Raw genomic sequence first — 56,315 nt, 5'->3', positions numbered from 1 at the left:
TCTCAAATGGGCGGGCGGAGGCGAGGTGAGCGGAAGCGGCGCCAGGCCCGCTACAACGCCAGGCCTTCGGCCTCGGCAAATTCCGTCAGCTTCTGCCGGATCGAGACGCTGCCCGCGGGCGCGTCCAGCAACGGGCCGAGCATGGCTTCGGCCTTCCTGGCGTCGAGGTCGAGCACCATGGCCTTGACTGGGCCGAGGGCGGTCGCCGAGAGCGAGAGCGAGCGATAGCCCAGTGCGATCAGCGCCAGCGCGCCGACCGGCTTCGAGGCCATTTCGCCGCAGAGCGAAAGCGACTTCTTGGCCGCATGGGACTTGCGTGCGATGTCGCGCAGCGCGCGCAAGATCGGCGCCGACATGGTGTCGAAGCGCTCGGACACTTTTGGGTTGCCGCGATCGACGGCGAACAGAAACTGGAACAGATCGTTCGAGCCGACCGAGATGAAGTCGACCTTCCTTAGGAGCTCGTCGAGCTGGTAGAGCAGGGCGGGCACCTCGACCATGGTGCCGATGTCGATCCGCTCCGGCAGCGTGTGGCCGTGCTGGCGCAAATATGTGAGTTCGCGCTCGACTAGCGCCTTGGCCGCATCGAATTCGGCGACTTCCGAGATCATCGGGAACATGATGCGCAGTGCGCGGCCGCCGCCGGCGCGCAGGAGCGCGCGGATTTGGCCGCGCAACAGGCCGGGACGATCGAGCCCGAGCCGGATCGCGCGCCAGCCGAGCGCGGGATTCTCCTCGACCACCGCTTCCATGTAGGGCAGCGCCTTGTCGCCGCCGATGTCGAGGGTGCGGAAGGTGACGGGCTTGCTGCCGGCCGCATCCAGCACGGTGCGATAGAGCGCGAGCTGGTCACTGGTGCGCGGCAGGCTCTGGCCGACCATGAATTGCAATTCGGTGCGGAACAGGCCGATGCCGGCGCTGCCGGTGTCCTCGATATGGGGCAGGTCGATGGCGAGACCTGCGTTGATCATGAGCTCGACCTTCTCGCCATCCTTGGTCACGCAAGGCCGGTCGCGCAGTGCGAGGTACTGCGCCTGGCGGCGGGCGCGGAAGCGCACGCGCTCGGCGAAGGCGGCCTCGATTTCCTGCGAGGGGCGCACGTAGATCGAGCCCGACGTGCCGTCGACGATGATGGCGTCGCCGGGATCGGCGATACCCGGCGCGTTCGGGACTTCGCCGACCGCAGGAATTCCGAGCGCGCGCGCCACGATCGAGACGTGGGAATTGGCGGTGCCTTCCTCCAGCACGATGCCGCGCAGGCGCTTGCGGTCGTAGTCGAGCAGCGCCGCCGGGCCCATCGCACGCGCGATGACGATGGCGTTGTCGGGCAATTGCTCGCGTGAGGGCGCGTGGTCCTGGCCAACCAGCTGCCGCATCAGGCGGTAGCCGAGATCTTCCAGGTCGTGCAGGCGGTCGCGCAGATATGGATCGGTCGAGCGCAGCATGCGCGCGCGGGTGTCGGACTGGACGCGCTCGACGGCGGCCTCCGCGGTGAGGCCGGTGGCGACCGCCTCATGCAGCTTGTGCGACCAGCCCTGGTCGTTGGCGAACATGCGATAGGCTTCCAGCACCTCGCGGTGCTCGCCGCCCTCCGCGACGTCGCCGCGCTCAAGCATGCGGTCGAGATCGGCGCGCAGCTTGGCGAGCGCGGTGTCGAGCCGCTTGATTTCCTTCGGCAGGTCCTCGGCGATGTAGTCCTTGATGACCACGCGCGGCTCGTGCAGCACGACATGGCCGAGCGCGATGCCTTCCGACAGGATGGCGCCGACCTTCTGCGCGGAATGGCGCGCGGCAGGCTCCTGGCCCGGCTGGGCCAGCGCGGATAGTTCGCCGGAGGCAATCAGCTCCGCCAGCACCATGGCGGTGGTCTGGAGCGCCTCGAGCTCCTCCTCGACATAGTTGCGCTTGGCACGGTTCTGCACCACCAGCACGCCGAGCGTGTTGCCGGCCCGCAGGATCGGGACGCCGAGGAAGGAGTGGTAGATTTCTTCGCCGGTCTCGGGGCGGAACGAGAAGGCCGGGTGGCTCTGCGCATCGCTTAGATTGAGCGGCGTCGCCTCGCTGGCGACGAGTCCGACCAGGCCCTCATGGGCGCTGAGCACCGTGTGATGCACCGCCTCGCGGTTGAGACCTTCGGTGGCGTAGAGCTCGAGCGTGTTGTCGACGCGCAGCACATAGACCGAGCAGACCTCGGCCACCATATTGGCGGCGATCAGCACCACGATCTTGTCCAGCCGCTCCTGGGCCGAAACCTGCTCCGCCATGGTTTCGCGGAGCCGTCTCAATAAGACGCGGGGACCTCCCGACGCGCTCCGCATGAACCGTCAATCTCCTCCGTCTGCCGAGCCCGAAAGGGCCGTCGGCGGCTGGCCCAGAAATCCAGAAAAGCAACAAAGCCTGCTCGTCCGGCGCCGGCCCAAGCTCAATCTAGTGAGCCTTGACGCTTTTGCCGAATCGACACCGCTTCAACTGGGGCACAGTTTTCGGCAGCCAACCCTGTTCGCCGTATAGCGAATTGGGGCTTGTTTTGCCAAGCAAAACGCCTGCCAAACGCGAATGTGTGGACGCCTTCGCGTTTGCTGCGACCGCTAAGAGAAAATTCGTCTAAGTCTGATCGAGGCCGTAGAGCGTGTGCAGGGTGCGCACCGCAAGCTCGGTATAGGCCGCATCGATCAAAACCGAGAATTTGATCTCGGAGGTTGTAATGGCCCGGATATTGATATTCCGTCTGGCGAGGGCCGAGAACGCCTGGGCGGCAACGCCGGCATGGCTGCGCATTCCGCTGCCGATCACCGAGATCTTGGCGACGTCGGTGGCAGTATCGAGCCGGGCATAGCCGATCTTGGCCTTGGCGGCGGTAATTGTGTCCTTGGCGCGGGTGTAGTCGGCGGCCGGCACCGTGAAGGTGAGGTCGGTGGTCTTGCCGTCTTCAGAAACGTTCTGAACGATCATGTCGACGTTGATGTTGGCGTCCGCCAGCGGGCCGAAGATCGAGGCCGCGACGCCCGGCTTGTCCTCGATCTGGCGCACCGAGATCTGGGCCTCGTCCTTGGAGAAGGCGATACCGGTGACGACGTGGCTTTCCATGATCTCCTCCTCGCTGCAGATCAGCGTGCCGGGCGGCTGGTTGGCATGCGGGTCGATGTCCTCGGGCTTATCGAAACTTGAGCGGACGAAAATCGGCATGTTGTGAACCATGCCGAGTTCCACCGAGCGGACCTGGAGCACTTTGGCGCCCTGGGAGGCCAGTTCCAGCATGTCTTCGAATGCGATCTTGTCGAGCCTCTTGGCCTTCGGCACGATTCGTGGATCGGTCGTGTAGACGCCGTCGACATCGGTGTAGATATCGCAACGGTCCGCCTTGACGGCGGCGGCGACCGCCACGGCCGAGGTGTCGGAGCCGCCACGGCCGAGCGTGGTGATGCGACCAGTCTCGGGGTTGATGCCCTGGAAGCCGGCGATCACCGCGACCTCCTTGCGCTCCCTAAAGCGCTTGATGATCTCGCTGCCGTCGATGTCCTCGATTCGAGCCGAGGCATGGGCGTCGCTCGTCTTGATCGGTATCTGCCAGCCCTGCCAGGAGCGGGCCTGGATGCCCATGCCCTGCAGCACGATGGCAAGCAGGCCGGACGTCACCTGTTCGCCAGAGGCCACGACGGCGTCGTACTCGCGCGCATCGTGCATGGGCGAGGCCTCGGTGCACCAGGCCACCAGCTCGTTGGTCTTGCCAGACATCGCCGAGACGACAACGGCCACTTCATGGCCGGCGTCGACCTCGCGCTTCACATGGCGCGCGACGTTGCGGATACGTTCGATGTTGGCGACGGATGTGCCGCCGAATTTCATCACGAGGCGGCTCATGACGACGCGTGCATTCCCTCATAAGGATCAGTATGGTGACCGCACCGGACGGGTGCCTCGCGGATACCGACCGCGCGTATACAGAGCGGCGGGGCCGGGGGCAAGCGGGTTCCTGCGGGGGGCAGGTGCGGGGCTAGTGGGTTAACACAGATCATGGCGCGTTATATCGACGAGATCCTGCAACCGGGCGAGCGGGTGCTGTATTCGACCAATGCGCATTGGATCTTCTATTTTCCGGCCATCGTGGCCTGGATCGTGGCGCTGGCGCTGCTGATCCTGTCGCGGCAGGTCACGGTTGACTGGCTCGTCTTGCTTTGCCTGGGAGCCGCGGGTCTCGTCGGCCTGGCGGCCTTGTATTGGACCATCAAGGGTTGGTTCCATCGCTTCACCACCGAGACCGACGTCACCAATCTCCGGGTCGTGCACAAGACCGGGTTCATCAAGCGCCGTACCTTCGAGATGGCGCTGGACAAGGTCGAGAGCGTCGACGTCGACCAGACGATTCTTGGACGGATTCTCAACTATGGCGACGTGACGATTCGCGGCGTTGGCGAGGGAATCGAGACGATCAAGACCATCGCCTCGCCGCTCGCCTTCCGTAGTTCGATCACCACGCGGTAGGACCGCGCGTAACCATGAGCATGCAGCAAAATACTTCCGCAGCCACCCCGCCGGGTTCGACCGTCGACGCCGCCGAGATCGCGAAATTCTCAAAACTCTCGGCGGAGTGGTGGGATCCCAAGGGCAAGATGGCGCCGCTGCACCGGATCAATCCGCTGCGGCTCGGCTACATCCGCGATGCCGCTTGCCGCAAGTTCGAGCGCAATGTGCGCAGTCTCAATTGCCTCGGCGGCCTGCGCGTGCTCGACATCGGCTGCGGCGCTGGCCTGCTCTGCGAGCCGCTGTCGCGCCTGGGGGCGCAGGTCATCGGCATCGACCCTTCGGCGAGCAACATCGCCGCCGCGAAGCTGCATGCCGACAAAAGCCATCTCGCGATCGACTACCGCTGCACCACCGTGGAGGAGATTGATCCGCGCGAGCGCTTCGACATCGTGCTGGCGATGGAGGTGGTCGAGCACGTCACCGACGTCGGCGTTTTCCTGAAGCGCTGCGCATCGATGCTGAAGCCGAACGGCCTGATGGTGGTCTCGACGCTGAACCGGAACTGGAAGAGCTTTGCGCTCGCGATCGTCGGCGCCGAATACGTCCTGCGCTGGCTGCCGCGCGGTACCCACGAGTGGAGCAAGTTCGTCACCCCCGACGAGCTCGCAAAATACCTGCTCGACAACCGCCTCGTCATCACCGAGCAGACCGGCGTGGTCTACAGCCCCTTTGCCGACAAATGGACCCTCTCCTCCGACATGGACGTGAACTACATGGTCGTGGCGGAAGGGATGGTGTAAGGCCGCGCTGCATCCCACTCATTTGGTGTCGTCCTGGCGTAGGCCGCCAAGGACCCATTATCCCAGGGAGAAGTTGTGGCGCGAGGTGGCAACTACGAGTCTTCGGAAAGCCACTCCCTGGGTCATGGGTCCTGGATCTGTGCTACGCTTGTCCAGGATGACCTGAGGGTGTGGCGAGAGCATCGCTCCTATGACGCAGGCATGATTGACCTGTTGTCGCGTCGCCGGCAGTTTGCACGAGCCGTCATATAGCCCGCCAACCCATCCCATGTTCACGATCGCCAGCCTCTGGATTCCCTTTACCGTCGTTGCCGCGCTCGGGCAGGTCGCGCGCAATGCGATGCAGCGGTCGCTGACGAAGCCGCTGGGGACCTGGGGCGCGACCAACATCCGCTTCCTGTTCGGCTTCCCGTTCTCGCTGCTGTTTCTCGCGGCGGTGCTGGTCCTCTCTGGCGATCATCTCAGCATGCCGCCGATCGCGTTCTGGCCGTGGCTCTTGCTCGGCGCACTCAGCCAGATCGTCGCCACCGGGCTGATGCTGCTCGCCATGAATGACCGCTCCTTCGTGGTGACGACGGCCTACCTCAAGACCGAAGCGATCCAGACCGCGATCTTCGGCTTCGTCTTCCTCGGCGATCACCTGACCTCGCTGAAGGTGCTCGCGATCGTGATCGCGACCGCCGGGGTCGTCATCACCGCGCTCCGGCCAGGCGGCGAGAAGAGCTTTGCCGAATTGAAGCCGACCATCACCGGCCTCGTCGCCGCGGCGGCCTTCGCACTCTCCGCAGTCGGCTTTCGCGGCGCGATCATCACGGTGCCGAACGTGTCGTTCGTGACGGCGTCGTCCTTCACGCTAGTGCTCGGCCTGTTCGTGCAGACGCTGGTGCTGACGATCTATCTGCTCTGGCGCGCGCCGAAGGTATTGCGGGGCATCCTGGGACTATGGCGGCCATCGATGCTTGCAGGCTTCACGGGTGCCTTCGCATCGCAATTCTGGTTCCTGGCGTTCGCGCTGACCGCGGCCGCCAATGTCCGCACGCTCGCTTTGATCGAGGTGCTGTTCGCGCAAGGCGTGGCGTATTACTCGTTCAAGCAGCCGATCGCGCCGCGCGAGCTTGCAGGCATCGCGTTGATCGTGATCGGGGTCGCTGTTCTGGTAGGGACTTAATTCCGATCTTCCGGCAGCACCGGTAACGGCGACACCTCGATGCCTTCGTCGATCAGTGACTTGGCTTCGTCGGGCGAGGCCTCGCCATAGATCGGACGATGCTCCTTGTCGCCGTAGTGCATGGCGCGGGCTTCGTTGGCAAAGCGCTCGCCGACATTGTCGGCGTTCTTGACGATGTGGTCGCGCAATTCCTTCAGCTTGGCGCGCAGCTCGCGCTCCTGCGCCATCAGCAGCGAGGTCGGTCCTGACGGCGCAGCCTCGGGTGCAGGCGTAGTGGACGCCGTGGGCTCCGGCGGCGGCGTAGCGCGCCCGCGGCCCTTCTTGCCGACGATGCGCGGGGCCATGATCGCCTTGTCGACCCTGGCCGAGCCGCAGATCGGACAAGTCACGAGCTTGCGCTTCACCTGGGAATCATAGGCCGACGAGCTTTGAAACCAGCTTTCGAAGGCATGGTTCCGGTCGCAGTGCAGTGCGTAGCGGATCATGCCGATCCCCGCACGAGATGCAGATGGTCCGGCCCGGCCTTGGCATCGGAGACGCCGAAGCGGCGGCCGTGCTGGAGCGAGGGGATCGCCCGGCGCGCCGTCTCGACCTTGGCCGGGTCGATCTTGGCCATGATGACGCCGGGCTCGACGCCACCCTCGGCGAGGATCTCGCCCCAGGGGTCGATGATAAGGGAGTGGCCGTAGGTCTCGCGCTTGTTCTCGTGTAGGCCGGCTTGCGCCGCGGCGAAGATGAAGCAGCCGGTCTCGATCGCGCGCGAACGCAGCAGCACGTGCCAATGCGCTTCCCCGGTCTTGCGGGTGAAGGCCGAGGGCACAGTGATGAAGGATGCGCCGCTCTCGGCCAGCGCGCGGTAGAGCGCAGGGAAACGGACATCGTAGCAGATCGTCAGACCGACGCGGCCCCAGGGGAGGTCGGAAATTACCGCCGTCTCGCCCGGCTGGTAATTGGCGGATTCGCGATAGCTCTCGCCGTCCGGCAGCTCGATGTCGAACATGTGGATCTTGTCGTAGCTCGCGAGCACGTTGCCCTCGGGCCCGATCAGAAAGGAGCGGTTGACCGCTTTCTCCGGCGAGAAACGCAGCGCCAGCGAGCCGACATGGATGTGGATCCCGAGTTCCGCTGCGAGCGCCCGATACGCCTTCAGAGAGGCGTCGTCCTCTTCGCTCTGAAGATGCTCGAACAATGCCTTACAGTTCAGCTGCATCATGTTGCTGACTTCGGGCGTCTGCACGTAGTCGGCGCCGTTTGCCGCAGCCTGCCGGATCAGCTTGGTAGCCTGCGCGAGGCTCGGTTCGGGCAAGAGGCCGGTGCGCATCTGCACCATGGCGGCGGTGAAGGTCCGATCCTCGCTCATGAGACGGCCTTGACGCTGTCGAGCATGCGGTCGAGCTTGCCTTCACGATCGAGCGCGTAGAGCTCGTCGCAACCGCCGACATGGGTTCCACCGATCCATATCTGCGGGAACGTCGAGCCTTCGCCGGCGCGGTCGTACATGTCCTGGCGCCAGGACGGGTTCTTGGCGACATCGAATTCCGTGAAGATCGCCTTTTTGCGGGTCAACAGCGACCTTGCCGCGGAACAATAGCCGCAGCCTGGCCGGGTGTAGATCTCGACAGCAGCAGTCATGGCGTCCAGCGCTTTCATGTCATGAATTCATTGAATTATATGGGACGGGGGCCGCTTTCGACAACCCGGGCAAAGACCAGCACGTCGACCTGGGCGGCCTTGGCGCGCAGCAGGGCCCGCGCGCAGGCATCCAGCGAGGCACCCGATGTCAGGACATCGTCGACCAGGACGATGCGACGGCCCTGAATCTCGGCTTGGCGGTCGGGGGATACCTGGAACGCGCCCTGCACATTGGTGGCGCGCTGGGCCCGCGACAGGCCGATCTTCTGCTCGGTGGCGCGCACCCGCCGCAACACTTCGCCCCGGACCTCGACCCCGCTCCGACGCGCGATGATGCGCGCCAGCGCGCCGGACTGGTTGTAGCGGCGCCGCCAGGCCCGCCGCCAATGCAGGGGGACGGGAATCAGCATGTCGGCGCCAGAGAGCAGCTCTGCGCCGGCGCGCGTCATCCAGCGGCCCATGGCGGGCGCCAAATCAGTGCGGTCCTGGTATTTCAGCGCATGGACCAGCGTGCGCGCAACATCGTCATAGCGCACCGCCGCGCGTGCCCGCATGTAAGCCGGTGGGTTCGCGATCGCCTCCATCGACAGCATGTCGGGACCGGGGTCATACACAAAGGGAATACCGAGCCGCGGGCAATAGGGCCGTTCAATGAACGACAGTCGCGCCCAGCAGGAAGCGCAAACGCCCTCGCCGTCGACCGGCTCGTGGCAGGACACGCACTGCGTCGGCAGTGCGATGTCGAGGGCGAGCCGTGCCGCGCGCGACAGCACCTGACAGCCAGTCGTCCACGCGGCACGCAGTGGTGCGGCGATGGATCGGGAGGGAGCGGTTTTGGCTTCCATTAGGGAAGGCTAGCGTTCCACGATCATCTGCTCAAGCCACCCTCTCGTGCCGCGGACGCAGCGCTCTTGCAGTGCGCTGCCGAGCCGGGGCCCAGAAGAGCCGCATGCGCAGCAGCGTGGGTCCCGGCTCTGCGGAGCGCCAATTCGTGCCGCACCGCGTTCGGGACACGAGACCGATTGCAATAGCCAGCATGATCGGCGTAACCAGCGGCATGGCCCAAATTCCGCAAACCCCGCCCGCTTTGTTCGACCGCGCCTTGCTGCATGCACGGCAGCAACGCGCACTTGCGCAAGGCCCGGTCACCTTCCTGCTCGATCGCGTGGCCGAGGATATGTCCGACCGGTTGGCCGCGGTGACGCGGGAATTTCATGCGGCGGTGGATCTATGGACACCCGGCGAGGGTCTCACGACGTTGCGGTCGTGCCTACGTTCGATCGAGCGGATTGCGTCGGGTGCGGCCGGCGAGGAGAAGCTGCTCTTCGAACCGGAGAGCCGCGACCTCATCATCTCGGCGCTGGCGCTGCAATTCGTCAACGACCTGCCGGGTGTGCTCGCGCAAATTCGTCGCGCCCTGAGGCCGGACGGGTTGCTGCTCGCCGCCATGATCGGCGGCGACAGCCTGACCGAGCTGCGTCAGGCGTTTGCGGCCGCCGAAGCCGAATGCGAAGGCGGCGTGTCGCCGCGCGTCGCGCCGTTCGCGGACTTGCGCGACATCGGCGCGCTGTTACAGCGCGCGGGCTTTGCGCTGCCGGTCACCGACGTCGACCGTGTGGTGGCACGCTATGGCAATGCGTTTGCTTTGATGCAGGATCTTCGCCGCATGGGTGCGGCCAATGTGCTGATCGAGCGTCGGCGCGTGCCGAGCCGTCGCACGACGCTGCTGCGGATGGCCGAGATCTATGCCGAACGCTTCGCCGATGCCGACGGCCGCGTCCGTGCGACGTTCGATATCATCTGGCTCTCCGGCTGGGCCCCGCATGCGAGCCAGCAGCAGCCGCTCAAGCCCGGCTCGGCCAAGGCGAGCCTCGCCGAGGCGGTGAAGAAGGCGAGAGAAATATAGGCTGTCTCTCCCGTCATGGCCGTGCTCGACACGGCCATCAACGTCATTCAGCTCGGCACGAAGATCGTGGATGCCTGAGACAGCTAGGCATGAGGCTGAGAGCGTGATGGCTCCCCGAGCTCACATCAGCAAGTCGATCAAATGCGGGATCAACGGGATGTCGGCGGGCGGCATCGGGTAATCGCGCAGTTTGTTGGCGCGGACCCAGGCCAGAGCCTGGCCTTCGCGCGCCGTAACCTGCCCCTCCCAGCGGCGGCAGATGTAGAGCGGCATCAACAGGTGAAAGGTCTCGTAGCCGTAGCTCGCAAAGGTCAGTGGGGCCAGGCACGGCTCGGCGACCGTGATGCCGAGCTCCTCGTGGAGCTCGCGAATCAGGCTCTGCTCGGGCCGCTCGCCGGGCTCGAGCTTGCCGCCCGGGAATTCCCAAAGGCCGGCCAGCGCCTTACCCTCGGGGCGTTGCGCGATCAGGACGCGCTTGTCGGCGTCGACCAGCGCGCAGGCCACCACCAGTGTGAGTTTGAGATCGGCCATGCCCATGTCGTTTGCTGAAGGATCGCTCGCAACGGTTCGTTAACCCCGCGTGGGGCCGCGTTCTCCGGCCTCCATAAGTCATATTTAATCGACGGTTCCTAGAGTGGAAACGCTGAAACCATTCCGGGTCCCGCTCCATGCGCGCTGCCATTGGCATCATCATCCGCCGATTCGTCCACGACCGGCGCGGCAATATCGCGGTGATCTTCGCACTCTGCTGCGTGCCGCTGATCACGGTGGTCGGCTGTGCGGTCGACTACTCTCGTGCGACGCAGATCCGCTCCAAGCTTCAGGGCGCGGCCGATGCGGCCAGCGTCGGCTCGGTGGCCAAGTCCTCGCCGGCCTTTGCCGCCGCGGGCACGATGACCTCGGACGGCCCGATTTCCGTCGGCGTTACCGATGCCCAGAACATTTTTGATGCCAACCGCGCCAACCTGACCGGCTACACGCTCAAGAACATCACGCCGACGGTGGTCAAGAGCGGCTCGACCGTCAAGTCCACGGTCTCATTCAGCGCCGAGCTGAACACCATGTTTCTCGGCGTGATCGGCAAGACCGCGCTGACCGTGAGCGGCACGTCGACCGCGACGGCCAGCATGCCGCTCTATATCGACTTCTACCTGCTACTCGACAACTCGCCTTCGATGGGCGTCGGCGCGACGCCCGGCGACGTGCAGACGATGGTCAACAACACGTCGGACAAGTGCGCGTTCGCCTGCCACGATCTCAAGGACAAGAACAATTATTACGACCTTGCCAGGAAGCTCGGCGTGACCACCCGGATCGACGTGCTTCGGAGTGCCACGCAGTCGCTGATGGACACGGCGAGCGCAACCGAAACCTATTCAAACCAGTTCAGGATGGCGATCTATGATTTCGGCGGCTCCGCAAGCACGCTCGGTCTGCGCAATCTGTTCTCGCTGTCGGCGTCGCTCTCCAGCGCGAAGTCGGCGGCCGGCAAGATCGACTTGATGTCGGTGAACGGTCAGAACGAGAACGGCGATCAGGACACGGCATTCACCGCGATATTTCCTGCGATCGACAAGGAGATCAGTTCACCCGGCCCCGGCACGTCATCCAGCCCGCTCAAATATCTGTTCTTCGTATCCGACGGGGTCGCTGACGAGAGCAACACCGCCTGCCTGAAGCCGCTCTCAGGCAGCACACGATGCCAGTCGCCGCTCGACCCGTTGCTGTGCAAGGCCATGAGGGATCGCGGGGTCAAGGTTGCGGTCTTGTACACGACGTATCTCGCGCTGCCCACCAACAGCTGGTACATGAAATGGATCAATCCATTTAATGCTGGCCCCTATGGGCCGTCGCCGAACAGCGAGATCGCGCAGAACATGCAGAGCTGCGCCTCGCCGGGCCTGTATTTCGAGGTCAGCCCGACGCAAGGCATCTCCGAAGCGATGAATGCGTTGTTCAAGAAGGCGGTCGCCGACGCGCGGATCTCCGGGTGAGATGAAGCAGACCTCCATCGCCGTCATCGTGAGACGGCCGCTTCTTCAGCGGCCCTCGCAGGGGAACGGCGGCCCAGTTCTCCCCGTGCGGCGGTAGCGCGGCCGTTCATCCGTCGAGGGAAGGCGTGCATCGCTGCGCGCTGCGCGCCTCGCACCTCAATGACGGAAGATTCAGGACCTGTAGTCGCCGTTGATCGCGACATATTCCTTGGTGAGGTCGCAGGTCATGACGCGGTCGCGGCCCTTGCCAAGGCCGAGCGAGACCTTGATCGCGATCTCCGGTGCCTTCATCGCCTCCGAGACCTGCGCTTCGTCATAGGACGGATCGCGCGCGCCGCTCTTGGCGACGCGAATGCCGTTGAAGGAGATCGAGAGCTTGTCGCGATCGGCCGGCTCGCCGGCCTTGCCGACCGCCATCACCACGCGGCCCCAGTTGGCGTCCTCGCCGGCGATCGCGGTCTTGACCAGCGGTGAGTTGGCGATCGACATCGCGATCTTGCGCGCCGAGGCCTTGGTCTTGGCGCCCTCGACGGTGATCTCGACCAGCTTGCGTGCGCCTTCGCCGTCGCGGGCCACCTGCTCGGACAGATTGGCGAGCACCTGGTTGAATGCCTTGACGAAGGCCTTCAGCCTGGGATCGCTGGCCCGGTCGATCTTCGGCGCACCATGTTTCGCGGCGGCGCCGGTCGCGAAGGCGAGCAGCGTGTCCGAGGTCGAGGTGTCGCCGTCGATCGTCACTGCATTGAAGGTGTCCTCGACGCCGCTCTTGAGCAGGGCTTGCAGCGCGGCGGGCGCGATCGGCGCGTCCGTGAAGATGAAGGACAGCATGGTCGCCATGTCGGGAGCGATCATGCCGGCGCCCTTGGCCATGCCGTTGATGGTGACCTTGGCCTTGCCGAGCTTGACGGTCGCGGTCGCGACCTTCGGGAAGGTGTCGGTGGTCATGATCGCCTTGGCCGCGGCGAGATAATCGTCCGGCTCGGCGGTCTCGGCGAGGCGGCCGAGCACGCCATCGAACTTGGTCGCGTCCAGTGGCTCGCCGATCACGCCGGTCGAGGCGAGAAAAATCTCGCTCTCGCTACACCCAACGGCCTTCGCCGCGATCTTCGCGGTCAGCGCGGTGGAGGCGCGGCCGGTTTTGCCGGTGAAGGCATTGGCGTTGCCGGAGTTGACGACCAGAGCGCGAGCCTTGCCGCCCTTCAATTTGGCGCGGCACCATTCGACCGGCGCGGAGGGGCATTTCGACCTGGTGAAGACTCCGGCCACGGCCGTGCCCTTGTCCATCACCGCCAGCAGCACGTCGGTGCGGTTCTTGTAGCGGATGCCGGCCTCGGCGGTCGCAAGACGGACGCCTGCGATCACGGGCATGTCGGGAACGGTTTTTGGGGCGAGCGGGGAGACGGTCGAAGACATCGCGGGGGGCGCCTTGGTGGGGTCTGACATGCAGATGGCCGGGCGATGCCCGGCCATTGCGATGCTTAGATACTCTTGGCGTCAGCGAAGTGACAGCAAATTCTTACTTCTTCGCCGGCGGCGCCATCTTGCTGTCAGACGGCTTGGCGTCCGACTTGGCGGCGTCCGCTGCCGGCTGGTCCAGCCGCTCGACCTTGGCCTCGGCACGCAGCTTGGCGACGTAATCGGCCTGGGCCTTGCGGGTGACGTAGTTCTCGATCTGGGTTTTCACCTGCTCGAAGTCCGGCGCCTTGCGGTTGCGCTTTTCCTCGACCTTGATGATGTGCCAGCCGAACTGCGACTTCACGGGGTCGGAGATCTTGCCCGGCTCGAGCGCGAAGGCGACGGCCGAGAATTCCGGCACCATCTGCTCCTTGGTGAAGAAGCCGAGGTCGCCGCCGTCGGCAGAGCCCGGGTCCTTGGATTTCTTCTTGGCAAGCTCGGCGAAATCAGCGCCCTTGTCGAGCTCGGCCTTCACCGCCTTGGCCTCGTCCTCGGTCTCGACCAGGATGTGGCGGGCGCGCACCTCCTGCTCACCGGTGATCTGCTTGGAGGCCTCGTCATAGACCTTCTTCATGGCGTCGGGGGTGGTGGCGGCCTTGCCCTCGCCCGCGAGCAGGCTGTCCATCAGGAGGCGGTTGCGGGCGAATGCCAGGCGCTTCTTGAACTCCTCGCTGTCGGCGACCTTCTTGTCTTCGGCAGCCTTGCTGACGATCTTCATGTCGATCAGGAAGGACAGGACGTTCTCGTCCTTGGTCGCCGGGTCCATCTGGGCCAGGCTGGGTCCGAGTTCTTCCTCGGCCATGGCGACGTCGCTCTTCTTGATTTCCGCGCCATTGACCTTCGCCAGCACCGGATCGTCGGCGGCGCGGAGCGGCCCGGCGCACGCCAGGGACAGCGCCAAAGCGAGGCAGCCGGCCAGGGCGGACGCATGGCGGAAACGCTGGCCGGTGGTTACCGGGAACGAGGTGGTCATGGAAAATCCTTATGTTGAAGCAGGGGGGCTGCTCGAGCGGGGCGGACACTCGCCCAATTCAGGGGGGCTTGGCAACGCGAAAAGTCTGTCAAAATGATGAATTAGCCGCAATGCGGCCGCCGTTGACAAGGCTAGGGGCCGGCCATATCTCTGGCCGGTCGCGTCCATGGCGATAGCGTTTATTTTGCTGCGTTTTTGGCCGTTGAACCCAGACTTGCTCAATTCCCACCCATATGGCGGACCACCCCGCAGTCCGGGCTGAAGGCGCCATCGGCGTCACGGTGAGTTGATAGGCAGGCGGGTGACAACTTCTTGGCTGCAACGCGGTTAAATCGCGAACACAGGAACTAGGCATGATCGGCGCGCTCGCCCGCAAGTTTTTCGGCTCCGCCAACGACCGGCGGGTGAAGGGATATCAGTCCCGCGTCAACGCGATCAACGCGCTGGAGCCCGAAGTCTCGAAACTTTCTGACGAAGCGCTCAAGGCCCGCACCGCCGAGTTCAAGAAGCAGCTCGCCGAGGGCAAGACGCTCGACGACCTCCTGGTGCCCGCCTTCGCCACAGTACGCGAGGCGGCCAAGCGTACGCTCGGCCAGCGCCATTTCGACGTCCAGCTAATCGGCGGCATGGTGCTGCACGAGGGCGACATCGCCGAGATGAAGACCGGCGAAGGCAAGACGCTGGTGGCGACGCTCGCGGTCTACCTCAACGCGCTCGCCGGCAAGGGCGTCCACGTCGTCACCGTCAACGATTATCTCGCCCGCCGCGACTCCGGCTGGATGGGTCAGATCTACGGCTTCCTCGGCATGACCACCGGCGTGATCGTGCACGGCCTCGACGATGCCGAACGCAAGGCGGCCTATGCCTGCGACATCACCTATGGCACCAACAACGAATATGGCTTCGATTATCTGCGCGACAACATGAAGTACCGGCTCGAGGACATGGTCCAGCGGCCGCACTTCTTCGCCATCGTCGACGAGGTCGACTCCATCCTGATCGACGAAGCGCGCACGCCGCTGATCATCTCCGGCCCGCTCGACGACCGCTCCGACTTCTACAACACCATCGATTCGTTCCTGCCCAAGCTCGACAAGACCGATTACGACGTCGACGAGAAGCAGCGCACAGTGACGCTCACCGAAGCCGGCATGGAGAAGATCGAGACCTTGCTGCGCGACGCCGGCCAGCTCAAGGGCGAGTCGCTCTACGACGTCGAGAACGTCTCGGTCGTGCACCACATCAACCAGGCGCTGCGCGCCCATACGCTGTTCACGCGCGACAAGGACTACATCGTCCGCGACAACGAGGTCGTCATCATCGACGAGTTCACCGGCCGCATGATGCCGGGCCGCCGCTATTCGGAAGGCCTGCATCAGGCGTTGGAGGCCAAGGAGCACGTCCAGGTCCAGCCTGAGAACCAGACGCTGGCCTCGATCACCTTCCAGAACTATTTCCGCATGTACGAGAAGCTCGCGGGCATGACCGGCACGGCCGCGACCGAAGCGGACGAATTGTTCGACATCTACAAGCTCGAGGTCGTGGAGATCCCGACCAACCTGCCGGTCGCGCGCCTCGACGAGGACGACGAGGTCTACCGCACCCAGCAGGAAAAATACGGCGCGATCCTCGCCGAGATCGAGCGTGCCAATTCGCGGCTCCAGCCGGTGCTCGTCGGCACCGCCTCGATCGAAAAGTCGGAAGTGCTCGCCGAATTCCTCAAGAAGAACGGCTACAAGCAGATCGATTTCGGCAAGGAGAACGCGCTCGACAAGCTCTATGCTGCGGCCCGCGCCGGCAAGCCGGCAAAGCTGTTCGCGGTGCTGAACGCGCGCTTCCACGAGCAGGAAGCCTATATCGTCGCCGAAGCGGGTGTGCCCGGTGCGATCACCATCGCGACCAACATGGCCGGCCGCGGCACCGACATCAAGCTCGGCGGCTCGCTCGAGATGCGCATCCAGCAGGAGACCGCAGGCATCGAGGACGAGGCCGAGAAAGCCAAGAAGATCGATCAGATCAAGGCCGACATCGCGCACTTCCGCGATCTCGTGCTGAAGGCCGAGGAGACCATCGAGATCGAGCCGGCGAAGGGGAGCAAGCCGGCCAAGACCGTGAAGAAGCCGGGCGGCCTTTATATCATCGGCTCGGAGCGGCACGAATCCCGCCGCATTGACAACCAGCTCCGCGGCCGTTCCGGTCGTCAGGGTGACCCCGGCCGCTCGAAATTCTTCCTGTCGCTCGAAGACGATCTGATGCGCATCTTCGGCTCGGACCGTCTCGACAGCATGCTCCAGCGTCTCGGCTTGCAAGAGGGCGAGGCCATCATCCATCCCTGGATCAACAAGGCGTTGGAGAAGGCGCAGCAGAAGGTCGAGGCGCGCAACTTCGACATCCGCAAGAACCTGCTCAAGTTCGACAACGTCCAGAATGACCAGCGCAAGGTGATCTTCGATCAGCGCGTCGAGCTGATGAAGGACGAGAGCGTTGTCGAAACCGTCACCGACATGCGCCACGCTTTCATCGACGATCTCGTCGCCAAGCACGTGCCCGAGCATGCCTATGCCGAGCAGTGGGACGTGGCGGGCCTGAAGGACGAGCTGAAGCGCGTGCTCGATCTCGACCTGCCGGTCGACGAATGGGCCAAGGAAGAGGGAATCGCCGACGAGGAGTTGCTGACCCGCATTGAGACCAAAGCCGACGAGCACATGGCGGCCAAGGTCGCGCAATGGGGGCCCGACGTGATGCGTTACGTCGAAAAGACCATTCTGTTGCAGACGCTCGACCATCTCTGGCGCGAGCACCTGATCATGCTCGACCATCTGCGCCAGGTCATCGGTCTGCGCGGTTACGGCCAGCGCGATCCCTTGCAGGAGTACAAGACTGAGGCCTTCAATCTCTTCCAGGAGATGAGCGCACATTTGCGCGAGGCGGTCACCGCGCAGCTGATGCGCGTCGAGATCGTCCCGCCGGAGCAGGAAGCCCCGCTGCTGCCGCCGATGGAGGCGCACAAGTTCGACCCGAACACCGGCGAAGACGAAATGGCGATCGCCAGCGTCTCGCTGGGAGCGCAGGCCACTGATGCCGCCCTTCGCGATCCCAAGAATCCGGCAAGCTGGGGCAAGATCGGCCGCAACGAGGACTGCCCGTGCGGCTCGGGCAAGAAGTACAAGCACTGCCACGGCAGGTACGCGTAAGGCTTGAATGTATTAGTGGGGCGCAACACCGGCGCCTCATTCTCGACTGTCGTCGCCCGACTGATCGGGCGATCCATTACGCCGCGGCTTCTCGGCTCAATCGCGACCGTCTCCGGAATACTGGATCGCCTGTTGCAGTGCGCAAGTGCGCACAAGGCGGGCGATGACAGTTGAGCGTGACGCGCCCAGCTCTCACCCCACCGTCGTCCTGGCGAAGCCAATTACCCAGGGGAAGTCGCGGCGCGACGCAGGCAACCGCCAGTCTTCGCCAAGTAAATGCGGTGGTAATGGGCCCTGGATCGGCCCTCCGCCCCGGACAACGCTGCGCGTTGCCAAGAACTTCGCTTGTCAAGGACGACGTGCTTTAAGAAGCCGAACTTAATCAGCCCTCAATTCGAGCTGTCGATCAAGCTCTCCAGCAGCCGCTTGAGCTCACTCGTCGATTTGTCGCCGTAGCTCTCCAGGATGTGCTCCTCCTGGTCCACCGCAAGCGAGTTGAGCTTCTTGCTCAGCACCTTGCCGCGGTCGGAGATGAACATCAGCACCTTGCGGCGGTCGTTCGGATCCTGCACGCGGTAGACCAACGTGTCCGAGACCATGCGGTCGATCATCTTGGTCAATGTCGGATGGTTGAGCAGCACGGCATCGGCGAGTTCGCCCATCGAATGGCCGTTGCCATCCGACAGCACTTTCAGGATGCGCCATTGCTCGACCGGCACGCCCTCCTTGCTCAACCGCAGCTCGAGCTGGCGGTTGATCTCCCGGTTGGCTTGCGCGAGCAGATAGGCGAGGTGATCGGTGATCGGTGAGTTTTCTTTCGAGGATTTTGCCACGGCTAAGACTTCGTCTTGACCCAAATGAGTGAATGTCTTGCAATCAATGCCGCATCTATATGCACTTCAATTGTTGAATATTCAATATTTTCAAAATAGGATCATTGCCCAACAAAAGGGCGGAAGCCGCGGCCGCCTGCTCAATGTGCTTTCAAGTCTGGTCCCAGACAGGAGTTGGCGTGCGCGCGACGGTGAACTTCCCGGCTCACGGCGGCCCGGCGTTGCCGCCGTCCTTGCTGTTCAGGAATCTGTCGTCATCGGCGGCTGATGGTGTCTTGTCGCCCAGGGATCACGCCTTCTTCAAGCGGCGCCGCGCGAACAAGCTGCGGATCGGCGGCTTCATCTGCTGCACCGGCTCGCCTGGAGTCTGGGGCCCCTGTGCGACCAACAGCGCCAAGCTCGCGGTTGCCGAGATCAACAAGCGCGGCGGCATCCTCGGGCGCGAAATCGAGCTTTCCATTTACGACGCTGGCGGACCGCTCGACGAGGTGCTGAACCGCGCCGAGCAGGCGATCGCGTTCGACGAGGTCGACCTCATCGTCGGGCTGCACACCAGCGCGGTCCGTGTCGGCTTGCGCGACGTCACCACGCGTCATCGCATCCCCTACATCTATACGCCGGTCTATGAAGGCGGTGAGTGCACGCCGGGCGTGATGGCGATCGGTGAGACGCCGCGCTGGCAGAGCCGGCCCTCGATCCACTGGCTCGCCGAGGTCAAGAACGCGTCGCGCTGGTACCTGATCGGCAGCGACTATGTCTGGCCCTGGCAGTCGCATCGCGCCGTGAAGAATTACATCAACGAAACCGGCGGCCTTGTCGTCGGCGAGGAGTTCGTTCCCCTCGGCGAGGATAATCACCAGCCTCATCTGGCGCGCATCCGCGCCGCGAGGCCGGATGTCGTGCTGATCTCGCTGATCGGCACCGACAGCATCACCTTCAACCGTGCCTTCGGCGAATGCGGGCTTGCCGCGACGACGCTGCGGCTGGCCGGCGCGATGGACGAGACGGTCCTGCTCGGCATCGGCGCCGACAACAGCGAGAACATGTTCTGCGCCTCCGGCTATTTCCCGGGCATCGGCTCGCGGAGCAACGACGACTTCCAGATCCGCTATCGCGCGATGTTCGGACCAAACGCTCCGCCGATCGGCTCGCTCGGCCAGTCCAGTTACGAAGGCCTGCGTTTCCTCGAAGCCGTCGCGAACAAGGCAGGTTCGTTGTCCATGGCTCCGATGCTCGCGGCGGGGCGCAACATCGTTTATGGCGGCGCGCGCGGGCCGGTCACCGTTCGCAACGGTCACGCCCGGATGCAGATGTATCTCGCCGAGGCTGACGGTCTCGATTTCAAGCTGATCAAGCCGGTCTAAAACGAGATTGTCGAGGGTGCTGGCGGATTTTCGAAATAATACTTGAAAAGGAAAATATTTCTGTCTGTAATATCGACGCGATGCCGATTTGGTCCCGCGCTGTGCAGGCGCGGGACCAGGCGGCTTCCGTCCACGCCAGGGATCAAGAAGCCTTTGAGGAGAGCGCCGTGACAGTTGTTCTTCCCACGCCAGCCCAGCTTCGCAGCGTCGCCGAGCAGTGCGGCCTTTCGCTGACCGACGACGACGTCGCCTCGTTCCGCGGCCTGATGCAGGGCTCGATCGAAGCCTACAATCTCGTCGCCGCGATGCCGGACGAGGTGCCGGAGGTGAAATACCCGCGCACGCCGGGCTACCGGCCCTCGGCCGAAGAGAACCCGCGCAATGCCTGGTATCGCAAGTCGACCGTAAAGGGCGCCGCCAGCGGCAAGCTCAAGGGCAAGACCGTCGCGCTGAAGGACAACATCATGCTGGCCGGCGTTCCCATGACCAACGGGTCGTCCACGCTGGAAGGCTATGTGCCCGATTTCGACGCCACGATCGTCACGCGCATGCTGGATACCGGCGCCGAGATCAAGGGCAAGGTGCATTGCGAGCACTTCTGCCTGTCTGGCGGCAGCCACACCGGCTCGTACGGGCCAGTGCATAATCCGCACAAGATGGGCTACTCGGCCGGCGGCTCGTCGTCAGGCTCTGGCGTCGTGGTTGCGCTCGGCGAGGTCGACATGGCGATCGGCGGCGATCAGGGCGGCTCGATCCGCATGCCGTCCTCGTTCTGCGGCATCTACGGCATGAAGCCGACCTGGGGCCTCGTGCCCTATACCGGGATCATGCCGATCGAGATCTACATCGATCATACCGGGCCGATGACTGCGACGGTCGCCGACAACGCGCTGCTGCTCGAAGTGCTCGCCGGCGACGACGGCTACGATCCGCGCATCAAGGCGCCGAAGGTCGAGGAATACACCAAGGCGCTCGGCCAGGGCGTCAAAGGGATGAAGATCGGCATCGTCAAGGAAGGCTTTGAGCAGCCGGCCGCAGAGGCGGCGGTCAATGAAAGCGTGCGCGAGGCGGCAAAACGCTTCAAGGATCTTGGAGCCAGCGTCGAGACGGTATCGATCCCGATGCACCTCCTGGGCGGCGCGATCTGGACCCCGATCGGCACCGAAGGCCTGACCCAGACCATGATGTTCGGCGACGGCTACGGCCTCAGCCGCGGCGATCTCTATTCGACCTCCCTGATGGATTTTCACCGCGGCTGGCGCCGGCAGGCCGACTCGCTGTCCGAGACCACGAAGTTGTTCATGATGCTCGGCACCTACATCAACAACAATTTCGGCCCACGCTTCTACGGCAAGGCGCTCAACATCTCCCGCCGGCTCACCGCGGCCTATGACAAGGCCTTCAGCGACTACGATCTGCTGTTGATGCCAACCACGCCGATGAAGGCGACCAAGCTGCCGGAGCCCAATGCCAGCCGCGAGGAATACGTAGCCCGCGCGCTCGAGATGATCTCCAACACCGCGCCCTTCGACATCACCCATCATCCCGCGATGTCGCTGCCCTGCGGCATGGTCGACGGCCTGCCCGTCGGCCTGATGCTGGTCGGCCGCATGTTCGAGGAATCCACGATCTACCGCGCCGCCCATGCCTTCGAGCAGATCGGCGACTGGAAAAAAATGTGAGCGAGGCTTCGATGCAGGCGAACGGAAACGCAACGCATGGCTAACGCGTTCGTCGCGGCGTTCGAGATCCTGAGCTTTGGCGCGATCATCGTCCTTATCGTGCTGGGGCTCGGGATCATCGCCAGCATGATGGGCATCTTCAACTTCGCGCAAGGCGAGTTCGTCCTGCTCGGGGCTTACATCACCTATCTCGCCTACGCCAAGGGGCTGCCGATCTGGGCCGGCATGGCTGCGGCGCCTTTCGTGGTCGGCGCGCTCGGCTTCGTGCTGGAGGCGCTGATCATCCGCCGCTTCTATGCCGCGCCCATCGTCGCCATGCTCGGCACCTATGCGCTCGGTCTCATCATCCGGGAATCCGTGCGCGGACTGATCGGCGGCTTCTACCTCACCGTGCCGGAGCCGATCGGCGGCTCGCTCGACATTGGCGCCATGCACATCTCGGCCTGGCGTTTCACCATCATCGTGATCACGCTCCTGGTGATGGGCGGTTGCTATCTGCTGCTGTCGCGCACGAGCTTTGGCCTGCGCGTGCGGGCCACGCTGGAGAATCCGTCGCTGGCACGCGCGTCGGGCATTTCCACGCCGCTGATCTACGGCGCCACGTTTGCGTTCGGCGCAGCGCTTGCCGGCCTTGCCGGTGCGCTGATCGTGCCGGTGTTCAGCCTGTTTGCCGATCTCGGCCTGCGCTTTCTGATCCAGGGTTTTGTCGCGGTCATGGTCGGCGGCGTCGGCTCCTTCATCGGACCGGTCGCAGGCGCGGGCGTCATCGGCACGCTCAGCGCGGCGCTGCCGTGGGTGATGGCGCCCGTCGTCGCCGACGTGCTGGTCTTCGTGCTCGCCATTGTCTTCATCAAATTCCGTCCGCAGGGCCTCATCGCAGGAAAAGGGGTTTAGTCACATGTTCGATCGCACTCAGCTCTCACGGCGCCGCTTTCTCTCCAATTTTGCTTTTGCCTCCGGTGCGGTCGCAACCGGCGTCGGCAGCTGGGTGATTCCGGCTCCCTGGGCCAATGCGGCCGAAGCCCCGATCAAGGTCGGCATCGCCACCGACCTCACGGGCCCGATCGCCTATGCCGGCAATGCCGATGCCAATGTCGCCAAGATGGTGATCAAGGAGATCAATGCCGCCGGCGGCCTGCTCGGCCGGCCGCTCGAGCTCTATATCGAGGACACCGCTTCCAACGAATCCGTCGCCGTCGGCAACGTCCGCAAGCTGATCCAGCGCGACAAGGTCGACATGGTCTTGGGCGGCATCACCTCCTCGATGCGCAACGCGATCAAGGATCCGATCGTGGCACGCGGCAAGACGCTCTACATCTATCCGCAGCTCTATGAAGGCAAGGAATGCACGCCCTACCTGTTCTGCACCGGGCCGACGCCGGCGCAGCAATGTGACGAGTTCATCCCCTGGCTGATCAAGAACGGCGGCAAGAAGTTCGCGCTGCCGAGCGCCAATTATGTCTGGCCGCACACGCTCAACGTCTATGCACGCAAGGTGATCGAGGCGAACGGCGGCGAGGTCGTGTTCGAGGAATACTATCCGCTCGACCAGGTCGATTTCTCCGCGACCGTCAACCGCATCATCTCCAACAAGGTCGACGTCGTCTTCAACACTGTCATTCCGCCTGGCGTCGGGCCGTTCTTCAAGCAGCTCTATGAAGCCGGATTCCTCAAAAACGGCGGGCGCCTGGCCTGCGTCTACTATGATGAGAACACGCTTAACATCAATCAGGCCGCCGAGATCGAGGGGCTCGCAAGCTGCCTCGACTATTTCAAGGTGTTGACCAAGGAGAGCCCCTTCGACGCAAAGATCCAGGCGGCCTACGAGAAGGATTTCCCGGGCAACTTCCTGTTCGCCGCCGGCAGCGCCGCCACCGGCACCTATCGCGGCCTGAAGCTGTGGGAAGCAGCGGTCAAGGAGGCCGGCAAGGTCGACCGCGAGTCCGTCGCCGGCGCGCTCGACCATGCCAAGATCGCTGAAGGCCCCGGCGGACCTGCCGAGATGGTGCCGGGCAAGCGGCACTGCAAGATGAAGATGTATACCGCGGTGGCCAAGAGCGGCAATTATGAGATCGTTGCTCGTAGCGACGGGCTTGTCGATCCCAAGGAATGCTGAGGCGGAATGGGAAGCCGATGAGCGGGGTAAGAGAGGCCATCGCCGGCGACGAAGCGGACGACGCGATGGCTGAACGCGTGGCAGCGGGACGGGCCAGGAAACAAACCGGGGCAGGACGAAAAGTCCTGCCGATCGTGGAGGGCGTCGTGCTGGTCGCGGCACTGCTCGCGCCGCTGGTGCTCCAGGACTACCTCACCGTGTTCGCGACGCGCGTGATCATCCTCGCGCTGTTCGCGCTGTCGTTCGACCTCGTCTGGGGTTATGCCGGGATCATGAGCTTCGGTCAGGCCCTGTTCTTCGGATCGGCCGGCTATGGCGTCGCGCTGCTCGCGCGCGACCTCGATATCACCAACATGTTTCTGGTGCTGCCGGCGGGCACGCTGATCGGCCTGACCTTCGCGCTGCTGCTCGGCGGCTTTCTGTTGCTGGGGCGGCATCCCTCCAGCGTGATCTTCGTGTCGCTGGGCACGCTGACGGGCTCCTACGCGGCCGACCGCCTGGCGCGCGGCTGGTACTATCTCGGCGGTCAGAACGGCATCCCCTCGATCGCGCCAATGTCGCTTGGTTCATACGAACTCTCGGAAGGGCCGGCCTTCTATTATCTCGTGCTCGGCATCCTCGTCGTGGTCTACCTGCTCTGCCGCTTCCTGGTGCGCTCGCAGTTTGGCCTTGCGCTGGCAGGCCTGCGCGAGAACGAGCAACGCATCGCCTTCTTCGGCTACAAGGCGCAGCATCTCAAAGCCATCGTCTTCACCATCGGCGGCGCCATCGCCGGGCTGGCCGGCAGCCTCTATGCCTTCCATGAAGGCTTCGTCTGGCCCAACATGGTCGGTGTCGTGGTCTCGACCCAGGTGGTGCTCTACGTGCTGTTCGGCGGCTCCGGCACGCTGATCGGCGCCGTCATCGGCGCCGTCATCGTCGAAGGCGTCAGCTTCTGGCTGTCGGACAATTACCGCGACATCTGGCCAATCATTCTGGGCTTGTTGCTGCTGCTCGTGATCCTGTTCCGGCCGCTCGGCTTGATCAGCTTTGTCCTCGGCGAGCGTGAACGCGTCGGCAGCTTCGGTGCCAAACCCAAGGAGAAGCGCAATGCCGCTCCTTGAAGCCTCCGGCATCAGCAAAGTCTTTGGCAAGCTCACCGCGCTCGATGGCGCGGCGCTCAGCGTCGGCGAAAACGAGTTTCACGGGCTGATAGGACCGAACGGCTCCGGCAAGAGCACGCTGATGAAGTGCGTCGCCGGGGCCGAAGTGCCGACGCAGGGCAAGGTGAGCTTCGTCAACACTGACATCACCGCTCTCACGCCGACCGAGCGCGCCCGCGCCGGCATGAGCCTGAAATTCCAGATCACGTCCGTGCTGCCGTCGCTGACCCTGTACGACAACATCCTGCTTGCGCTGCAGGCGCAGTCTTCGTTGTTCGATCTCGTATTCTCGCGCACGCGCAGGCTGCTGCACGACCAGGTCATGACCATGCTGACGCAGTTTCGTCTGGCGAACCGCGCCTTCGATGCGGCCGCCGCGCTGTCGCATGGCCAGCAGCAATGGCTGGAGATCGCGATGGCGCTGGCGGGCAAGCCAAAACTCCTGCTGCTGGACGAGCCAACCGGCGGCATGAGCCTCGAGGAGCGCCGCGTCACCGGCGAACTGCTCGAGCCGATCAAGCAGCATTGCTCGCTCGTCATCGTCGAGCACGACCTCGATTTCATCCGCGACATCTGCGATCGCCTCACCGTGCTCGACCAGGGCAGGGTGCTGGCATCAGGCACGGTGTCCGAGATCCAGGCCAACAAAGCCGTCCAGGAGATTTATCTGCGCCGTGCCTGAATTTTTGGACATCAAGCATCTCGATGCTGGCTATGGCCGCAGCCAGGTGCTGTTCGGCGTCAGCCTCGGCATCCCCTGGCGCGGCGGCGTCGCCGTGCTCGGCCGCAACGGCGCTGGCAAGACCACGCTGATGAAGACCATCGTCGGCGAGCTGCCGGCCTGGAAGGGCGAGGTCGCCTTCGACGGCCGCGACATCAGCCGCCGCGCCACCCAGGAGCGCGTGCGCGCCGGCATCGGCTATGTCCCGCAGGAGCATTCGGTGTTCGCGCGCCTGTCGGTGCGGGACAATCTCGCCGTCGGCTCGCTCGCGAACAAGGACGCCAGTGCGGTCGACCGCGTGCTGACCATCTTCCCGAAACTTGGCCAGCGCCTCGACCAGCCCGCCGGCACGCTCTCTGGCGGTGAACGCAAGATGCTTGCGATCGGCCGTGCCATGCTGGGCGATCCCAAGCTGTTGCTGCTCGACGAGCCGACCGAGGGCGTCTGGATCGGCGTGATCGAGGAGATCACCGAGCGCCTGATCGAACTCGCGAAGACAATCGCCGTCATTATCGTCGAGCAGCACCTCGACTTGGCGCTGCGCGTCGCCGACTACGCTTACGTGCTGGATCGCGGCAGGGTCGCGCTGCAAGGCGAGGCGGCGGAGGTGAGGGGCAATCCGGAGCTGATGCGGTATCTGGCTCCGTAGGCTCTCGCCGGAGCGTGGCGCTCTCACCCTTCGCGGCGAATGACAGCATTGGTCTGGGATGGACCTTGGATTGCGCGAAGCGCCGCCCTACTTCACCGCCCCAAAGCGGCTGTCGAACGAGCTCGACTGCACCACCGGCGCGGCGCCGGCCATCTGTCCGCTGTCAGCCGCCCCATCCGACACTGACGGCTTCAACGCCGGGCGGGTTGCGGCGAGGCGGGTATCGGGCTGCTTGGCCGGCTTGGCGGCTACGATTGCCTTCGGCGCTTCCTTCGCCGCATCCTTGGACTTGTCATGCCCCGGCACGAAGCGGGTCACTGCGGCCTTCAGCCTCGACGCGGCCATGGGCGGGGTCGTCGTGGTCGGCGCCACGGACGCCGTGGCTTGCGGCGCAGGCGTGGTCGCCGTGGTGTCGGCGGTACCCAGGCCCATCTTGCGGCCGAGGTTGGAGAAGAAGCCGCCTTGTGACTTTTCTTGTGATTTCTCGCTCGGAGCGGCCGAGGCGACGCGGGTGCTGGTCGCGGGCGCGCTGCTAGCTGTGAGCGGCTCGTCCTGCGGCGCAGGCGCGGACGCGGCCGCATCGAGGTTCGGCTTGGGCGGGTTGACGTGGCCCGGAATCGTGCCGGGCGCCTTGGCCATGGCCAGCATCTGGAGCGTGGTGCCTTCGGCGCCCTCCGACAGGCCGGTCGAGCCTTCCGGAATCTTCGCCGCGAAAATCTTGTTCATGCCGCCGTCAATGCCGGTGTTCATCCGTGCCACCGGCGTACCCTTGGCGACGAGCTTTGCGTATTCGGCCTCGTCCTTCGCCTGCTTCTCACGCACGGCGCGAGCGATGTCTTCGGGGATCACATAGGCCGGGCATTTTGCCGAGGCGTCGAACACCGGGTCGCGCTTGGCGTCCGCCGGCTTGGCTGCATCGAACACGTACTTCTTCTCGCAGAAATCGACCTTCGGCTCCTGCCGCGTCACCTCGAAATGATCATAGCCCTCCTTGATCATCTTCCAGAACGGCATGTTCGGATTGTTCCGGTGCTTGGCCATGTTCACCGGCGTCATCTTGAAGGGATAGGCCTGGAGCTGGAACGCCTTCTGGCCGCCGAAAAAGGATTCGCGCCCTAGCGAATAGATCTCGGCGATCTGCTCGTCGGTCATGGCGTAACAGCCGCGCGAAGAACAATCGCCATGCACCATCAGCTGCGAGCCGGTGCGCCCGAGCGCCTTGTCGAACGCGTTCGGGTAACCGGTATTGAAGGACAGGTAATAGGCCGATTGCGGATTCATCTGGCTCGGATTGATCGAGTAGAATCCTTCCGGCGCCTGGCGGTCGCCTTCGCGCACCTTGGGGCCGAGATCGCCCGACCAGCGGCAGATCGGATAGGTCTTGAGCAGCGCGAACTGGCCGCTTCGGGTCTGCTTCCAGACTTCGAGCTCGGCCTCCTGCTTGAACAGGCGGACCAGGATCGGCGATTGCAGATCCATGTCCTTCTCGGTCATCGCGGCGAGCAGCTTTGGCGGCACCGGCTGGTTGGCCTTGGCGTTGGTCGCGAGCGAGACCTGGTCGGTGTCGCAGCCGGTCAGCAGAACGCCGGCCGTCATCAGCGCAACCGAAGCCAAGAGCGCCCGAGCAAGCGAACGAGAAATCAAGATGGACCCCACACCGTGCCGGGCAGAAAGCGCGACCCCAATCGTTTGGAGCATGATCTGACCGGCGAACCAGACCCGTCGTGACGGGCTTTTCAGACCACGCCCCAGCGCTTATGCCCTGAAGCCATTGATTAAAATTCTAACCTCTGGGTCATGTGGTCGCAACCCGAGCGGGGATCACGAGCCCGTTGGCCGAGTGGCATGGTCAACGAAGACTAAATGGACGCGACTTTGGGCCTTACTTGGGCCTTTCGGCCGGATTGGAACAGAGATCGCCGATTTGGGCAAAAAAAGGGTTAACGCGGGGTTACCAGCGGGCCACCAAGGGGTCTCGCGCCCCGATGCAGCGCAGCGCTCCTTCAGCGGTGCGCTTGTTCGGGCCGAATCAGCCCAGTTTCCGGCCGATATCGAGGAATTTCTGCCGCCGCTGCTTGCGGATGGCGTCGCCGTCGAGGCCCCGGAGCTCGTCGAAAGCCTTGGCGATGGCATCGCCGGTGGTGGCGATCATGGCGGCGGGATCGCGGTGGGCGCCGCCGACCGGCTCCTTCAAAATGCTGTCGATCACGCCGAAGCGGAGCATGTCCTGGGCGGTGATCTTCATGTTGTTGGCGGCTTCCTGCGCCTTGGTGCCGTCGCGCCACAGGATCGAGGAGGCGGCTTCCGGCGAGATCACACTGTAGATCGCGTGCTCCAGCATCAACACCTTGTTGGCGGTGGTGATGGCGATGGCGCCGCCCGACATGCCCTCGCCGGTGATGATGGCGACGTTCGGCACGGTCAGCGCCAGGCAGGCATCCGTCGAGCGCGCGATCGCCTCGGCTTGTCCCCGCTCTTCGGCGCCGATGCCGGGATAGGCGCCGGCGGAATCGGCGAGCGACAGCACCGGCAGACCGAACCGCTCGGCCATCTCCATCAGCCGCACGCATTTGCGATAGCCTTCGGGCCGCGCCATGCCGAAATTGTGCCGGATGCGGCTCTCGGTGGAATCGCCTTTTTCCTGGCCCATCACGCAGATCGGCTCGCCGCGGAAGCGGCCGAAGCCGGCGACCAGCGCCTCGTCCTCGCCGAATTTGCGGTCGCCGGCCAGCGGCGTGAACTCGGTGATCAGGCCCTTGATGAAGTCGTTGAAATGCGGCCGCTGCGGGTGCCGCGCCACCAGCGTCTTCTGCCACGGCGTCAGGTTCGCATAGAGGTCGGCCAGCGCTTGCGAAGCCTTGTCCTCGATCCGCCCGATCTCCTCGGCGATGTCGGTGCCGGAAGCTGCGAGCGTGCGCAACTCGTCGACCTTGGAGTCGAGCTCGGCGACGGGCTTTTCGAAGTCGAGATAGCTGCGCATCTGGTCTGGCATCAACTCAATATAGGCGGACGGGGCTGGAGAAGCGAAGCGAGGTTGCGGTCGCGAAAAGAACTGCAGCTTCTTCAATGGCTTGGCTTGTGTGCTCGTGAGCCGCAAGCCAAATCAATCGTGAAGCCCCGGCTCTTTCTGCGGAGATGTGGCCGAAGTCAAGGCCGTTTCGCCATCGCCGGGGTTGGACTCTCGTGTCCGGGACGCGCTGCAGCGCGCCGTAGCGCCGCTGCGCTGAGCCGGGACCCGGCAAGAGGCGTGGGCCCGGCTCAGCGGCGCACCGTTTCACGCTGCGCCGCGCCCCGGGGCACGCGAGATTACTTCTCCGCCAGCGGATGCAGGTCGCGCACCAGGCTCTTCAGCCGCTCCTCGACCACATGGGTGTAGATCTGGGTCGTCGAGATGTCGGTGTGGCCGAGCAGGGTCTGCACGATGCGCAAATCGGCCCCGTTGTGGAGGAGGTGACTGGCGAAGGCGTGGCGTAGCACGTGCGGGGAGACCAGACGGGCCTGAAGCCCGGAGGCGACCGCGAGTTCCTTCAAGTCGCGCGCGAAATGCTGGCGGGTCAGATGTCCGCTCTCGCCGAATGAGGGAAACAGCCATTTCGAAGCAGCCACGCTGTTCTTCTTGTCGCCCTTTGCAGCTTCCGTCGCCGCGAGATAATCTGCCATCGCCTGCCGCGAGGCCTCGTTGAGGGGCACCAGGCGCTCCTTGTTACCCTTGCCGCGCACCACGATCATGCGCGCATCGCGCTTGGCCGCCGAGCGCGGCAGTGCCACCAGCTCGGAGACGCGCAGGCCCGTGGCGTAGAGCACCTCGAGCAGGCAATAGAGCCGCAAGCTGCGCAGCCGTTTCGAGGGCGAGGCATCCGCCGCCTCGCTCAATTCCTTGGCGCGGCGGAGCATGCGGTCGACATCCGCAATCGACAGCACTTTCGGCAGGCCGCGGCCGCGCTTCGGCCCCGACAGGATCGCTGCGGGATCCTCGGTACGGATGCGCTCGTTGAGGAGAAAGCGGAACAGATGCCGCATCGCCGACAGCCGCCGCGCGACGCTGGTGGATTTGAAGCCGCGGGCATCAAGATCGGCGAGATAGTCGCGCAGCGTTTGCGTCTCCGCATCTACAAAAGTGTGGCCGACGCGGTCCAGAAATTCCGAGAGATCGGTGAGGTCGCGGCGGTAGGCGTCGAGCGTGTTGGGCCCGGCGCCCTGTTCCGCCGCGAGCATGTCGAGGAACAGGCCGGTGAGCTGGGTGTCGGAGGGCTTGGTGCGCATGCCCAAAGCCTAGCTGCTATTTCTTGAGAAACTTGTCAGGCGGGATCGTCACCGTCATTTCCCGCGGCTTCGGACTGACGAAGTTTGCCAGCGCGAAGACCGCGCCATAGACGATGCCGGCGATCACGGCGAGGACCGTCAGGAAGCGGAACAGGCTGGGCATCGGCAAAGGGTCTCGATAGCGGTCTTGGCGGGCAAATTAACCAATGAAATCATCCAACATGTTCGCCGTTTCGTGGCAAGAGTCCTCTGGCGAGGCCCCCTGCGGGGTCGTATAGGTGGCGAAAGCATGCCGCCTTTGGCGGCAGATCGAGCGAGATCCATGTCCGACGCCGCGCTGCCGATACCCGGTTCGCCTGAGGCCGACATCCTGTCGGCGCTCGGGGCGCGCTCGATCGTGCTCGTCGGCATGATGGGGGTGGGCAAATCCACCATCGGCCGCCGCATGGCGGCCCGGCTCAAGTTGCCCTTCGTCGATGCCGACACCGAGATCGAGGCGGCGGCCGGCATGACCATACCGGAAATCTTCGAGCGCCACGGCGAGCCGCATTTCCGCGACGGCGAGGCCCGCGTGATCGCGCGGCTGCTGGACGGCGGACCGATCGTGCTCGCGACCGGCGGCGGCGCGTTCATGCGCGAAGAGACGCGCGCGCGCATCGCCGCGAAAGCGGTCTCGATCTGGCTCAAGGCCGACCACGACGTCATCATGCGCCGCGTGCGGCGCCGTGCCGATCGCCCGCTGCTCCAGACCGCCGATCCCGAAGGAACCGTGACGCGCCTGCTCACCGAACGCGAACCGGTCTATCGCCATGCCGACCTCACCATCGCCTCGCGCGATGTGCCGCACGATAAGATCGTCGAGGAATGCATCGAGACCCTGCACGCCCATCTCTGCGGCGTGCCACCTGCCGACCTTGCGAGTGCCGTACGATGACTGCGCCTTTGAAGCATTCCGATCCTGTCAATGTCGATGTCGCGCTCGGCGACCGCGCCTACGACATCGTCATCGGCCGCGGCGTGCTGGCCTCGCTCGGCGAGCGCGTCGCGCGCTTGCGCCCCGGCGTGCGTACCGCCGTTGTGACCGACCGCACCGTCGCAAAGCACTGGCTCGAGCCCGCCGAGGCGTCGCTTGCCGCAGCCGGCATTCCGACCTCGCGCATCGTGGTCGAGGAAGGCGAGATCTCCAAAACCTATGCGGGCCTGCAAAAGGTCAGCGAGGCCCTGATCGCCGCAAAAATCGAGCGCAACGATCTCGTCATCGCGCTCGGCGGCGGCGTGGTGGGCGATCTCGCCGGCTTTGCCGCGGCGATCCTGCGCCGCGGCGTCGATTTCGTGCAGGTGCCGACCTCGCTCTTGGCGCAGGTCGATTCCAGCGTCGGCGGCAAGACCGGCATCAACTCGCCGCAGGGCAAGAATCTGCTCGGCGCCTTCCACCAGCCGATCCTTGTCATCGCCGACACCGCCGTGCTCGACACGCTGTCGCCGCGGCAATTCCGCGCCGGCTATGCCGAGGTCGCCAAATATGGCGTGCTCGGCGACGAGGCCTTCTTTACCTGGCTGGAGAAGAACCATGCCGATATCTTCAGGGGCGGCTCGGCGCGCGAGCATGCGATCGCGACGTCGTGCCGCGCCAAGGCCGCAATCGTCGCGCGCGACGAGCGCGAGACCGGCGAACGCGCGCTGCTCAATCTCGGCCATACCTTCGGGCATGCGCTGGAAGCGGCGACCGGCTTCTCGGACCGCCTGTTCCACGGCGAGGGCGTCGCGATCGGCATGACGCTGGCGGCGCAGTTCTCGGTCCGGCTCGGCATGATCGGCGAGCTGGACGCGGCGCGCGTCGAGCGGCATCTGGCCGAAGCCGGCCTGCCAACGCGCTTGCAGGACATCGCGGGTTTTGCGCAGGAGGGCCTTGCCGATGCCGACGCGCTGATGGCGCTGATGGCGCAGGACAAGAAAGTCAAGCGCGGCAAGCTCACCTTCATTCTGCTGGAGGCGGTCGGCCGCGCCGTGATTGCGAAGGACGTCGAGCCGACGCTGGTGCGCGATTTCCTGCAGTCGAAATTAGCGCAGTGATGGCGGGATCGATTGGATCTGCCGCCCGCGAAACGGCGCGGAACGCCGAGGCGATCGCGAGGCAAACATGAGTTCGATTTCCATCAATCTGCTGCTTGCTGTCCTCCTGCTCGCTGCCAACGCATTTTACGTGGCGGCCGAATTTGCCCTCGTGAAGAGCCGTGGGTTTCGCGTCAAGGCAATGGTCGAGCAGAACCGCTTCGGCGCACGCCTGTTGCAGACGATGATGGGGAATATCGAATCCTATCTCGCCTGCTGCCAGCTCGGCATTACCATGGCCTCCCTTGGTCTTGGCTGGATTGGTGAGCCGACCGTTTCTGCGCTGCTGAGCCCGATCCTCCATCCGCTCGGCTTGTCGGAGGCGACGCTGCACTTCACCTCGTTCGTGGCGGGTTTTCTGGTTTTCTCCTCGCTGCACATCATCATCGGCGAACAGGTGCCGAAGACGCTTGCGATCAGGGAGCCGGTGCCGGTGTCGCAGTGGATTGCGTATCCGCTTCATGTCTCCTACCTGGTGTTCTACCCGCTGAGCTGGTGTCTCAACACGGCTTCGGGTGCGATCTTGCGTCTGATCGGCGTTCAGGAGTTTTCGCAGCACGAGATCCTGACGGATTCCGAGATCGAGGGCCTGGTTGAGGAATCGGCCGTACACGGCAAGATCGAGAGCGGCGAGGCCGAGTACATTCATAATGTCTTCCGCCTCGGCGAGCTGACCGTGTCCGACGTGATGGTTCACCGCACCGCGATGGTGATGATCAATGCCGATCTCCCGCCGGAGGAGCTGGTGCGGGAGGTGCTGGCCACCGAATACACCCGCATTCCGCTGTGGCGCGACAAGTCGGAGAACATCATCGGCATTCTGCACGCCAAGGATCTGTTGCGCGCAATCCGCGCGTCGGAGGGCGATACCTCGCGCATCGATGTCACCACCATCATGCTGCCGCCCTGGTTCGTGCCGGAAATGCGGCCGATATCCCAGCAGCTCAAGGCGTTCCGCCGCCGCAAGACCCATTTCGCGCTGGTCGTCGACGAATACGGCGAAGTCGAAGGGCTCGTGACGCTGGAAGACATTCTGGAGGAGATCGTCGGCGACATCGCCGACGAGCATGACGTCGTGGTCGCCGGCGTGCGCCGCCAGCCCGACGGCTCTGTCGTGGTCGACGGCTCGGTGCCGATCCGCGATCTCAACCGCGCCCTTGACTGGCACCTCCCCGACGAAGAGGCAACCACGGTCGCGGGCCTCGTCATCCACGAGGCGCGTTCGATCCCCGACCGCGGCCAGAGCTTCACCTTCCACGGCTTCCGCTTCCGCGTCCTCCGCCGCGAACGCAACCGCATCACCGCGCTCCGTATTTCACCGGTGCCGCGGGAGGCCGAGCTGGAGGAAGCCAAGCCGCGAAGGGCCGGGACGTCGTTTTGATCTCGCTTACCCTCCCCTCCCGGGGAGGGTAAGCAAATCACCCTTCCCCCGGCGCCTGCGCGTGGATCGCGAGCGCGTGCACGCCGCCGGCGAGTTCCGCGGCCAACGCCGAATTTATCATGCGGTGGCGATCGACCCGGCTCTTCCCTTTGAAGGCGGCAGATACGATATACACACGGAAGTGCGACTCGCCGCTCGGTCGATGGCCGGCGTGGCCCTCATGCAAATGTGACTCGTCGACGACTTGCAGGCTTTCCGGCGTGAAAGCTTCCTGCAACTTGTTGCTGATAACGTCTCTGATAGCCATGTGAGCCATTAAGGGACGCGATCGCGCTCCGTCAACACCATAGGCCGCCTCTGGCGGCCGTTCTGAAAAACGCCGAAGTGAAACTTCGGCTACGGGTTTCAAGCTAATTGCAATGTCAAGACTTGAAGGTTTTTGCATTGCGTAGTCAAAGTCAGCCATGCCGATCGATTCATCAAAGTTCTTCGACTCCATCCGGGTCAAGCCGCGGGGCAAGCAGCCGGAAGTGAAGCCGCGCGACACCGTGGTCAATTGCGAATGGACCGGGTGTCAGAACAAGGGCGCACATCGTGCGCCCAAGGGTCGCGACAATCAGCGTGAGTACTGGCACTTCTGCCTGAACCACGTGCGCGAGTACAACCAGAATTACAATTTCTTCTCCGGCATGAATGCCGACGCGGTCGCGCGCTACCAGAAGGATGCGCTGACCGGTCACCGCCCGACCTGGAAGATGGGCGCCAATGGCGGCGTCAAGAAAGGCGCGGAGGCGGAGATCGACAGCGCCTTCGATCCGTTCAGTATGTTCCAGGAGCTCAACGGCCGCGCCAACTGGCGCGGCGGCCCGCAAGCCCCGCCCAAGGCCGAGACGCGCAAGATCATGAACGCCGAGCGCAAGGCGCTCCAGGTCATGGGCCTCGGACCCGAGTCCACCCTCGCCGACGTCAAGAGCAAGTACAAGGCGCTGGTGAAGCAGCATCATCCCGACGCCAACGGCGGCGACCGCTCCACGGAAGACCGTTTGATCGAGATCATCAAGGCGTATAATTACCTGAAGACGGTGGTCCGCGAGGCCTAGCGCATTCGGGAAGCGTGCATCGGCCTTCAGAGGATTTGCTTTGGCGACAGTCCAAAGCGCGATGACAAAGCGCGATGACGATGCATCCGGATCTGGTCGCGCTTACTTAGTGACGTCCGGGAACGCCATCTGGCACACCAGCCCTTCCGGCTTCCACTGCCGGGTGATCCTTCCGCGCAAGGTCCGGATGATGCCATCGACCGCGCCGATGCCAAAGCCCTTGCGCGTCGGCGGTTCGTTGACCGGGGGACCGTCGCGCTCTGACCAGTGCAGCACGAGAGGGTCTGCACCATTGGTCTCCCAGCGGATCTCCAGCCTGCCTGAAGGCGTCGACAGCGCCCCGTATTTAGCGGCGTTGGTCGCAAGCTCGTGCACGGCGACCGCGATCGATTGGGCGAGCGTCGCCGGCAGCCGGAGGTCGTCTCCAGCGATGCTGATACGTTCGCCGTCTGCGCCTGCGTACGGCCGGAGTTCCTCTTCGACGATGGTCTTCAGACTCGCACCGGTCCAGCGCGATTCCGAGAACAGCCTCTGCACATTGGCAAGCGCGCTGAGACGGCCTTGAAACGCGGCCTGGAATTCTGCAGCGGTCTCGGCCTTGGTCAGCCGCAGCATCGCCTGGGTCACCGCGAGCAGATTGTTCGAACGATGATCGACCTCGTAAGCCAGGAGCATCATCCGCTGCTCGGCCTGCTTGCGAGCCGTGATGTCGACCAGCATGTTCACCGCGCCGACCAGTCGGCCGCCTTCGTCGCGCAGCGGCGTCGGATACGGCATGAAGCAAATCCTTGAGCCGTCCGGCCGTTCGGCCACAGCCTCGACGTCGCGCACCGGCCGGTTCTGCTTGAGCGCGACGGCCATTGGGCACTCATCGTGGGGGAGCGGCGTGCCGTCGGGCAGATAGAGCTTCCATGTCACGCACCACATCTCGCCGATGTTTGGCGTGCGTCCGGCGAACTCGATGCAGGCTTGATTGAAGAAGGTGATGCGGCCCTCTGCGTCGGTGGTGTAGATCGCGGCGGGCAGCGCCTGGAGCAAGTCCCGGAATCGCCTCTCGGAATCCCCACCGGCAGCGCTCCTGTTCGCTGCTTGCCTCGCGATCTCGCCGATCCTGGCCTCGTCCGAATGTCCAAGCAAGTCCAGCATCGCGTTCCTCTACGGGCCAGATCAGCTAATTCGCCGGCCGCGTATACGTTCCACGGTGCTCGCCCGGGACGTGCAGATCTCCTCAACCTGCACAGATCAGGACTTCGCCCGCACGACAGCGGAGTGGGAGCTCCGCTGTCGCCTTTCCCTTAGTCTTTAGTCGCCTGAAGCCTTCGGCATGGCCCCCACATAGGACGAGCTCGGCCGGATCAGCCGTCCCGTGCGCTGCTGCTCGCGCGCATGCGCGGTCCATCCTGCCGCGCGCGCCAGTGCGAAGATCGGCGTGAAGGCCTGCCTCGGAATTGCGAGTGCATCGAGCAGGATGGCGGTGAAGAACTCGACATTGGTCTCCAGCGGCCGGTCCGGATTCTTCTTGCGCAGCGCGCTGCGGATATAGGCCTCGACCTCGCCGGCAAAGGGCAGGTCGGCGCCATTGGAAGCCAGGGCCTCGATCGCGGTCTTCAGCACGTCGGCACGCGGGTCGCGGACGCGATAGACGCGGTGACCAAAGCCCATCATCCGCTCGCCGCGTGCCAGCGCCGCGTCGACCCAGCTCTGGATGCGTTCGCGCGAGCCGATCGCGTCGAGCATTTCCAGCACGGGCTCCGGCGCGCCGCCATGCAAGGGACCGGTGAGCGCGCAATAGCCCGCGGTCACGGCGGCGAACAGATCGGCTTGCGTCGAGGCCACCACGCGGGTCGTGAAGGTCGAGGCATTCATGCCGTGGTCGCAGACGGTGACGAGATACGCATCGAGCGCGGTGACCTCGCGCGTTGCAGGCGCCTGCCCGTGCAGCATGCGCAGCGTGTCGGCGGCGTGGCTCATGCTGCGATCGGGCGCGACCGGCTCGAGCCCCCCGGCACGGCGGACCAGCGCGCCCGCAATCACCGGAAACGCGCCGACGATAGTTGCTTCATGCTCCAGGCCGTATTCGGCGCGAAGGCCCGCGACGGCCGCACGAAACCCGTCGACGATGCCCATGCCGCGGGTTGCCGGCAACAGGTCCGGCAATCGAGCGAAGGCGCGCTCCCGCGCGGTGCCCAGGCTCGCCCGCACATTGGCCTCGCTTAAGCTGGTCTTGTTGGCGCCGTTCCAGAGCCGGGCGGTGACGCCCTCAAAACTCGATCTGGCGGCGAGGCTGCCGACATGCTCGCCGGCGATGATCAGCTCGCCGCGCTCGCCGTCGACATGGCTCAGCACGGTCTCAGCGGCGGGAACGCCGTCCAGTCCGATCTGGCTTTTGGTGAGGTGGATGTTCATGGCCCAATCTCCTGTTTGACGCAGGGGGAAGGGTCAGGCCTGTCGACAGATTGATCAATCTTGATTACATAAATCAATATGAAAAATTCCAACGAGCTCTACCTCTCCGCCCGGGAAGCCGCCGCCGAGCTCGCGATCTCGCCGGCCACGCTCTATGCCTATGTCAGCCGCGGTCTGATCCGCTCCGAGCCGACGCAGGATTCGCGAAAAAACCGCTACCGGGCCGAGGACGTCCGCGCGCTCAAGGAGCGCCGGGTGCCGTCGCCGGAGCCCAGGGGCCTGCGCAGCTTCGACGCCGATTTGCCGGTGATGGACACGGAGATCTCGACCATCACCGAGGAGGGCGCGATCTACCGCGGGGTGAATTGCGTCGATCTCGCCGAGAACGATGCGCTCGAGCATACGGCGACGCTGCTGTGGGACGTCTCTGGCGTCGATCCGTTCGATCAGGACAATCAGCCGCTTCTCTCCGAGGAGATGCGCATGATCGGGCAAGCCGCGCGTCGGGCCGCGCCGATCGACCGCGCCATTGCGGTGCTCGCGCTGGCTGCGAGCGCCGATCCCCGCGCTTTCACCCGCGCGCCCGATGGCCGTGCCATGGTCGGCGCGCGCATCGTCCGCCTGCTGGTCGCGACCATGCTCAATGCCGAGCCGTCGGCCGAGCCGCTGCATCAGCAGGTTGCGAAGGCATGGGCCGCGGACAACAAGCACGCGAGCGATCTGATCCGCCGCGCGCTCGTGCTGCTTGCCGACCATGAACTGAACGCCTCGACCTTCACCGCGCGCTGTGCCGCGTCGACCGGCCTCAATCTCTACGACTCGGTGATCGCCGGCCTCGCCGCGCTCAAGGGGCCCAAGCACGGCGGCGCCGGCGTGCTGGCCTCGCAGCTCGTGAAGACGCTGATCGATCGCGACGTCGAGCCGATGGTGCGCGAACGCGTCGCGCTCGGCGAGCGCTTTGCCGGCTTCGGCCATGGCGTCTACAAGCGCGGCGATCCTCGCGCGCAATCACTGCTGAATGCCTTGTCGCGCGCAGGCGCACCGCGGAAGTTCACCCGCGAGGTGCCGGAGCGGATCGCGGAAGCGACCGGCGAGTTCGTCAACATCGACTATGCACTCGCCGTGCTCGTGCACGCCCTGCGCCTGCCTGCCGGCAGCGAGCTCGCTCTGTTCGCCATGGCCCGCAGCGTCGGCTGGATCGCCCATTCCAGCGAGCAATTGCAATTCGGCAAGCTGATCAGGCCAAGGGCCAGGTATGTCGGACCGGCACCGGGACGGCGGGCGGGGGTTTTGGAGTCGAAGACCTGACCAGGAGCGCGCCTTCACCCTCCCCTGGAGGGGGAGGGTCGATCGCGCGTAGCGCGAGCGGGGTGGGGTGATCTCTCCACGCGGGCAGTGTTCGACGTAGAGAGACCTTCACCCCACCCCGTCTCACATTTCGCTGCGCTCCATGTGAGCCGACCCTCCCCCTCCAGGGGAGGGTAAGATCTACGCCCGCGGCTTGGCCGCCGCGATGCTACCGCCGTTGCGCCGGCGATGGATCAACACTCCCACGCCAAGCACGATCGCCACCCCTACCACCGTCAGCATCCAGATGTGCTTGCCGATATGGCCGTGATGATGCAGCCCGGCATATTCGTGGAGCGCTGAGACCGCCAGCACGCCGGGCAGCACATGCGCGGGCGCCCAGGCCAGGATCGCCGGGATGTTCACCGCGTAGAATTTCGCCGGCGCCATGCCGAGCGCACCCGCGGTAACAGGCACGAAGGCGCGGATCGGGGGCACGAAACGGGCGAAGAACACCGCCCAGGTGCCGAAGCGATGGAAGAAATTCTCGCTCTGCTCGACCACGCGCGGGTAGCTGGTCAGCGGCCAGGTGTTGAGGATCTCGCGCTGTCGCCGGTGCCCGATCCAATAGGCCGATCCGTCGCCGAGCACTGCCCCGAGTGCGGCCGCCAGCAACACCCATGGCAGCTTCAGTTCGCCGCCCGGAACCAGCGCGCTCAGTGCCAGGATGATGGTCGAGCCGGGGATTACCGACCCCACCACCGGCACCGCTTCGAGCAGCGCCGCGAGAAACAGGGTCAGATAAGCCAGCCACGCATGGGCCGAGACGAAGGCGATGAGGGGATCGAGGAAGGATGTCACGTCGTCTCTATGGTGGGCTGGAGCACTGGAAGTCAGACCCTACATGGGTAAGTGCATGCGGCAACAGGGCCATCCGCGCAGGCAGAGGGGTCAACCGCCCGAAATTCGAGCGTGATTCGCAAGGCAGCCCTCCAAAAACTGCGTTCCTTGCCTATCTAAATGAAAAGACACTGGAACTTTGATTAGGGGGCGGGCTTCTGCCCGCTCGTTGTCTCTGATAGGTTGATTTTCAGCACCCAGCCGCAGCCAACGTGCAAATAACCGGTTTCGGGACCGCCCGGGACCTCGGAGGATTGATGACGACCGCCGCTCTGTCCAAAGTTGAGGAAGTTTCCGGTCTGCCCGACATGAAGGTGTCGGTGCGCCAGGTGTTCGGAATCGACAGCGATCTCGAAGTCCCGGCCTATTCCGAAGTCGATCCTCACGTGCCCGAAGTCGATTCCGACTACCGCTTCGACCGCGCCACCACGCTTGCCATTCTCGCGGGCTTTGCCCGCAACCGCCGCGTCATGGTGACCGGCTATCACGGTACTGGCAAATCCACCCATATCGAGCAGGTCGCCGCGCGGCTGAACTGGCCCTGCGTGCGCGTCAACCTCGATAGCCACATCAGCCGTATCGACCTGGTCGGCAAGGACTCCATCGTGGTCCGCGACGGCAAGCAGGTCACCGAATTCCGCGACGGCATTTTGCCCTGGGCACTGCAGAACAACGTCGCGCTGGTGTTCGACGAATACGACGCCGGCCGCCCGGACGTGATGTTCGTGATCCAGCGCGTGCTGGAGGTCTCGGGGCGCCTGACCCTGCTCGACCAGAACAAGGTGATCAAGCCGCATCCGGCGTTCCGGCTGTTCGCCACGGCGAACACCGTCGGCCTCGGCGATACCTCCGGTCTCTATCACGGCACCCAGCAGATCAACCAGGGCCAGATGGACCGCTGGTCGATCGTCACCACGCTGAACTATCTCAGCCACGACGAGGAAGTGGAGATCGTGCTGGCCAAGGCCAAGCACTATCGCTCCCAGGAGGGCCGCGACATCGTCAACAAGATGGTGCGCCTCGCCGACCTCACCCGCAACGCCTTCGCCAACGGCGATCTGTCGACGGTGATGAGCCCGCGCACGGTGATCACCTGGGCGGAAAACTCCGACATCTTCGGCGACATCGGCTTTGCCTTCCGCGTCACCTTCCTCAACAAATGTGACGAGCTCGAGCGCCCGCTGGTCGCCGAGTTCTACCAGCGCTGCTTCAACGCGGAGCTGCCGGAATCGGCGGTGAACGTGGCGCTGAGCTAAAGGTTTGAGATGTCGTCCCGGCCTTTCGGGACGACGGATAGGGTGAGATGACCACCTCCAACTCCAAATTCCGCAGCAGCAAGGAAGCCCCGACCGAGCCGTTCAAGCGCTCGGTCGCCTCCTGTCTCAAGGCGATCGCGAAGACGCCCGAGCTCGACGTCTCCTTCGCCGCTGAGCGCCCGGGCCTTGCGCCCGGCAAGGCGCGGCTGCCCGAGCCTGCGCGCAAGATGACCAAGCGGGACGCCGCGGTCGTGCGCGGCCACGCCGATTCCATCGCGCTCAAGCTCGCCTGTCACGATCCGAAAGTGCATCGCAAGCTGATGCCCGGCAATCCGCAGGCGCGCGGCGTGTTCGAGGCGGTGGAGCAGGCGCGGGTCGAGGCGATCGGCGCGCGCCGCATGGCGGGCGTTGCGAAAAACCTCACCGCGATGCTCGACGATCACTTCCATCGCGGCAAGTTCGACGAGATCACCGACCGCGCCGATGCGCCGCTGGCCGACGCGCTGGCGATGCTGGTGCGCGAGCGCCTGACCGGCATGGCGCCGCCGGCGGCCGCCAGGAAGATGGTCGACCTCTGGCGTCCCATTCTCGAAGACAAGATCGGCAAGCGGCTCGACCGGCTCGACGGCGTGCTCGAGGACCAGACCCGGTTCGGCGATGCCGTGCACGATCTTTTGTCGGCGCTCGAGCTCGGCGACGAGCGTAACGCCGACACCGAGGACAATGACGAGAACGACGAGAACCAGGACGGCGACAACGACCAGTCCGGCGCCGAAGGCTCGCCCGATTCCGACGCCGCGCAGGAGATGAGCGCCGACCAGGCCGAGGCGACGTCGGAGGAGATGAGCGAGAGCGCGATGGAAAGCGCGCAGGCCTCGACTTCGGACACCTTCGACGACGGCGAACTCGGCGACGACGAGACGCCGGGCGAGGCGACGCGGCCGAATTCGCGCGGGGCCAACGAGCCGCGCGGGCCGGAATACCATGCGTTTGCGCCGAAATTCGACGAGGTCATCGCCGCCGAAGACCTCTGCGACCATGACGAGCTGGAGCGGCTGCGCGCCTATCTCGACAAGCAGCTCGCGCACCTGCAAGGCATCGTTGCCCGCCTCGCAAACCGCCTGCAGCGCCGCTTGATGGCGCAGCAGAACCGCGCCTGGGAGTTCGATCTCGAAGAGGGCATCCTCGATCCCGCGCGGCTGTCGCGCGTCGTGACCGATCCCTATCACCCGCTGTCCTTCATGCACGAGAAGGAGGCGACGTTCCGCGATACCGTGGTGACGCTGCTGCTGGACAATTCCGGCTCGATGCGCGGACGTCCGATCACGGTCGCCGCCACCTGCGCCGACATCCTCGCCCGCACGCTGGAGCGTTGCGGCGTCAAGGTCGAGATTTTAGGCTTCACCACGCGCGCCTGGAAGGGCGGGCAATCGCGCGAGGCCTGGCTTGCCGCTGGCAAGCCGGCCAATCCCGGCCGCCTCAACGATCTCCGCCACATCATCTACAAATCCGCCGACGCCCCCTGGCGTCGTGCGCGGAAAAATCTCGGCCTGATGATGCGCGAGGGGCTCCTCAAGGAGAACATCGACGGCGAGGCGCTGGACTGGGCGCACAAGCGCCTCTTGGCGAGGGCCGAGCAGCGCAAGATTCTGATGATGATCTCGGACGGCGCGCCGGTCGACGATTCCACGCTGTCGGTCAATCCCGGCAACTATCTCGAGCGGCACCTGCGCCACATCATCGAGGAGATCGAGACCCGCTCGCCGGTCGAGCTGATCGCGATCGGGATCGGCCATGACGTGACGCGCTATTACCGCCGCGCGGTGACGATCGTGGACGCCGAGGAGCTCGGCGGCGCCATCACCGAGAAGCTCGCCGAACTCTTCAGCGAGACCAACACCGCGCCGAGCCAGCCGGCCAGCCGGCAGCGCCGCAAACTGCATTCGTGAGCGCAGCTTCGTCCCGCCGCAGCTTTCTCGGCCACGCGGCGGCGGGATTTTCCATTCTGACGATGCCGCGATTGGCGCGAGCGCAGGCGCAATTGCACCCTGCGATCGAGCCGCCGCCGCGCGCGCTCCACCTCGAGCACGCCGTCGCCGCGCCCGTCAGCGTGGAGGTCAATGCGCGCACCATCCCCAATTTCGAGCCGCGCGACCGCGCGCGCACGCGCTTCGGCTCGCTGGATTTTCGCAGCGGCCTGGTGCTGACCTCGCCCTATCGCGGTTTTGGCGGCCTGTCCGGCCTCCGCTTCCTCGACAACAAAGGTGAACGCTTCCTCGCGATCTCCGACCAGGGCGGCTGGTTCACCGGTGCCATCCGCTATTCCGGCCGCGAGATGGTTGGGCTCGCAGACGTCGAGGCCGCGCCGCTGCTCGGTGCGGACGGGCGGCCGATCACGGACAAGCGGCTCTGGTACGACACCGAGGCGCTCGCGCGCGACGGCAACCTCGTCTATGTCGGGCTCGAGCGCGTCAACCAGATTCTGCGCTACGATTTCGCCAAGGGCGGCACCCGCGCCCGCGGCGAGGTGATTGCCGTGCCGCCGGCGTTGCGCAAGCTGCCCTCCAACAAGGGGCTGGAGGCGATGGTCATCGTGCCGAAAGGGCAAGGCCAGAGCCAGCCGCTCGCCGGCACGCTGATCGCCTTCTCCGAGCGCGGGCTCGATGCCGACGGCAACCTCACAGCCTTCCTGATCGGCGGCCCGGCCCCGGGCCAGTTCAGCGTGCGGCGCTCCGAAAACTTCGACATCAGCGACGCCGTGCTGCTGCCCTCTGGCGATCTCCTCATCCTCGAGCGCAAATTCTCCTGGTTCACCGGCGTCAATATCCGCCTCCGCGCGATCCCGCTCAAGGCAATCGCGCCGGGTGCGCTGGTCGACGGCCTCACGCTGTTCGCCGCCGATCTCGGCCACGAGATCGACAACATGGAAGGCATCGACGCCCACGTCACGGCCGGGGGCGAGACCGTGCTGACCCTGATCTCCGACGACAATTTCTCGATGCTCCAGCGGACCCTGCTGCTGCAGTTTACGCTTGTGGAATAGCCGGCGGTCTCTCCCCGTCATTGCCGATGCGGAGGCGGGCTCGCGCCAAGCCAACAGCGCAATGCGTGGCGCCACTATCGGCCATTCCCCCGCGCGCCTAGCAATCCGCACGTCGCTCACTACACTCCTGCCATTGCCCCTCCATCCTTCGGAACCTCCCCGCATGTCCGTTCTGTTTTCCCCGATCAAGCTGCGCGGCCTGACGTTGAAGAATCGCGTCGTGGTGTCGCCGATGTGCCAGTATTCGGCCGACGACGGCGTCGCCACCGACTGGCACTTCACCCACATCAACAATCTCAGCCTGTCGGGCGCGGCGATGTTCTGCATCGAGGCGACGCATGTCGAGGCGATCGGCCGCATCACGCCGGGCTGTCTCGGGCTCTACAGCGATGCCTGCGAAGCGGCCTTGAAGCCGATCCTCAATTCGGTGCGCAAATATTCCTCGACGGCCATCGCGATGCAGCTCGCCCATGCCGGCCGCAAAGCCTCCAGCGCGCGGCCCTGGGAGGGCGGCCAGCTGATTCCGGTTGAACACGGCGGCTGGCAGACGGTTGCGCCGTCGGCCGTGCCGCACAAGGAGGGCGAGGCCGCGCCGCTGGCGCTCGACGCCGCGGGCCTCAAACGCATCCGCAACGCCTTCGCCGACTCAGCAAAGCGCGCCGCCCGCCTCGGCATCGACGCGATCGAGGTGCACGGCGCGCACGGCTATCTCCTGCATCAGTTCCTGTCGCCGATCTCGAACCGGCGCACCGACGAATATGGCGGCAGCCTCGAAAACCGCATGCGCTTTCCGCTGGAGGTGTTCGATGCGGTGCGCGCCGCATTCCCTGCTGACAAGCCGGTCGGCATGCGGGTGTCGTCGACCGACTGGGTCGAGGGCGGCTGGGACCTGGCGCAGACCATCGCATTTGCGAAAGCGCTGAAGGCGCGCGGCGTCGACTGGATCGATGCCTCCTCCGGCGGCGTCTCGCCGCAGCAGAAGATTCCGCTCGGCCCCGGCTATCAGGTGCAGTTCGCAGAGGCGATCAAGCGCGAGACCGAATTGCCGACCATCGCCGTCGGCCTGATCAGCGAAGCCAGGCAAGCCGAGGAGATCGTTGCATCCGGCAAGGCCGACATGATCGCGCTCGCCCGCGGCATGCTTTACGACCCGCGCTGGGCCTGGCACGCGGCCGCCGAGCTCGGCGGCGAAGTCGAAGCCCCGCCGCAATATTGGCGCTCGCAGCCCTCGACGCAAAAGGCGCTGTTCGGCAGGACCACGTTCGGGGCGCGGTGATTTCTTCACCTCTCCCCGCATGCGGCGCCGCGTGCGGGGGAGTAAACTCACGCATCCGTAACCCCGCTCACCTTCCACCTCCCGCAAAACTGGCCTAACCTCCGTCCCCTCAACGGCTCACGGAGGCCGGCCATGCGTTTTGGTGTTCGCAAAACTGCCCATGTGTTCGAGCGCGTGGGTCTTGCGATGGCGGGCGCGGCGTGCGGATTGTTCGTCGGCGCCTATGTGGGATCGGCGATCCCCACGCTCACCACGCAGGGGTTCTTGCTGCTGATGATGGTGCTCGGCTTCATCGGCTTCTATATCGGGATCGACACGCCGCAAATGCCGTTCGACGAGGCGCACAGCCAGATCGACGCCGCGGAGTTTTTGAGCTCGGCCGGCACGCTCTGCGCCACGCTTACCGCGCTCGCCTCCGTCGCCGTCATCGTGCTCCGCCTCGATCCGCACATCGCCTGGACCTGGCTCGCTCTGCTCGGCTGGATCGGCGGTGTCGCCATGCAGATCGTCGCGGGGACGAAGGCGCGTATGCGGGCGTAGCGCGGCTCTTACCCTCCCCTCCAGGGGAGGGTAAGCGGGGCATCTCGGCCTTCGGCCCTAGAACACCACGCCCACCCGCGTGCCGCGCTTCCACGCGATGCGGCAGCGCTTCTTGGTGTTGACGTGCAAGAGCTCGAACCGATCGGGAATGCTCACCTGTCCGCCGAGATCGACGCAGGCCCCGCCGGGCGAATAGTCGATCAGCGTGCAGGGAATCACCGGCGCGCGCGGGTCGGTGATGATCTTGGCCTGGCGCGACACCAATCCCGAAGGTTTCACGCGGGCATATTTGCGCGGATACATTGGCACTCTCCTCCAATTCCGCAGATATCGCGGGGATCGGTTCCAATGTTGGAAGAGAGATGATGCGATCCCGCTAAAGCAGGCTTGAGAATTTTAACGAAAAGTAGCGGCGAAAGAACAAAGCGGCGGTAGCGGGCTGCCACCCTCCCCTGGAGGGGGAGGGTCGATCGCGCGCAGCGCGAGCGGGGTGGGGTGATCTCCCCACACGGACAGCGCTTGCGTGGAGAGACTGTCACCCCACGTCTCACATTTCGCTCCGCTCCATGTGAGCCGACCCTCCCTCTCCAGGGGAGAGTGGCAGTATGCCCGCATCGTCTCCCCCATGCGGCCCCACCGGCATCGGCACGGTCACGTAACTCTTCGGCAGATTCACCGGCCGATAGTCCGGCCCCACCGCCATCCGCTTGACCACGCTCTCATGCACATGCGCGCCTTCCGGAATGACGCGCGGCTCGCTATCGGGAATGTAGAAGCCGAGCACCACCTTCCGCTCCGGCCACTCCTTGTACTTCGCGCGCTTCGGCAAATATTCCAGCAGCCGCCAAGCTGCCGTCATGGAATCGTGCAGCTCGCCCGTCTTCCCGGTAAAAGCAGGCGCGACATAGCTGAACGGCGAGTTCTTGCGCTGAATGCCGAAGGCGAGCTGGTTCACCGTGCGCGGGTTGAAGTTCAGCCCCGCCTTTGCGGCCTCCTCGATCATCCACAGCAGCGGATATTTCGACTGCCCGCTCTCGGCTTCCGGATAGCCGCCGCCGACGTCGCCATGCACGCCGGCGAACCACACCTGCAGAATGTCCTGCGGCACCTTCTTCTCGTCCGGCACATAGCGGTTGCTCCAGAACTCCTGCGGCGCGTCATACGCCTTGAGGCGGAACATGCAGCGCCGCTCGTCGATCGCGATCGCCTGCCGGAAGATTTTGACGCTGGGATTGCGCAGCGTGAAGGCGAGCTCCTCGAAGCTCGGCCAATACAGCCGGTCGGCGCGGGGCACGATCACGCTCGCCACGGTATCCCAGACGCCGATGAAGTGGATGGTCGGCCAGCGCGTCGAGGTGATGCGCGCGAACTGCGCTGCGAGGTCGAATTGGTCTTTCGGTAGCGGCCCCTGATCGTCGAAAGTGACGTCGCTGAGGTCCTCGACGTCGTTGCCGCGCCCGGTGCCGGAATATTGCTTGTAGGCGATGAGGCCGCTGCCCGCGAGGTTCACCTGCTCCGGCGAGACCAGCCCGAGCTTGTGGATCAGCCCCGCCAGCACCCGCACGGTATAGGCACCGCGCGAGAAGCCGAACAGGTAGATCTTGTCTCCGGCTGCGTAATGCTGAACCAGGAAGCAATAGGCGCTGAGCACGTTGTGATCGAGCCCATAGCCGGTGGCGAGCCCCAGCACCATATTGATATTGGCCTTCCAGCGATGCCACGTCGTCGGCTCCGTCACCGTGCCGACTCCCGGATCGTAAAACACCATCTGCCGCGGCTGCGTCTTGTCGGTCTTGCGCAGGCAGCGATAGAGCTTCAGGACGTTGGAGATGTTCTCGCTGATCTCGTTGCCGGTGCCGTCACAGCAGATGACGAGGTTTTTCGGCTCGGGTTTGCGGTCGGTGCTGGCTGCATGCTCCATGGGATGCGCCTCCGGGTGATGCGACTGCAGTATAGCGGAAATGGATGGCAGCGAGGAGACGAAGCCGGCGCCGCCGGCGTGGTGCCTCATTTATCTTCTGTTGACATTAACCACTTGTTAACCATGCCGTCGCCTAATGTGGACGAGTGGGGGATCACCATGTCGGCCCATGTGACGCGACCGAAGTTGATGCCTGTTTCGGCCCGTCCAGCCTTTGCTGAGCTTGCCAGGCTGGCGGTTCGCGCCACGGCCGTCCTACGGACCAAAACGGCTGTCGTACGGAGCAAAGCCATGTTTGGAAAGGACGACTTAGTGGACAATCTCAGCCGCGATCTCGAGCGCGCGCGCGGAAGACGCGATGCACTCGCATCCGAAGCCACGACCCTGACGGCCCAGATCGCCGAAATTGAAGCCCGCCTTTCGGAGGAGAAGAAAAGGCGGGAGCGTGAGCGCGTTTTGGTCGAGATCGAAGCGATCAAAACCCGAATCAAGCAAGCCGCCGGCGCGTTTGCGCCCGTCGTCGATGGCCTCTCCAAGGCGATCGAATCGGCTGCGGCAATCGTGCCCGAGGCGCGCGAGCTCAATAGTTTCCTGGTGTCGGTGGCGACCGAAATCGACAGTGTGCTCGATCCTCTGTTGCGCGAACTGGATCAGCGCGCGGATGCGGTGCGAACCGGCCACGTCGCGCTGGACCTCCCGAGTTCGCCCGATGAACCTGCCATCGAGCTGCCGAAAGACAGCAACGAACGCCTGCTTCGTTTTCCGGCATGGCTGTCCCGCGACAAGGAGACGGACAAGAAGGAAACACCGGAGAGCCCGCGCAGCACGGCAGCGTGAACTGGCGGCTGGCTTCCTTGCGCATCCTTCGAGACGCCCGCCTTCGGCGGGCTCCTCAGGATGAGGTCTCGTTTCGCGGCGAGCTATCAGACCCTCATGGTGAGGAGCCCGCCACTCATCCGGCAGCCTCCAACTCTCATATGCGATAGCCTTCTCTGCAAGCCGCTCCGTCATCGAGCTGACGAAAGACAGCAACGAACGCCTGCTACGTTTTCCGGCGTGGCTGTCCCGCGATAAGGAGTCGGAAGAAGGAAACACAGGAGGGCCCCCGCAGCACGGCAGCGTGAACCTGGCGGGTGGCTTCCTTGCGGCGCATCCTTCGAGACGCCCGCCGTCGGCGGGCTCCACAGGATGAGGTCTCGTTTGGCGGCGCGATATCAAACCCTCATGGTGAGGAGCCCGCCAAAGCGGGCGTCTCGAACCATGCAGGCCGAACTCATCCGGCAGCCTCCAACTGTCATATGCGATAGCCTTCTCCGCAAGCCGCTCCGTCATTCCGGGGTGCGCCTCTTGGCGCGAGCCCGAGAATCCATTGCTCAACAATCACCGCGGTTCGATGCATGCTCAGATGCGCCATGGCGCATCATAGCTCGCGATGTCGTCGCGCCCCGGTGACGACCGTAACTCCCTCCTGCCACCGTTCAGTTGGCGGCGCGGCGCAGGAAGGCCGGGATGTCGAGAACGGCCTCGTCGGGCGCATTGCGCATAGCGGTGCGGCCGTAAGGATCGAGCGGCCGGTCGGCCGGCTGGCGTGCATGTTCCAGGCTCGGCCTTGCCGGCGGCCCCACCGGGTGGTGCGGCTGCGGGCGGAGCGGCGGACTTTCCACCTGCGCAAGGGGCGCACTGCGCTCGATGCGATCGGCGATACGGCGGCCGTCGTTGCGCAGCCTGCCGGCGAGCTGCGTGAGGGCGGTCTCCACCGGCTGCGCCTGCTGCGCCGGGTCGAGATTATCGATTCCGGTCGCCACCACCGAGACGCGGACGATGCCTTCGAGGCTGTCATCAAACGACGCGCCGACGATGATGTTGGCGTCCGGGTCGGCCTCGTCGCGAATGCGGGTCGCGGCTTCGTCGACCTCGTACAGCATGAGATCCTTGCCGCCGGTGATGGAGATGATGAGGCCACTGGCGCGCTTGATCGAGGGATTCTCGATCAATGGATTGGAGATCGCGGCCACGGCGGCGGCAAGCACGCGCTTCTCGCCGGAAGCCTCGCCCCGTCCCATCATGGCCTTGCCCTTCTCCTTCATGACGGAGAGGACGTCGGCAAAATCGAGGTTGATCAGGCCTTCCTTGACGATGAGGTCGCTGATGCAGGCGACGCCCGAATAAAGCACCTGGTCGGCAAGGGCGAAGGCATCGGCGAATGTGGTCTTCTCGCTGGCCACCCGGAACAGGTTCTGGTTCGGGATGATCAGGAGCGTGTCGACCGTCTTCAGCAGCTCCTCGATGCCGGCTTCGGCAAAGCGCATGCGGCGCTGGCCCTCGAAGTAGAACGGCTTGGTGACCACGCCGATCGTGAGAATGCCAAGCTCGCGTGCGATCCTGGCGACGATGGGGGCAGCCCCGGTGCCGGTGCCGCCGCCCATGCCGGCCGTCACGAACACCATGTGCGCGCCGGTCAATTGATCGCGAATCGTATCGATCGCCTCTTCGGCTGCGGCGCGGCCCAATTCCGGCTGCGAGCCGGCGCCGAGGCCTGCGGTCACCTGTGTGCCGAGCTGGATCAGGCGCCTCGCCTTCGACATCGCAAGCGCCTGCGCGTCGGTGTTGGCGACCACGAACTCGACCCCTTGCAGCCCGGCTGTGATCATGTTGTTGACCGCATTGCCGCCGGCGCCGCCCACGCCAAACACGACAATGCGGGCCTTCATTTCGTGGATATCGGTGGTGCCAGTCATACTTCCCTCGTGATTGCTCCGGCAAGCCGGGGATGGAGATGAGTCTCGAGTGTTACCTGCGAGCCGCCCGGTCTGCCTGCACGATCGCAGCGGCCAGATGTCCCAATCGAAGCGCGGCTTGCCCCGCGATCGTGCCGCCCGCCCGGCGACCGGCCTGGAGAACCGCCACTTCGTCTTCCAGTCGTGCCGCCCACGCATTGGCGGCGGTCGTCTCGGCGGCCGCCTGCGTCAGCTCGACGGCCAGGCGATCGGCACGTTCGCGCTCGCGCTCGAATACTGCCCTGTAGGCGGTTGCGACGGCCTCGAGCCGCGCCACCTCCGCCTTGAAGGCCTGGATCTTGATGGCCTCGATCTTCGCCAGGGAGACATCGATCGGGTCTGCCCGGCGGACGCGTCGTGGGCGGGGTGTGTAGCGGAGCTCGGCGAAATCGACCCTGACCAGGGCCTTGCCGTCCTCCGACCGCGAGCGCGGCAAATGGCGGCGTCGCGCAAGCGAACGCGCGGCCTCTCGGGAGATGTCGAGGCGGGCACTGAGATCGGCATACGTCAACAATGCAACGCACATCGGCGCTTCTCCTGGAGCGAACCGGGACGGCATTTCGGGCTAATGATGGCTGGACGATTACCGCAGGCTAGGCTGCGTTGGTTAATGCACGGTTAACGCGCGAGGGGTGTTGTTTACAAGTGCCGTCACCGTGCCGACCGCGGATTTTCAGGACGTTGGAGATGTTCTCGCTGATCTCGTTGCCAGTACCGTCACAGCAGATGATGAGGTTTTCGGCTCGGGTTTGCGGTCGGTGTTGGGTGCGTGCTCCACGGAATGCGCCTCCGGGTGATGCTATCTGGGCAAGTATAGCGGAAAATGGGGAAAATTGGACAACACGCATTTGCTAGCTGGGTCGAGAACAATGAATCTACATAACGTACCGCGCAATTCCAGTTACCCCTAGAGCACCATCATAGGCAAACGTGACGCTGTGCCGGGCACGAGAAACTCCGACATACATTTTCGAGGCCGACTTTTCCACGTGTCTGATGTCGCCACTAGCCAGCCAAGATTTGGCGAGCTTGTGCGGAAATATTAGGACTCGTTCAAAGGTGAGTCCTTTCGATTCGCCAAAATTCATCGCCTCGTAGCCGTGGCAATCTGTCTTGACATCCAGGCGGAGTACTTGCGGTCGGAATCTTTCAAGGTAGGCTGCTATATCGCTGTTATTAACGGCAAAGACTCCGTCGTGGCCGATTAGCTTATCGTTGAGTGATCTCGTCTTGGGCTCCCGCGGAAAGAAACCATCGGCAATATCGGCAATGCCCTGATTGCAGCGATGGGTCTCGGCTTGGTAGGTGGTCTTGCATAGTTTGAGTTTTTCCCACTCTCGAACTTTCTTAATGACCTTGATGCCGGAATAGGCGCTGTTCCTAACGGAGTTGTTTGTGCGAAATGTTGCCTGTCGGTGGTCACCAACAAGGTTCACTTGTACGCGTGAGCGCAAAATCAACTCGATTAAATCGAGATCATAGCCGGCGAGATCCTGAAATTCGTCGATGTAGATCATATCAAAGCGCTCTTCCAGCCTGCGGATCACGGCGCCGGCGGACGCTTCGTTGCAGGCGAGTACAAACTGCGCGATCTTGTCGGAGTAGATAAGGCCCTGATTTCCGAAGTAGAAACGTTTGATCTCAGTCTGCTTGGCGTATCTGTCAGATCGCCCTTGAGTCCAATGAACTCCTCGTATCCGAGAGCCGATTAGGCTCGATTGATAGGGTCGAGCAAGTTCGCGGAGCAGAAAGGAGTACCATGACCATACTTCTACATGTGCTGGGATGCAGCGATTGATTTGATAGATCTTCCCTTTGATCTCAGCGACATTATTTTGGGTATAAGTTACTAGAGCGCAGCGCCTTGTGGTCTCTTCTGAGATACGATTCCCTTCTTTTGGTCGAGCGATCCATTTATTTCACGCACCCGCTCGTCCGTGAGAAATTCGTCCTTCATCAATCGATATGAGAGAGCGAGATCGACCTGCTCCTTTTTACTCAGGCCGTCCTTAACAAGATCAAGAACGTAGCGACTTGCTGCGGAGTTGTTTCTTATCGTGCTGGCATCAATGAAGCTGGATTTGATCGGTATCGATCAGAGCGCACGCGATGTAGATATTCATCAGCTCGCTGCCCGGATGTTTGGAACTAGGAATTGAATGCCTGTTAGCTCCGATGCAATCTCGTCGATGAACTGTTCAGCAGACATCTGAATAAATTCGCTTAGTAACCAATTCTTCTGTCCAGCTAGGAGGGATGCCATCTGCGGCGGATTATAACGGCTGATCTCGCTGAGCCGGTGCATCGCGCCTAAGATGAGCGTAGGCAGTTGGCGTTCAATGCGCTTTGGGCCGCGCGTTCGAGACCTGATGTACCAAAGTGGCTCCGTGCCGTTTATAAAGAATAACTCGCTGCGCAGGCTCTGGTTTAGATCGGCAATGTTGGCTAGAGCCCTCGCGCCCAACTTACCGGGCTTTTGGCAGGCCGCGGAGGCTACAGACCGAATTGCCCGAGGGCCAAACTTCTCGTCGGCAACAAAAAGGACTGGGAGTCGCTTAACGGCCGTCGCGAAGGGAATGTTCTTCGTAATGTCTGCGCGAAAATATACTTGCTTGGATGGCCTATCTGCAACGAAACCGCAGTTAGCGATTGGAATAAACATTTCGGATTGCGATGTATAGGTTAGGCAATAGGTTCGGTGTATGAAAACCATGTTGAAGAATAGTTCTTGAAGAGTGTGAGTCTTGTTGGTTTCGGATTCTTGGTAGTAAGTCGACAGGCTTGGCAATACTCCATGTTGCTGGATTTTGATGCCAAGGTGATTGAGAGAGGAACTTCCTCGTTGCGAGGCCGGAGTGTGCTCTGAAACGCCGTGACGTTCGTTAAATACAATTCCCTTGGCTGATAGAAGCGCCTTCGTTGCATTCAAGAAAGAATAGTAAAGCAGCAGAGGTGCCGATTGAGGAGGAAGGCCGAGGGATACCTTGTGGAATTCCTGCGCTTGCTGCCAATAGAGGAGTGCCTTGTCCTTGCCTCCTCTCTTGAGCCACAAGGCAACGTATGTCCACGGGCTGTTCGTCAGAACATTTCGAGCTCCAATTACCGGAGCAATTATTGCCTTATGAGGCGGAATCGCTCGCCCTCTAAACTTTATCTGAAGTAGGTCCTTTGAGATATCGTCCATTGCTCTATCTGATTCGAGGCGCAGTTAGCTTACGCCGCGCTCTGTAGTTGCAGAAGAGCAAAGCTTCCCAAACAAAAACGGCCGGATCTTCCGATCCGGCCGCAACGCAACTCTACTGGCTAAGCCTACGCCACGCGACGCAACTTAGCCCCCGCCCAATTCTGAAATCTTAGCTCGCCTTCTTCGCCGGCGCGTCGCCGACCTTTTTCTGGATGGCGCGCTTCAGCTCGAGGGCGCGCGGCGACAGGACGTCGGCGCTGGCCTTGAGCAGGAAGGCATCTAAGCCGCCATTATGGTCGACGCTCTTGACCGCGTTGGTGGAGACGCGCAGGCGCACGTTGCGCTCCAGGGCTTCCGAGATGAACGTCACGTTGACGAGGTTCGGCAGGAAGCGACGCTTGGTCTTGATGTTGGAGTGGCTGACCTTGTGGCCGACGAGGGGGCCCTTGGCCGTCAGTTCGCAGCGGCGAGACATGGTAGAAATCCTCAGGTTCGAGCCCCCAACGATTTGCGGCCGCCATTCGGGGCGCCACGGGGGCAAATTCTTTCGTCCTTGCAGGGAGCGGGCGGACGTATAGGGGGGAAGGGGCGGGACGTCAAGGCGACGGGCCGTTTTTGGCCCGTCGTCCCGGGGCGCGGGGAGCGCGAACCCGGGATCTCGCGCGGCACCCGCGGTGCGCTCCCTCCCCCGCGCGCGGGGGAGGGTTGGGGAGAGGGCTGTCTCCGCGGAGGGGCAGTCGCGACAGTGCCCCCAAAGGAGAGAGCCCTCACCCGCGCTTCGCGCGACCTCTCCCGCAAGCGGGAGAGGTGACCGCGCCCGCGACCACACCTTCCCCGATCACCAAAACGGCAATGATCGGAACGCCTTACCATCACATAAAGGGCGTATTCGCGGCCGAAGAGTCCTGGGGAGTTCCGCCGCTTTTGGCGCCCAGCACATTGTTTGCCGCTGTTTTTGGCTTAACTAACAAGGCCTGACGGCCCCATTGGATGGCTTCGTGAATATCCTGACCTCTCATCCGCCGCGGCGGCGCGCCGGCCAGTTGGCCCTGGCGGCGCTGTGCGGGCTCGCCTTGGCGTGGGGGGCGGCGCCGGCAGCGGCGCAAGGCAAGCTCGAGGCGCAATATGAGGCGACGTTATCAGGCATTCCCGTCGGCAAGGGCGCCTGGAACATCGACATCCAGGACGACGTGTTCGCCGCCGCGGCCTCCGGCGGCACCACGGGGCTGCTGAAATCGTTCGCGGGTGGCTCGGGCACCGGCGCCTCGCAGGGCCGCGTCGTCAACGGCGCGCTGGTTGCGACCGGCTATCAGGCCTCCACCACCACCTCGAAGAAGACCGAAGAGATCCGCATCACGCTCGACAAGGGCAATGTGAAGGATTTTGCGATCCTGCCGGAGCCGCCGGTCGACCCCGATCGCATCGTCGTCACCGAAGCGCATCGCCGCGGCGTCTGGGACCCGATGACGGCCTCGCTGCTGCGCGTGCCCGGCAATGGCGATCCGGTGTCGCCGGAAGCCTGCCATAACAGCGCGCCCGTGTTCGACGGCCGCATGCGCTACGACTTGAAACTCGATTTCAAGCGCATGGAGAGCGTGAAGGCCGAGAAGGGATACAAGGGCCCGGTCGTGGTCTGCGCGCTCTATTTCGTGCCCGTGGCCGGCTACATCCCCGACCGCCCCGTAATCAAATACCTCGCCGCCCAGCGCAACATCGAGATCGCCTTTGCGCCGGTGGCGGGAACGCGCATCCTGGTCCCGTTCTGGCTGAAAGTGCCGACGCCCTTGGGGCCTGCGATGCTGGAAGCGACGAGCTTCATCACCTCCCCCCAGCCGCCACGCGTCGCCAAGACGCAGTAGCAGTTCTTAACCCTCCCCTGGAGGGGAGGGTCGGCGCACATGAGCGCAGCGAAATGTGCGACGGGGTGGGGTGATCTCTCCCCACGGGCGCTGTGCCGGGCGGAAAGATCACCCCACCCCGCTCGCGCTGCGCGCGATCGACCACGGGCGAGCTACGCTCGTCCCGGACCCCTCCAGGGGAGCGTAAGAACGTATGAGATATCAATGACTTCCCTACTGTGCATGGGGTTGTTTTCGCATTTTTGTTTTGGCAGGTCGGGGAACCTGGAATCCATTTGACTCCCGCCCGATTCTGATTCGACTCCCCGCCGCCCCAGCTTTAAGGAATCCGTCATCAAATCGTCGCTTGTACGGCAGCCCGAGCCTTCATCTAGTGCGCACCTGTGGCGAGTCCCGCGACATGTTGCGTGAACGGAACGGGACGCAATCGGGAGTCAGCGATTCGGCCGCGATTCGTTCTAGAGTCGTTCCGAAGCTTAAGGCGAGCGGGAAAGGCGTCGCAAACTGAGACAGTTGCGCGAGGTTGGGAAGACTGCTCCGCGCTCGCTGTCATCGCCCGGCTTGACCGGGCGATCCAGTACGCCGAGGCGGTCGTGGTTGAGCCGATGAGCCACGGCGTGCCACATGCCCCGGTCAAGCCGGGGCATGACAGCGGAGCGCGTGGTGGCGTTCGGAGACATCGCTGACACCTGATCGCCTCATCGCCTCAAACAGCACTGACATTCGCCCAAATCGGCACTACCTATCTCCGGAATGGCTTTTTCTTCCTCCCCCTTCGCTTCCGAGCGTGCCCCCGGCGCCGGCGTCACTGCGGTGCTCGGGCCGACCAACACCGGCAAGACCCATCTCGCCATCGAGCGGATGCTCGCGCATCCCTCCGGCATGATCGGGCTGCCGCTGCGCCTGCTTGCGCGCGA

At 64.1% G+C, this 56,315-nt stretch carries 51 protein-coding genes (1 of these 51 only partly in view); 26 read left to right on the top strand and 25 right to left on the bottom strand.

All coding sequences use genetic code 11. The features are described from left to right. Nucleotides 1-50 precede the first annotated feature (50 nt). Together ptsP and IVA96_RS10400 are read right to left on the bottom strand one after the other, a co-directional pair. A complete protein-coding gene (gene ptsP / locus IVA96_RS10405; protein ID WP_247276269.1) occupies nt 51-2,318 on the bottom strand; it encodes a phosphoenolpyruvate--protein phosphotransferase in 2,268 nt (755 codons plus the stop codon). Nucleotides 2,319-2,604: 286 nt separating this feature from the next. After that, nucleotides 2,605-3,861 carry an aspartate kinase gene (locus IVA96_RS10400; protein ID WP_247276270.1) on the bottom strand — a complete coding sequence of 419 codons (1,257 nt, stop codon included), beginning with the start codon at nt 3,859-3,861 and terminating at the stop codon, nt 2,605-2,607. Between the two features lie 153 nt (nt 3,862-4,014). On the opposite strand from IVA96_RS10400, the gene IVA96_RS10395 reads away from it, so the two are divergent. The 3 genes from IVA96_RS10395 to IVA96_RS10385 all read left to right on the top strand — a co-directional run bounded on the left by IVA96_RS10395 (nt 4,015) and on the right by IVA96_RS10385 (nt 6,432). Continuing rightward, nucleotides 4,015-4,482: a PH domain-containing protein gene (locus tag IVA96_RS10395; RefSeq protein ID WP_247276271.1), complete on the top strand. Its 468-nt coding sequence runs from the start codon at nt 4,015-4,017 to the stop codon at nt 4,480-4,482. A gap of 14 nt (nt 4,483-4,496) precedes the next feature. Next, entirely contained in the window at nt 4,497-5,264 is a 768-nt protein-coding gene (gene ubiG, locus IVA96_RS10390; protein WP_247417015.1) for a bifunctional 2-polyprenyl-6-hydroxyphenol methylase/3-demethylubiquinol 3-O-methyltransferase UbiG, read from the top strand. Nucleotides 5,265-5,532: 268 nt separating this feature from the next. Further along, nucleotides 5,533-6,432, top strand: coding sequence for an EamA family transporter (locus IVA96_RS10385; RefSeq protein ID WP_247276273.1), 900 nt, complete (start codon nt 5,533-5,535; stop codon nt 6,430-6,432). Here the strand turns inward: IVA96_RS10385 and IVA96_RS10380 are convergent. The 4 genes from IVA96_RS10380 to IVA96_RS10365 are packed head-to-tail and all read right to left on the bottom strand — an operon-like array spanning nt 6,429 to nt 8,909. Then, complete coding sequence (locus tag IVA96_RS10380; protein WP_247276274.1) at nt 6,429-6,917, bottom strand: DUF1178 family protein; 489 nt, start codon at nt 6,915-6,917, stop codon at nt 6,429-6,431. The two genes, IVA96_RS10385 and IVA96_RS10380, sit on opposite strands and share 4 nt — an antisense overlap. After that, nucleotides 6,914-7,792: a carbon-nitrogen hydrolase family protein gene (locus IVA96_RS10375; RefSeq protein WP_247417013.1), complete on the bottom strand. Its 879-nt coding sequence runs from the start codon at nt 7,790-7,792 to the stop codon at nt 6,914-6,916. Before IVA96_RS10375 ends, IVA96_RS10380 begins: the two co-directional genes overlap by 4 nt. Then, the gene (gene grxC / locus IVA96_RS10370; RefSeq protein ID WP_247276437.1) at nt 7,789-8,064 is read right to left on the bottom strand and encodes a glutaredoxin 3; all 276 of its coding nucleotides are present in this window, start codon (nt 8,062-8,064) and stop codon (nt 7,789-7,791) included. Before grxC ends, IVA96_RS10375 begins: the two co-directional genes overlap by 4 nt. Nucleotides 8,065-8,099: 35 nt before the next feature. Beyond that, on the bottom strand, nt 8,100-8,909 hold the full coding sequence (locus IVA96_RS10365; protein WP_247417010.1) for a ComF family protein: 810 nt from the start codon (nt 8,907-8,909) through the stop codon (nt 8,100-8,102). Nucleotides 8,910-9,100: 191 nt separating this feature from the next. Here IVA96_RS10365 and IVA96_RS10360 point away from each other — a divergent pair, with 191 nt between their 5' ends. Then, complete coding sequence (locus tag IVA96_RS10360; protein ID WP_247417007.1) at nt 9,101-9,970, top strand: methyltransferase domain-containing protein; 870 nt, start codon at nt 9,101-9,103, stop codon at nt 9,968-9,970. A 120-nt stretch (nt 9,971-10,090) separates the two neighbouring features. Here IVA96_RS10360 and mutT read toward each other — a convergent pair whose 3' ends face one another. After that, entirely contained in the window at nt 10,091-10,501 is a 411-nt protein-coding gene (mutT, locus tag IVA96_RS10355) for an 8-oxo-dGTP diphosphatase MutT (protein ID WP_247276276.1), read from the bottom strand. A 137-nt stretch (nt 10,502-10,638) separates the two neighbouring features. Between mutT and IVA96_RS10350 the strand changes: the two genes are divergently transcribed. After that, nucleotides 10,639-11,964 (top strand): TadE/TadG family type IV pilus assembly protein, encoded by a 1,326-nt coding sequence (locus tag IVA96_RS10350; RefSeq protein WP_247417004.1) that lies wholly within the window; start codon nt 10,639-10,641, stop codon nt 11,962-11,964. Between the two features lie 171 nt (nt 11,965-12,135). On the opposite strand, the gene argJ is transcribed toward IVA96_RS10350, so the two are convergent. Together argJ and IVA96_RS10340 are read right to left on the bottom strand one after the other, a co-directional pair. Then, nucleotides 12,136-13,377: a bifunctional glutamate N-acetyltransferase/amino-acid acetyltransferase ArgJ gene (gene argJ / locus IVA96_RS10345; protein WP_247276439.1), complete on the bottom strand. Its 1,242-nt coding sequence runs from the start codon at nt 13,375-13,377 to the stop codon at nt 12,136-12,138. A 103-nt stretch (nt 13,378-13,480) separates the two neighbouring features. Then, complete coding sequence (locus tag IVA96_RS10340) at nt 13,481-14,392, bottom strand: peptidylprolyl isomerase (protein WP_247276278.1); 912 nt, start codon at nt 14,390-14,392, stop codon at nt 13,481-13,483. Between the two features lie 353 nt (nt 14,393-14,745). On the opposite strand from IVA96_RS10340, the gene secA reads away from it, so the two are divergent. Continuing rightward, nucleotides 14,746-17,586, top strand: a complete 2,841-nt coding sequence (gene secA / locus IVA96_RS10335; protein WP_247276279.1) for a preprotein translocase subunit SecA — start codon at nt 14,746-14,748, stop codon at nt 17,584-17,586. Nucleotides 17,587-17,975: 389 nt separating this feature from the next. Here the strand turns inward: secA and IVA96_RS10330 are convergent, their stop codons facing one another. Next, on the bottom strand, nt 17,976-18,419 hold the full coding sequence (locus tag IVA96_RS10330; RefSeq protein WP_247276280.1) for a MarR family transcriptional regulator: 444 nt from the start codon (nt 18,417-18,419) through the stop codon (nt 17,976-17,978). A 179-nt stretch (nt 18,420-18,598) separates the two neighbouring features. Between IVA96_RS10330 and IVA96_RS10325 the strand changes: the two genes are divergently transcribed. The 7 genes from IVA96_RS10325 to IVA96_RS10295 all read left to right on the top strand — a co-directional run bounded on the left by IVA96_RS10325 (nt 18,599) and on the right by IVA96_RS10295 (nt 26,093). Then, nucleotides 18,599-19,783 (top strand): substrate-binding domain-containing protein, encoded by a 1,185-nt coding sequence (locus tag IVA96_RS10325; protein ID WP_247276281.1) that lies wholly within the window; start codon nt 18,599-18,601, stop codon nt 19,781-19,783. Between the two features lie 167 nt (nt 19,784-19,950). Continuing rightward, a complete protein-coding gene (locus IVA96_RS10320; RefSeq protein WP_247276282.1) occupies nt 19,951-21,465 on the top strand; it encodes an amidase in 1,515 nt (504 codons plus the stop codon). A gap of 36 nt (nt 21,466-21,501) precedes the next feature. After that, nucleotides 21,502-22,359 carry a branched-chain amino acid ABC transporter permease gene (locus IVA96_RS10315; protein ID WP_247276283.1) on the top strand — a complete coding sequence of 286 codons (858 nt, stop codon included), beginning with the start codon at nt 21,502-21,504 and terminating at the stop codon, nt 22,357-22,359. 4 nt (nt 22,360-22,363) lie between these two features. After that, nucleotides 22,364-23,581 (top strand): substrate-binding protein, encoded by a 1,218-nt coding sequence (locus tag IVA96_RS10310; protein WP_247276284.1) that lies wholly within the window; start codon nt 22,364-22,366, stop codon nt 23,579-23,581. Nucleotides 23,582-23,598: 17 nt separating this feature from the next. Further along, nucleotides 23,599-24,684: a branched-chain amino acid ABC transporter permease gene (locus IVA96_RS10305; protein WP_247276285.1), complete on the top strand. Its 1,086-nt coding sequence runs from the start codon at nt 23,599-23,601 to the stop codon at nt 24,682-24,684. After that, a complete protein-coding gene (locus IVA96_RS10300) occupies nt 24,671-25,405 on the top strand; it encodes an ABC transporter ATP-binding protein (protein WP_247276286.1) in 735 nt (244 codons plus the stop codon). The genes IVA96_RS10305 and IVA96_RS10300 overlap by 14 nt, the downstream gene beginning before the upstream one ends. Further along, complete coding sequence (locus IVA96_RS10295; RefSeq protein ID WP_247276287.1) at nt 25,398-26,093, top strand: ABC transporter ATP-binding protein; 696 nt, start codon at nt 25,398-25,400, stop codon at nt 26,091-26,093. Before IVA96_RS10300 ends, IVA96_RS10295 begins: the two co-directional genes overlap by 8 nt. 87 nt (nt 26,094-26,180) lie before the next feature. Here the strand turns inward: IVA96_RS10295 and IVA96_RS10290 are convergent, their stop codons facing one another. The 4 genes from IVA96_RS10290 to IVA96_RS10275 all read right to left on the bottom strand — a co-directional run bounded on the left by IVA96_RS10290 (nt 26,181) and on the right by IVA96_RS10275 (nt 30,519). Further along, nucleotides 26,181-27,689 carry a murein L,D-transpeptidase family protein gene (locus tag IVA96_RS10290; protein ID WP_247416999.1) on the bottom strand — a complete coding sequence of 503 codons (1,509 nt, stop codon included), beginning with the start codon at nt 27,687-27,689 and terminating at the stop codon, nt 26,181-26,183. 433 nt (nt 27,690-28,122) lie between these two features. Beyond that, nucleotides 28,123-29,085, bottom strand: coding sequence for an acetyl-CoA carboxylase carboxyltransferase subunit alpha (locus IVA96_RS10285; protein WP_247276289.1), 963 nt, complete (start codon nt 29,083-29,085; stop codon nt 28,123-28,125). A gap of 314 nt (nt 29,086-29,399) precedes the next feature. Continuing rightward, complete coding sequence (gene xerD / locus IVA96_RS10280; protein ID WP_247276290.1) at nt 29,400-30,356, bottom strand: site-specific tyrosine recombinase XerD; 957 nt, start codon at nt 30,354-30,356, stop codon at nt 29,400-29,402. Nucleotides 30,357-30,372: 16 nt separating this feature from the next. Further along, complete coding sequence (locus tag IVA96_RS10275; RefSeq protein ID WP_247276291.1) at nt 30,373-30,519, bottom strand: histidine kinase; 147 nt, start codon at nt 30,517-30,519, stop codon at nt 30,373-30,375. 159 nt (nt 30,520-30,678) lie between these two features. On the opposite strand from IVA96_RS10275, the gene IVA96_RS10270 reads away from it, so the two are divergent. From IVA96_RS10270 to IVA96_RS10260, 3 genes are all read left to right on the top strand, one after another. Further along, on the top strand, nt 30,679-31,290 hold the full coding sequence (locus IVA96_RS10270; RefSeq protein ID WP_247276292.1) for a shikimate kinase: 612 nt from the start codon (nt 30,679-30,681) through the stop codon (nt 31,288-31,290). Continuing rightward, nucleotides 31,287-32,429, top strand: coding sequence for a 3-dehydroquinate synthase (gene aroB, locus IVA96_RS10265; protein ID WP_247276293.1), 1,143 nt, complete (start codon nt 31,287-31,289; stop codon nt 32,427-32,429). The genes IVA96_RS10270 and aroB overlap by 4 nt, the downstream gene beginning before the upstream one ends. Before the next feature lie 67 nt (nt 32,430-32,496). Then, nucleotides 32,497-33,849 carry a hemolysin family protein gene (locus tag IVA96_RS10260; protein ID WP_247416996.1) on the top strand — a complete coding sequence of 451 codons (1,353 nt, stop codon included), beginning with the start codon at nt 32,497-32,499 and terminating at the stop codon, nt 33,847-33,849. A gap of 37 nt (nt 33,850-33,886) precedes the next feature. Here IVA96_RS10260 and IVA96_RS10255 read toward each other — a convergent pair whose 3' ends face one another. Then, a complete protein-coding gene (locus IVA96_RS10255) occupies nt 33,887-34,156 on the bottom strand; it encodes a BolA family protein (protein ID WP_247276440.1) in 270 nt (89 codons plus the stop codon). Between the two features lie 157 nt (nt 34,157-34,313). Here IVA96_RS10255 and IVA96_RS10250 point away from each other — a divergent pair, with 157 nt between their 5' ends. Beyond that, nucleotides 34,314-34,949, top strand: coding sequence for a DnaJ domain-containing protein (locus IVA96_RS10250; RefSeq protein ID WP_247276295.1), 636 nt, complete (start codon nt 34,314-34,316; stop codon nt 34,947-34,949). Nucleotides 34,950-35,051: 102 nt separating this feature from the next. Here IVA96_RS10250 and IVA96_RS10245 read toward each other — a convergent pair whose 3' ends face one another. Beyond that, a complete protein-coding gene (locus tag IVA96_RS10245; protein WP_247276296.1) occupies nt 35,052-36,095 on the bottom strand; it encodes a sensor histidine kinase in 1,044 nt (347 codons plus the stop codon). A 156-nt stretch (nt 36,096-36,251) separates the two neighbouring features. Next, on the bottom strand, nt 36,252-37,355 hold the full coding sequence (locus IVA96_RS10240; protein ID WP_247276297.1) for a citrate synthase/methylcitrate synthase: 1,104 nt from the start codon (nt 37,353-37,355) through the stop codon (nt 36,252-36,254). 78 nt (nt 37,356-37,433) lie between these two features. Between IVA96_RS10240 and IVA96_RS10235 the strand changes: the two genes are divergently transcribed. Continuing rightward, the gene (locus IVA96_RS10235) at nt 37,434-38,663 is read left to right on the top strand and encodes a citrate synthase family protein (RefSeq protein WP_247276298.1); all 1,230 of its coding nucleotides are present in this window, start codon (nt 37,434-37,436) and stop codon (nt 38,661-38,663) included. Nucleotides 38,664-38,843: 180 nt separating this feature from the next. Here IVA96_RS10235 and IVA96_RS10230 read toward each other — a convergent pair whose 3' ends face one another. Beyond that, nucleotides 38,844-39,503 (bottom strand): DedA family protein, encoded by a 660-nt coding sequence (locus tag IVA96_RS10230; RefSeq protein WP_247276299.1) that lies wholly within the window; start codon nt 39,501-39,503, stop codon nt 38,844-38,846. A 296-nt stretch (nt 39,504-39,799) separates the two neighbouring features. On the opposite strand from IVA96_RS10230, the gene cobS reads away from it, so the two are divergent. The 5 genes from cobS to IVA96_RS10205 all read left to right on the top strand — a co-directional run bounded on the left by cobS (nt 39,800) and on the right by IVA96_RS10205 (nt 45,657). Next, a complete protein-coding gene (gene cobS, locus IVA96_RS10225; protein ID WP_247276300.1) occupies nt 39,800-40,798 on the top strand; it encodes a cobaltochelatase subunit CobS in 999 nt (332 codons plus the stop codon). 47 nt (nt 40,799-40,845) lie between these two features. Next, nucleotides 40,846-42,747: a cobaltochelatase subunit CobT gene (gene cobT / locus IVA96_RS10220; protein ID WP_247276301.1), complete on the top strand. Its 1,902-nt coding sequence runs from the start codon at nt 40,846-40,848 to the stop codon at nt 42,745-42,747. Next, the gene (locus IVA96_RS10215; RefSeq protein WP_247416992.1) at nt 42,744-43,841 is read left to right on the top strand and encodes an esterase-like activity of phytase family protein; all 1,098 of its coding nucleotides are present in this window, start codon (nt 42,744-42,746) and stop codon (nt 43,839-43,841) included. Before cobT ends, IVA96_RS10215 begins: the two co-directional genes overlap by 4 nt. Before the next feature lie 163 nt (nt 43,842-44,004). Next, entirely contained in the window at nt 44,005-45,117 is a 1,113-nt protein-coding gene (locus tag IVA96_RS10210; protein WP_247416990.1) for an NADH:flavin oxidoreductase/NADH oxidase, read from the top strand. 132 nt (nt 45,118-45,249) lie between these two features. Further along, on the top strand, nt 45,250-45,657 hold the full coding sequence (locus tag IVA96_RS10205) for a hypothetical protein (protein ID WP_247276304.1): 408 nt from the start codon (nt 45,250-45,252) through the stop codon (nt 45,655-45,657). 57 nt (nt 45,658-45,714) lie between these two features. Here the strand turns inward: IVA96_RS10205 and IVA96_RS10200 are convergent, their stop codons facing one another. Then, nucleotides 45,715-45,960 carry a PilZ domain-containing protein gene (locus IVA96_RS10200; protein ID WP_247416988.1) on the bottom strand — a complete coding sequence of 82 codons (246 nt, stop codon included), beginning with the start codon at nt 45,958-45,960 and terminating at the stop codon, nt 45,715-45,717. Between the two features lie 244 nt (nt 45,961-46,204). After that, nucleotides 46,205-47,578 (bottom strand): DUF2235 domain-containing protein, encoded by a 1,374-nt coding sequence (locus IVA96_RS10195; protein WP_247276441.1) that lies wholly within the window; start codon nt 47,576-47,578, stop codon nt 46,205-46,207. A 159-nt stretch (nt 47,579-47,737) separates the two neighbouring features. On the opposite strand from IVA96_RS10195, the gene IVA96_RS10190 reads away from it, so the two are divergent. Continuing rightward, complete coding sequence (locus IVA96_RS10190) at nt 47,738-48,415, top strand: hypothetical protein (protein WP_247276306.1); 678 nt, start codon at nt 47,738-47,740, stop codon at nt 48,413-48,415. A 641-nt stretch (nt 48,416-49,056) separates the two neighbouring features. On the opposite strand, the gene ftsZ is transcribed toward IVA96_RS10190, so the two are convergent. From ftsZ to rpmB, 5 genes are all read right to left on the bottom strand, one after another. Further along, the gene (gene ftsZ / locus IVA96_RS10185; RefSeq protein WP_247416984.1) at nt 49,057-50,316 is read right to left on the bottom strand and encodes a cell division protein FtsZ; all 1,260 of its coding nucleotides are present in this window, start codon (nt 50,314-50,316) and stop codon (nt 49,057-49,059) included. 52 nt (nt 50,317-50,368) lie between these two features. After that, nucleotides 50,369-50,881 carry a hypothetical protein gene (locus IVA96_RS10180; RefSeq protein ID WP_247276308.1) on the bottom strand — a complete coding sequence of 171 codons (513 nt, stop codon included), beginning with the start codon at nt 50,879-50,881 and terminating at the stop codon, nt 50,369-50,371. A 349-nt stretch (nt 50,882-51,230) separates the two neighbouring features. Further along, nucleotides 51,231-51,902 carry a UvrD-helicase domain-containing protein gene (locus IVA96_RS10170; RefSeq protein WP_247416980.1) on the bottom strand — a complete coding sequence of 224 codons (672 nt, stop codon included), beginning with the start codon at nt 51,900-51,902 and terminating at the stop codon, nt 51,231-51,233. A 575-nt stretch (nt 51,903-52,477) separates the two neighbouring features. After that, entirely contained in the window at nt 52,478-53,539 is a 1,062-nt protein-coding gene (locus IVA96_RS10165) for a YaaC family protein (protein ID WP_247276312.1), read from the bottom strand. A gap of 169 nt (nt 53,540-53,708) precedes the next feature. Then, nucleotides 53,709-54,014 carry a 50S ribosomal protein L28 gene (gene rpmB, locus IVA96_RS10160; protein WP_247276313.1) on the bottom strand — a complete coding sequence of 102 codons (306 nt, stop codon included), beginning with the start codon at nt 54,012-54,014 and terminating at the stop codon, nt 53,709-53,711. A 574-nt stretch (nt 54,015-54,588) separates the two neighbouring features. Here rpmB and IVA96_RS10155 point away from each other — a divergent pair. Together IVA96_RS10155 and IVA96_RS10150 are read left to right on the top strand one after the other, a co-directional pair. Further along, nucleotides 54,589-55,398: a DUF3108 domain-containing protein gene (locus IVA96_RS10155; protein ID WP_247276442.1), complete on the top strand. Its 810-nt coding sequence runs from the start codon at nt 54,589-54,591 to the stop codon at nt 55,396-55,398. Between the two features lie 753 nt (nt 55,399-56,151). Beyond that, nucleotides 56,152-56,315: the start of a helicase-related protein gene (locus IVA96_RS10150; protein WP_247276314.1), read on the top strand. The gene runs 3,259 nt beyond the window's last position; only the first 164 of its 3,423 coding nucleotides appear in the window; it begins with the start codon at nt 56,152-56,154; the stop codon falls past the right edge of the window.

Origin of the sequence: Bradyrhizobium sp. 159 (assembly GCF_023073795.1) — a bacterium.
Lineage (GTDB): Bacteria > Pseudomonadota > Alphaproteobacteria > Rhizobiales > Xanthobacteraceae > Bradyrhizobium.
The sequence above is the reverse complement of the archived record's forward strand: the minus strand, read 5'-3'. Positions and strand labels throughout refer to the sequence as shown.

Bases quoted from the DNA above. Each gene is read 5' to 3' on its own strand.
- IVA96_RS10380 (WP_247276274.1), bottom strand. From the start codon at position 6,917: ATGATCCGCTACGCACTGCACTGCGACCGGAACCATGCCTTCGAAAGC.
- secA (WP_247276279.1), top strand. From the start codon at position 14,746: ATGATCGGCGCGCTCGCCCGCAAGTTTTTCGGCTCCGCCAACGACCGG.
- IVA96_RS10310 (WP_247276284.1), top strand. From the start codon at position 22,364: ATGTTCGATCGCACTCAGCTCTCACGGCGCCGCTTTCTCTCCAATTTT.
- mutT (WP_247276276.1), bottom strand. From the start codon at position 10,501: ATGGCCGATCTCAAACTCACACTGGTGGTGGCCTGCGCGCTGGTCGAC.
- IVA96_RS10360 (WP_247417007.1), top strand. From the start codon at position 9,101: ATGATCGGCGTAACCAGCGGCATGGCCCAAATTCCGCAAACCCCGCCC.
- IVA96_RS10255 (WP_247276440.1), bottom strand. From the start codon at position 34,156: ATGGCTATCAGAGACGTTATCAGCAACAAGTTGCAGGAAGCTTTCACG.
- IVA96_RS10190 (WP_247276306.1), top strand. From the start codon at position 47,738: ATGTCGGCCCATGTGACGCGACCGAAGTTGATGCCTGTTTCGGCCCGT.
- IVA96_RS10260 (WP_247416996.1), top strand. From the start codon at position 32,497: ATGAGTTCGATTTCCATCAATCTGCTGCTTGCTGTCCTCCTGCTCGCT.
- ptsP (WP_247276269.1), bottom strand. From the start codon at position 2,318: ATGCGGAGCGCGTCGGGAGGTCCCCGCGTCTTATTGAGACGGCTCCGC.
- IVA96_RS10375 (WP_247417013.1), bottom strand. From the start codon at position 7,792: ATGAGCGAGGATCGGACCTTCACCGCCGCCATGGTGCAGATGCGCACC.
- IVA96_RS10340 (WP_247276278.1), bottom strand. From the start codon at position 14,392: ATGACCACCTCGTTCCCGGTAACCACCGGCCAGCGTTTCCGCCATGCG.
- IVA96_RS10200 (WP_247416988.1), bottom strand. From the start codon at position 45,960: ATGTATCCGCGCAAATATGCCCGCGTGAAACCTTCGGGATTGGTGTCG.
- IVA96_RS10210 (WP_247416990.1), top strand. From the start codon at position 44,005: ATGTCCGTTCTGTTTTCCCCGATCAAGCTGCGCGGCCTGACGTTGAAG.
- IVA96_RS10195 (WP_247276441.1), bottom strand. From the start codon at position 47,578: ATGGAGCATGCAGCCAGCACCGACCGCAAACCCGAGCCGAAAAACCTC.
- argJ (WP_247276439.1), bottom strand. From the start codon at position 13,377: ATGTCTTCGACCGTCTCCCCGCTCGCCCCAAAAACCGTTCCCGACATG.
- IVA96_RS10240 (WP_247276297.1), bottom strand. From the start codon at position 37,355: ATGAACATCCACCTCACCAAAAGCCAGATCGGACTGGACGGCGTTCCC.
- grxC (WP_247276437.1), bottom strand. From the start codon at position 8,064: ATGACTGCTGCTGTCGAGATCTACACCCGGCCAGGCTGCGGCTATTGT.
- cobS (WP_247276300.1), top strand. From the start codon at position 39,800: ATGACGACCGCCGCTCTGTCCAAAGTTGAGGAAGTTTCCGGTCTGCCC.
- IVA96_RS10250 (WP_247276295.1), top strand. From the start codon at position 34,314: ATGCCGATCGATTCATCAAAGTTCTTCGACTCCATCCGGGTCAAGCCG.
- IVA96_RS10315 (WP_247276283.1), top strand. From the start codon at position 21,502: ATGGCTAACGCGTTCGTCGCGGCGTTCGAGATCCTGAGCTTTGGCGCG.
- IVA96_RS10365 (WP_247417010.1), bottom strand. From the start codon at position 8,909: ATGGAAGCCAAAACCGCTCCCTCCCGATCCATCGCCGCACCACTGCGT.
- IVA96_RS10305 (WP_247276285.1), top strand. From the start codon at position 23,599: ATGAGCGGGGTAAGAGAGGCCATCGCCGGCGACGAAGCGGACGACGCG.
- IVA96_RS10385 (WP_247276273.1), top strand. From the start codon at position 5,533: ATGTTCACGATCGCCAGCCTCTGGATTCCCTTTACCGTCGTTGCCGCG.
- IVA96_RS10180 (WP_247276308.1), bottom strand. From the start codon at position 50,881: ATGTGCGTTGCATTGTTGACGTATGCCGATCTCAGTGCCCGCCTCGAC.
- IVA96_RS10400 (WP_247276270.1), bottom strand. From the start codon at position 3,861: ATGAGCCGCCTCGTGATGAAATTCGGCGGCACATCCGTCGCCAACATC.
- IVA96_RS10285 (WP_247276289.1), bottom strand. From the start codon at position 29,085: ATGCCAGACCAGATGCGCAGCTATCTCGACTTCGAAAAGCCCGTCGCC.
- cobT (WP_247276301.1), top strand. From the start codon at position 40,846: ATGACCACCTCCAACTCCAAATTCCGCAGCAGCAAGGAAGCCCCGACC.
- rpmB (WP_247276313.1), bottom strand. From the start codon at position 54,014: ATGTCTCGCCGCTGCGAACTGACGGCCAAGGGCCCCCTCGTCGGCCAC.
- IVA96_RS10300 (WP_247276286.1), top strand. From the start codon at position 24,671: ATGCCGCTCCTTGAAGCCTCCGGCATCAGCAAAGTCTTTGGCAAGCTC.
- xerD (WP_247276290.1), bottom strand. From the start codon at position 30,356: ATGCGCACCAAGCCCTCCGACACCCAGCTCACCGGCCTGTTCCTCGAC.
- IVA96_RS10275 (WP_247276291.1), bottom strand. From the start codon at position 30,519: ATGCCCAGCCTGTTCCGCTTCCTGACGGTCCTCGCCGTGATCGCCGGC.
- IVA96_RS10245 (WP_247276296.1), bottom strand. From the start codon at position 36,095: ATGCTGGACTTGCTTGGACATTCGGACGAGGCCAGGATCGGCGAGATC.
- IVA96_RS10290 (WP_247416999.1), bottom strand. From the start codon at position 27,689: ATGACGGCCGGCGTTCTGCTGACCGGCTGCGACACCGACCAGGTCTCG.
- IVA96_RS10235 (WP_247276298.1), top strand. From the start codon at position 37,434: ATGAAAAATTCCAACGAGCTCTACCTCTCCGCCCGGGAAGCCGCCGCC.
- ftsZ (WP_247416984.1), bottom strand. From the start codon at position 50,316: ATGACTGGCACCACCGATATCCACGAAATGAAGGCCCGCATTGTCGTG.
- IVA96_RS10165 (WP_247276312.1), bottom strand. From the start codon at position 53,539: ATGGACGATATCTCAAAGGACCTACTTCAGATAAAGTTTAGAGGGCGA.
- IVA96_RS10205 (WP_247276304.1), top strand. From the start codon at position 45,250: ATGCGTTTTGGTGTTCGCAAAACTGCCCATGTGTTCGAGCGCGTGGGT.
- ubiG (WP_247417015.1), top strand. From the start codon at position 4,497: ATGAGCATGCAGCAAAATACTTCCGCAGCCACCCCGCCGGGTTCGACC.
- IVA96_RS10270 (WP_247276292.1), top strand. From the start codon at position 30,679: ATGTCCGACGCCGCGCTGCCGATACCCGGTTCGCCTGAGGCCGACATC.
- IVA96_RS10350 (WP_247417004.1), top strand. From the start codon at position 10,639: ATGCGCGCTGCCATTGGCATCATCATCCGCCGATTCGTCCACGACCGG.
- aroB (WP_247276293.1), top strand. From the start codon at position 31,287: ATGACTGCGCCTTTGAAGCATTCCGATCCTGTCAATGTCGATGTCGCG.
- IVA96_RS10395 (WP_247276271.1), top strand. From the start codon at position 4,015: ATGGCGCGTTATATCGACGAGATCCTGCAACCGGGCGAGCGGGTGCTG.